53 protein-coding genes (1 of these 53 only partly in view) are annotated in these 57,162 nt (G+C 55.9%); 43 read left to right on the plus strand and 10 right to left on the minus strand.

Annotated features, from left to right (window positions below):
* The first annotated feature begins 241 nt into the window (after positions 1-241).
* The 29 genes from ACS5Q8_RS08425 (at position 242) to ACS5Q8_RS08565 (ending at position 30,465) form a co-directional block, all read left to right on the plus strand.
* Positions 242-1,597 carry a Wzz/FepE/Etk N-terminal domain-containing protein gene (locus tag ACS5Q8_RS08425; protein WP_465160050.1) on the plus strand — a complete coding sequence of 452 codons (1,356 nt, stop codon included), beginning with the start codon at positions 242-244 and terminating at the stop codon, positions 1,595-1,597.
* 367 nt (positions 1,598-1,964) lie between these two features.
* A complete protein-coding gene (locus ACS5Q8_RS08430; protein ID WP_465160051.1) occupies positions 1,965-2,945 on the plus strand; it encodes an NAD-dependent 4,6-dehydratase LegB in 981 nt (326 codons plus the stop codon).
* 9 nt (positions 2,946-2,954) lie between these two features.
* Positions 2,955-4,106 (plus strand): LegC family aminotransferase, encoded by a 1,152-nt coding sequence (locus ACS5Q8_RS08435; RefSeq protein ID WP_465160052.1) that lies wholly within the window; start codon positions 2,955-2,957, stop codon positions 4,104-4,106.
* Positions 4,103-5,257 (plus strand): UDP-N-acetylglucosamine 2-epimerase, encoded by a 1,155-nt coding sequence (gene neuC, locus ACS5Q8_RS08440; protein WP_465160053.1) that lies wholly within the window; start codon positions 4,103-4,105, stop codon positions 5,255-5,257. Before ACS5Q8_RS08435 ends, neuC begins: the two co-directional genes overlap by 4 nt.
* 3 nt (positions 5,258-5,260) lie before the next feature.
* Positions 5,261-6,346, plus strand: coding sequence for an N-acetylneuraminate synthase (neuB, locus tag ACS5Q8_RS08445; RefSeq protein WP_465160054.1), 1,086 nt, complete (start codon positions 5,261-5,263; stop codon positions 6,344-6,346).
* Positions 6,343-7,017, plus strand: coding sequence for an acetyltransferase (locus ACS5Q8_RS08450; RefSeq protein WP_465160055.1), 675 nt, complete (start codon positions 6,343-6,345; stop codon positions 7,015-7,017). Before neuB ends, ACS5Q8_RS08450 begins: the two co-directional genes overlap by 4 nt.
* A 12-nt stretch (positions 7,018-7,029) precedes the next feature.
* Positions 7,030-8,076: a nucleotidyltransferase family protein gene (locus ACS5Q8_RS08455; protein WP_465160056.1), complete on the plus strand. Its 1,047-nt coding sequence runs from the start codon at positions 7,030-7,032 to the stop codon at positions 8,074-8,076.
* Complete coding sequence (locus tag ACS5Q8_RS08460; protein WP_465160057.1) at positions 8,073-9,089, plus strand: Gfo/Idh/MocA family protein; 1,017 nt, start codon at positions 8,073-8,075, stop codon at positions 9,087-9,089. The genes ACS5Q8_RS08455 and ACS5Q8_RS08460 overlap by 4 nt, the downstream gene beginning before the upstream one ends.
* Entirely contained in the window at positions 9,086-9,787 is a 702-nt protein-coding gene (locus tag ACS5Q8_RS08465; RefSeq protein WP_465160058.1) for an acylneuraminate cytidylyltransferase family protein, read from the plus strand. Before ACS5Q8_RS08460 ends, ACS5Q8_RS08465 begins: the two co-directional genes overlap by 4 nt.
* The gene (locus tag ACS5Q8_RS08470) at positions 9,774-10,535 is read left to right on the plus strand and encodes an oxidoreductase (RefSeq protein WP_465160059.1); all 762 of its coding nucleotides are present in this window, start codon (positions 9,774-9,776) and stop codon (positions 10,533-10,535) included. Before ACS5Q8_RS08465 ends, ACS5Q8_RS08470 begins: the two co-directional genes overlap by 14 nt.
* A gap of 28 nt (positions 10,536-10,563) precedes the next feature.
* Positions 10,564-11,547 carry a Gfo/Idh/MocA family oxidoreductase gene (locus tag ACS5Q8_RS08475; RefSeq protein ID WP_465160060.1) on the plus strand — a complete coding sequence of 328 codons (984 nt, stop codon included), beginning with the start codon at positions 10,564-10,566 and terminating at the stop codon, positions 11,545-11,547.
* 12 nt (positions 11,548-11,559) lie between these two features.
* The gene (locus tag ACS5Q8_RS08480) at positions 11,560-12,495 is read left to right on the plus strand and encodes a Gfo/Idh/MocA family oxidoreductase (protein WP_465160061.1); all 936 of its coding nucleotides are present in this window, start codon (positions 11,560-11,562) and stop codon (positions 12,493-12,495) included.
* 33 nt (positions 12,496-12,528) lie between these two features.
* On the plus strand, positions 12,529-13,782 hold the full coding sequence (locus tag ACS5Q8_RS08485) for a hypothetical protein (RefSeq protein WP_465160062.1): 1,254 nt from the start codon (positions 12,529-12,531) through the stop codon (positions 13,780-13,782).
* Positions 13,757-14,422, plus strand: a complete 666-nt coding sequence (locus ACS5Q8_RS08490; RefSeq protein ID WP_465160063.1) for an SGNH/GDSL hydrolase family protein — start codon at positions 13,757-13,759, stop codon at positions 14,420-14,422. Before ACS5Q8_RS08485 ends, ACS5Q8_RS08490 begins: the two co-directional genes overlap by 26 nt.
* Before the next feature lie 72 nt (positions 14,423-14,494).
* On the plus strand, positions 14,495-15,706 hold the full coding sequence (locus ACS5Q8_RS08495) for a hypothetical protein (protein ID WP_465160064.1): 1,212 nt from the start codon (positions 14,495-14,497) through the stop codon (positions 15,704-15,706).
* The gene (locus ACS5Q8_RS08500) at positions 15,696-16,862 is read left to right on the plus strand and encodes a hypothetical protein (RefSeq protein WP_465160065.1); all 1,167 of its coding nucleotides are present in this window, start codon (positions 15,696-15,698) and stop codon (positions 16,860-16,862) included. The genes ACS5Q8_RS08495 and ACS5Q8_RS08500 overlap by 11 nt, the downstream gene beginning before the upstream one ends.
* Before the next feature lie 11 nt (positions 16,863-16,873).
* Positions 16,874-18,007, plus strand: a complete 1,134-nt coding sequence (locus ACS5Q8_RS08505; RefSeq protein ID WP_465160066.1) for an N-acetyl sugar amidotransferase — start codon at positions 16,874-16,876, stop codon at positions 18,005-18,007.
* Complete coding sequence (gene hisH, locus ACS5Q8_RS08510; protein WP_465160067.1) at positions 18,004-18,618, plus strand: imidazole glycerol phosphate synthase subunit HisH; 615 nt, start codon at positions 18,004-18,006, stop codon at positions 18,616-18,618. The genes ACS5Q8_RS08505 and hisH overlap by 4 nt, the downstream gene beginning before the upstream one ends.
* Position 18,619: 1 nt before the next feature.
* Positions 18,620-19,396, plus strand: coding sequence for an AglZ/HisF2 family acetamidino modification protein (locus tag ACS5Q8_RS08515; protein WP_465160068.1), 777 nt, complete (start codon positions 18,620-18,622; stop codon positions 19,394-19,396).
* A 296-nt stretch (positions 19,397-19,692) separates the two neighbouring features.
* Positions 19,693-20,727 (plus strand): polysaccharide biosynthesis protein, encoded by a 1,035-nt coding sequence (locus tag ACS5Q8_RS08520; RefSeq protein WP_465160069.1) that lies wholly within the window; start codon positions 19,693-19,695, stop codon positions 20,725-20,727.
* A 3-nt stretch (positions 20,728-20,730) separates the two neighbouring features.
* Positions 20,731-21,849, plus strand: a complete 1,119-nt coding sequence (wbjC, locus tag ACS5Q8_RS08525) for a UDP-2-acetamido-2,6-beta-L-arabino-hexul-4-ose reductase (protein WP_465160070.1) — start codon at positions 20,731-20,733, stop codon at positions 21,847-21,849.
* Positions 21,850-21,867: 18 nt separating this feature from the next.
* Positions 21,868-22,998: a non-hydrolyzing UDP-N-acetylglucosamine 2-epimerase gene (wecB, locus tag ACS5Q8_RS08530; RefSeq protein WP_465160071.1), complete on the plus strand. Its 1,131-nt coding sequence runs from the start codon at positions 21,868-21,870 to the stop codon at positions 22,996-22,998.
* A gap of 13 nt (positions 22,999-23,011) precedes the next feature.
* Positions 23,012-24,265 carry a glycosyltransferase family 4 protein gene (locus ACS5Q8_RS08535; RefSeq protein WP_465160072.1) on the plus strand — a complete coding sequence of 418 codons (1,254 nt, stop codon included), beginning with the start codon at positions 23,012-23,014 and terminating at the stop codon, positions 24,263-24,265.
* A complete protein-coding gene (locus tag ACS5Q8_RS08540) occupies positions 24,265-25,227 on the plus strand; it encodes a UDP-glucose 4-epimerase family protein (RefSeq protein ID WP_465160073.1) in 963 nt (320 codons plus the stop codon). Before ACS5Q8_RS08535 ends, ACS5Q8_RS08540 begins: the two co-directional genes overlap by 1 nt.
* Positions 25,224-26,264 (plus strand): MraY family glycosyltransferase, encoded by a 1,041-nt coding sequence (locus ACS5Q8_RS08545; RefSeq protein WP_465160074.1) that lies wholly within the window; start codon positions 25,224-25,226, stop codon positions 26,262-26,264. The genes ACS5Q8_RS08540 and ACS5Q8_RS08545 overlap by 4 nt, the downstream gene beginning before the upstream one ends.
* Before the next feature lie 72 nt (positions 26,265-26,336).
* Complete coding sequence (locus ACS5Q8_RS08550; RefSeq protein ID WP_465160075.1) at positions 26,337-28,331, plus strand: polysaccharide biosynthesis protein; 1,995 nt, start codon at positions 26,337-26,339, stop codon at positions 28,329-28,331.
* A 113-nt stretch (positions 28,332-28,444) separates the two neighbouring features.
* Positions 28,445-28,777, plus strand: coding sequence for a ComEA family DNA-binding protein (locus ACS5Q8_RS08555; protein WP_276197148.1), 333 nt, complete (start codon positions 28,445-28,447; stop codon positions 28,775-28,777).
* 179 nt (positions 28,778-28,956) lie between these two features.
* The gene (locus ACS5Q8_RS08560) at positions 28,957-29,601 is read left to right on the plus strand and encodes a GntR family transcriptional regulator (RefSeq protein WP_465160076.1); all 645 of its coding nucleotides are present in this window, start codon (positions 28,957-28,959) and stop codon (positions 29,599-29,601) included.
* 15 nt (positions 29,602-29,616) lie between these two features.
* Entirely contained in the window at positions 29,617-30,465 is an 849-nt protein-coding gene (locus ACS5Q8_RS08565) for an urea carboxylase-associated family protein (protein ID WP_276197150.1), read from the plus strand.
* 73 nt (positions 30,466-30,538) lie between these two features.
* Here ACS5Q8_RS08565 and ACS5Q8_RS08570 read toward each other — a convergent pair whose 3' ends face one another.
* Positions 30,539-30,706 carry a DUF2897 family protein gene (locus ACS5Q8_RS08570; RefSeq protein WP_177033373.1) on the minus strand — a complete coding sequence of 56 codons (168 nt, stop codon included), beginning with the start codon at positions 30,704-30,706 and terminating at the stop codon, positions 30,539-30,541.
* Positions 30,707-30,816: 110 nt separating this feature from the next.
* Positions 30,817-32,181, minus strand: a complete 1,365-nt coding sequence (gene eat / locus ACS5Q8_RS08575) for an ethanolamine permease (RefSeq protein WP_276197151.1) — start codon at positions 32,179-32,181, stop codon at positions 30,817-30,819.
* A 412-nt stretch (positions 32,182-32,593) separates the two neighbouring features.
* On the opposite strand from eat, the gene kdpF reads away from it, so the two are divergent.
* The 6 genes from kdpF (at position 32,594) to ACS5Q8_RS08605 (ending at position 40,598) form a co-directional block, all read left to right on the plus strand.
* Positions 32,594-32,683, plus strand: a complete 90-nt coding sequence (kdpF, locus tag ACS5Q8_RS08580; RefSeq protein ID WP_003218754.1) for a K(+)-transporting ATPase subunit F — start codon at positions 32,594-32,596, stop codon at positions 32,681-32,683.
* 9 nt (positions 32,684-32,692) lie between these two features.
* Positions 32,693-34,387 carry a potassium-transporting ATPase subunit KdpA gene (kdpA, locus tag ACS5Q8_RS08585; RefSeq protein ID WP_276197152.1) on the plus strand — a complete coding sequence of 565 codons (1,695 nt, stop codon included), beginning with the start codon at positions 32,693-32,695 and terminating at the stop codon, positions 34,385-34,387.
* A gap of 5 nt (positions 34,388-34,392) precedes the next feature.
* Entirely contained in the window at positions 34,393-36,456 is a 2,064-nt protein-coding gene (gene kdpB / locus ACS5Q8_RS08590) for a potassium-transporting ATPase subunit KdpB (RefSeq protein WP_276197153.1), read from the plus strand.
* Positions 36,457-36,523: 67 nt separating this feature from the next.
* Positions 36,524-37,069: a potassium-transporting ATPase subunit KdpC gene (gene kdpC / locus ACS5Q8_RS08595; RefSeq protein ID WP_276197154.1), complete on the plus strand. Its 546-nt coding sequence runs from the start codon at positions 36,524-36,526 to the stop codon at positions 37,067-37,069.
* Between the two features lie 150 nt (positions 37,070-37,219).
* Positions 37,220-39,871 carry a DUF4118 domain-containing protein gene (locus tag ACS5Q8_RS08600; RefSeq protein WP_465160077.1) on the plus strand — a complete coding sequence of 884 codons (2,652 nt, stop codon included), beginning with the start codon at positions 37,220-37,222 and terminating at the stop codon, positions 39,869-39,871.
* A gap of 37 nt (positions 39,872-39,908) precedes the next feature.
* The gene (locus ACS5Q8_RS08605; protein ID WP_276197156.1) at positions 39,909-40,598 is read left to right on the plus strand and encodes a response regulator; all 690 of its coding nucleotides are present in this window, start codon (positions 39,909-39,911) and stop codon (positions 40,596-40,598) included.
* 68 nt (positions 40,599-40,666) lie between these two features.
* Here ACS5Q8_RS08605 and ACS5Q8_RS08610 read toward each other — a convergent pair whose 3' ends face one another.
* Positions 40,667-41,704, minus strand: coding sequence for a patatin-like phospholipase family protein (locus ACS5Q8_RS08610; protein ID WP_177033360.1), 1,038 nt, complete (start codon positions 41,702-41,704; stop codon positions 40,667-40,669).
* A gap of 217 nt (positions 41,705-41,921) precedes the next feature.
* Here ACS5Q8_RS08610 and ACS5Q8_RS08615 point away from each other — a divergent pair, with 217 nt between their 5' ends.
* The 3 genes from ACS5Q8_RS08615 to ACS5Q8_RS08625 all read left to right on the plus strand — a co-directional run bounded on the left by ACS5Q8_RS08615 (position 41,922) and on the right by ACS5Q8_RS08625 (position 43,933).
* Entirely contained in the window at positions 41,922-42,200 is a 279-nt protein-coding gene (locus ACS5Q8_RS08615) for a hypothetical protein (protein WP_177033358.1), read from the plus strand.
* A gap of 83 nt (positions 42,201-42,283) precedes the next feature.
* Positions 42,284-43,045, plus strand: coding sequence for a CHAD domain-containing protein (locus tag ACS5Q8_RS08620; RefSeq protein ID WP_443694761.1), 762 nt, complete (start codon positions 42,284-42,286; stop codon positions 43,043-43,045).
* Positions 43,046-43,135: 90 nt separating this feature from the next.
* The gene (locus ACS5Q8_RS08625) at positions 43,136-43,933 is read left to right on the plus strand and encodes an acyl-CoA thioesterase (RefSeq protein ID WP_443694762.1); all 798 of its coding nucleotides are present in this window, start codon (positions 43,136-43,138) and stop codon (positions 43,931-43,933) included.
* A 3-nt stretch (positions 43,934-43,936) separates the two neighbouring features.
* Here the strand turns inward: ACS5Q8_RS08625 and ACS5Q8_RS08630 are convergent, their stop codons facing one another.
* From ACS5Q8_RS08630 to ACS5Q8_RS08640, 3 genes are all read right to left on the minus strand, one after another.
* Positions 43,937-44,299, minus strand: a complete 363-nt coding sequence (locus ACS5Q8_RS08630; protein ID WP_443694764.1) for an Mpo1-like protein — start codon at positions 44,297-44,299, stop codon at positions 43,937-43,939.
* A 109-nt stretch (positions 44,300-44,408) separates the two neighbouring features.
* Positions 44,409-45,890, minus strand: a complete 1,482-nt coding sequence (locus ACS5Q8_RS08635; protein ID WP_276197159.1) for a methyl-accepting chemotaxis protein — start codon at positions 45,888-45,890, stop codon at positions 44,409-44,411.
* A 96-nt stretch (positions 45,891-45,986) separates the two neighbouring features.
* Positions 45,987-46,793 (minus strand): TatD family hydrolase, encoded by an 807-nt coding sequence (locus ACS5Q8_RS08640; RefSeq protein ID WP_276197160.1) that lies wholly within the window; start codon positions 46,791-46,793, stop codon positions 45,987-45,989.
* Between the two features lie 236 nt (positions 46,794-47,029).
* Between ACS5Q8_RS08640 and ACS5Q8_RS08645 the strand changes: the two genes are divergently transcribed.
* From ACS5Q8_RS08645 to ACS5Q8_RS08655, 3 genes are all read left to right on the plus strand, one after another.
* On the plus strand, positions 47,030-48,457 hold the full coding sequence (locus tag ACS5Q8_RS08645) for an MltF family protein (RefSeq protein WP_276197161.1): 1,428 nt from the start codon (positions 47,030-47,032) through the stop codon (positions 48,455-48,457).
* Between the two features lie 103 nt (positions 48,458-48,560).
* Positions 48,561-48,995 (plus strand): DoxX family protein, encoded by a 435-nt coding sequence (locus ACS5Q8_RS08650; protein WP_276197162.1) that lies wholly within the window; start codon positions 48,561-48,563, stop codon positions 48,993-48,995.
* Between the two features lie 260 nt (positions 48,996-49,255).
* Complete coding sequence (locus ACS5Q8_RS08655) at positions 49,256-49,564, plus strand: class I SAM-dependent methyltransferase (RefSeq protein ID WP_276197163.1); 309 nt, start codon at positions 49,256-49,258, stop codon at positions 49,562-49,564.
* Between the two features lie 4 nt (positions 49,565-49,568).
* On the opposite strand, the gene ACS5Q8_RS08660 is transcribed toward ACS5Q8_RS08655, so the two are convergent.
* The 3 genes from ACS5Q8_RS08660 to ACS5Q8_RS08670 are packed head-to-tail and all read right to left on the minus strand — an operon-like array spanning position 49,569 to position 52,924.
* A complete protein-coding gene (locus tag ACS5Q8_RS08660; protein WP_276197164.1) occupies positions 49,569-51,260 on the minus strand; it encodes a Gldg family protein in 1,692 nt (563 codons plus the stop codon).
* Between the two features lie 15 nt (positions 51,261-51,275).
* On the minus strand, positions 51,276-52,001 hold the full coding sequence (locus tag ACS5Q8_RS08665; protein ID WP_276197165.1) for an ABC-2 transporter permease: 726 nt from the start codon (positions 51,999-52,001) through the stop codon (positions 51,276-51,278).
* Positions 51,998-52,924, minus strand: a complete 927-nt coding sequence (locus ACS5Q8_RS08670) for an ABC transporter ATP-binding protein (RefSeq protein WP_276197166.1) — start codon at positions 52,922-52,924, stop codon at positions 51,998-52,000. Before ACS5Q8_RS08670 ends, ACS5Q8_RS08665 begins: the two co-directional genes overlap by 4 nt.
* A 257-nt stretch (positions 52,925-53,181) precedes the next feature.
* Here ACS5Q8_RS08670 and ACS5Q8_RS08675 point away from each other — a divergent pair, with 257 nt between their 5' ends.
* Together ACS5Q8_RS08675 and greB are read left to right on the plus strand one after the other, a co-directional pair.
* Positions 53,182-54,345, plus strand: a complete 1,164-nt coding sequence (locus tag ACS5Q8_RS08675) for a hypothetical protein (RefSeq protein WP_276197167.1) — start codon at positions 53,182-53,184, stop codon at positions 54,343-54,345.
* Positions 54,346-54,470: 125 nt separating this feature from the next.
* Positions 54,471-54,944, plus strand: a complete 474-nt coding sequence (gene greB, locus ACS5Q8_RS08680) for a transcription elongation factor GreB (protein WP_177033332.1) — start codon at positions 54,471-54,473, stop codon at positions 54,942-54,944.
* Positions 54,945-54,988: 44 nt separating this feature from the next.
* On the opposite strand, the gene ACS5Q8_RS08685 is transcribed toward greB, so the two are convergent.
* Positions 54,989-57,162, minus strand: partial view of an ABC transporter permease gene (locus ACS5Q8_RS08685; RefSeq protein ID WP_276197168.1) — the 3' portion only. It continues 337 nt past the right edge of the window; only the last 2,174 of its 2,511 coding nucleotides appear in the window; the start codon falls outside the window, past its right edge; the stop codon is at positions 54,989-54,991.

Here is a 57,162-nt window from a genome sequence, read left to right on the forward strand (position 1 = left end):
TCCTTGGACGTGCTGTATTAGAGCTGCCCCTATATCTGTAGGAAAAGCCTGCTGTTCATGTCAAGACTTGTAATATGTCTGAGAGATGGCAAAATGAAATCTGTTCTCGATAACAGGCATTTTGTGCGCTCAAAATTTGGCAGAGACGCTGGGTTTTGACGGTCATCTAATTAGAATAAAAAAGACACAATTTTGTCTGCATAACGAGCCCGCAGTTTCTTTTTGAAGGCAGGTTTTTGTTGTGAGTAGTAGCTTCCGCGCACCTCCCGTTCAATCATCCAATGAAATTGATTTTTTCGCGTTTGCTCAGGCGGTATGGGCTCAAAGAGCTTTTGTCGCACTGGTGGCGTTGTCGATAGGTGTGTTGGCGGCAATCTATGCCTTTACCGTTGTTCCTGAATATAGGGTGTCCAGTGTTCTGCGCCCTGCTGCCATCAACGAGCTTGATGCTCTAAACCGCTCCGAGATTTATGCGCTTCTGCCGACGAGCGCGCTGACTAAGGTGGGGGCTTCTTTGGAGTCCTATGAGACTCGTCTTGGGTTTTTTCGCGCCAATCAGAAATTATTTAAAGCGTTCGAACAGCCTGGAAGAACACTCGAACAAAGTTTTGAAGATTTCAATCGAAACTCTTTCACGCTGACTTTGCCGGACTCAAAAAAAGCCGACATTTTGAGTAATTATATAAAAGTAGAAATGAGCTATCCAAAGGGGATAGATGGCGTTGCGATTCTGAATGGGTTTGTAAATTATGCCATTTCAGTTGAGCGTCAACAAATTGCCGCTGATCTGCGCGTAATTGTCAGAAACCGTCTTGCAGAACTTGATGGAAAGTTGGCAGCGGCGCGCTCAAGTTACGCGACCAAAAAAGAAGCCGAGATTGCTGTCTTGACCGAGAGGGACTCGGTGCGAAAGGCTCAGCTTGAAGATGAGCTTAAAGCAGTCAGGGCTGAGCTCAAGACGCGACGAAATGATCGGATAGCACAACTTGGCGAAGCCATTGGTATTGCACGCTCCTTGGGTATCATAAAGCCTGCGACTCCTTCTTCACTGAGTGAGCCCAGTCGTGTTGGGGCTTTCAGCGTCATGCGCACTGAAATCAATAACCAGCAGATTCCTTTGTATTTCATGGGGGTTGATGCCCTGGAGGCAGAGCGATCAGCGTTAATGCGGCGTAAGTCTGATGACTTCAGCGAAGGGCGCATTGCCCGAATCGCTAAAGAGCTCCAGTTGCTTCAATCCAATCGTCAAGTTGAATTGCTGAATCGGCGTCAGAATGAAGATGTGTTTCTCGAGGGGGTGGAGCCCATCCGTGCGGAAGCAGTTCGTCTTCGGAACCTTGACGTCGATATGGGCCTTCTCAAATTGGTGGTTGTAGATAAGGAAGCTCTGGAGCCCTTGAATCCAAGCTCTCCCAGAAAGGGGCTCATTATTGCCTTGGGACTGGTTCTTGGATTTACCTTGGGTTTGCTTGTCGCTTTTGTTGGGTCTTTTGTTCTGAAGCGTCGTGAGGGGAGTGCCGAGGATTTTTTGCGTGCCGCTCCTGCTCCGGTCATTGCTGTTCAGAATGCGCCTCGAGACCTCCAAGGAAACCATTGATTTTCAGCAATTCCCAATGTGCCCTATCTCGGGAAGGTGTGCCGGCCATACCTTTTCGCATGGGAATCGGGTGCGTTAAGCATGATCAATACCATGTCAGAATTACGTTTCGTAAATATTTTCGTTGCCTGCCGCTTCTATGCAAGCAGTGAGGGCGGTCTTTAGCTTGATGGCTGTACGCTAGTACGGAAAGATCTGAGTGCAGAAGCTAGTGTTGTCAGGGCAAAGACTGTAAATTGCTGGAAGAAAATTCGATGGGGTTTGGCATTAAGCAACTGATGCGTATTCAGATGTAGATACGGCTCGAAGCTGCTCTCTGGGTGCTGATGAATTGAATTAAGGTTGGATTCAAGGTTAAGGTGAAGTAATGAAAACAGTTTTGGTGACCGGGGCGGATGGATTTATTGGGTCGCACCTGACCGAGCTTTTGGTGCGCGAAGGGTATAAGGTAAAAGCCCTGTCTCAATATAACTCTTTCAATTATTGGGGGTGGCTGGAAGACGTAAGTTGCCTAAAGGATATTGAGGTGTTAAATGGAGATGTCCGTGATCCGCACTATTGCAAACATATAACAAAAGGCGTCGATGCCGTGTTTCACCTGGCGGCGTTGATTGCGATTCCGTACTCGTATGTCGCGCCTGACAGTTATGTTGATACCAACGTCAAAGGCACCTTGAATATCTGTCAGGCAGCTATTGATAATGGCGTGCAGCGTGTTATTCATACGTCTACCAGTGAGGTTTATGGCACTGCTCAATATGTACCGATTGACGAAGCTCACCCGCTTCAACCGCAGTCGCCATACAGCGCTTCTAAAATGGGCGCGGACGCCATGGCAATGAGTTTCTTCAATGCCTTTGATCTTCCATTAACAATTGCTCGCCCATTCAATACTTACGGGCCTCGTCAATCAGCTCGAGCGGTGATTCCCACCATCATTACGCAAATTGCCAGTGGTAAAAAACAGATCAAGCTAGGCGATGTTTCGCCAACGCGAGACTTCAACTACGTTGCTGATACCTGCCGTGGTTTTCTGGATCTGTTGCGCTGCGACAAGGCTGTTGGTGAAGTCGTCAATATCGGTTCCAATTTCGAAATTACCGTAGGTGATACGCTCAATCTCATTCGCGAGTTGATGAGCAGCGATGTTGAGTTTCTGACGGATGATCAGCGTTTGCGCCCAGAGAAGTCCGAAGTGTTCCGGTTATGGTGTGATAATTCAAAAATTCGAGGCCTGACCGGTTTTGAACCGCAATACTCAATCCGTCAAGGGCTTCAGGAAACCATCGACTGGTTCACTCGGCCCGAGAACTTGGCTAAATACAAAGCCGATCTCTACAACGTCTGAGGCGCCGTCATGCTCGACTCACTTGTGAAGTTTGTGCGAGAGCAATATCGCACCAATGAATTCATACCTTTGCATGCTCCTGTCTTTGGCGGGAACGAAAAGCGCTACGTAATCGAAACGGTGGAGTCTACGTTCGTTTCCAGTGTTGGCGCGTTCGTTGATCGTTTTGAGCGTGATATGGAGGCCTATACCGGTAGCCCTCGTGCCGTTGCGACAGTTAACGGGACCGCCGCCCTGCATGTCGCCCTGATGCTGGCCGGCGTCAAGCCAGGTGACCTTGTCATCACTCAACCGCTTACCTTTGTTGCGACGTGTAATGCGATTGCTTACTGCGGTGCTTCGCCAGTGTTTATCGATGTCGACAAACACACCTTAGGTCTTTCTCCTGTAGCGCTTGATCATTGGTTGCAGATGCACGCATACAGGCGAAACGACGGCGTTTGCATGTTGAAAGACGGCGATCGCGTACTTCGGGCGTGTTTGCCGATGCATACTTTTGGTCACCCGGTTGAGCTGGATAAGTTGATCGAAGTTTGTGGCCGGTGGGGGCTGGCATTGGTCGAGGATGCTGCTGAATCATTGGGTAGCCTTTATAAAGGGCGTCACACTGGGACGTTGGGTTGTGTGGGGACCCTGAGTTTCAACGGTAATAAAACTATTACCACTGGTGGTGGTGGGATGGTGCTGACTAATGAATCGTTGGGTGCGCGAGCGAAGCACTTGACTACGACCGCGAAAATACCGCATGCCTACGAATATGTTCATGATGAAGTGGGTTACAACTACCGGTTGCCGAATCTGAATGCAGCCCTGGGGTGCGCCCAGCTTGAACAGTTGGACTCCTTTGTTTCAGCCAAGCGTGTTTTGGCAGCGCGTTATCAGAGATTCTTCGACGGTAGTCAGTTCCAATTCGTTGTCGAACCCGCGGGTTGCCGTTCCAACTATTGGCTCAATGCCGTGATCTGTGAAAATCTCGCACAGCGTGATGAGTTGCTTGCGTTCAGCAATCAGGCTGGCGTAATGACTCGACCCATCTGGAAGTTGATGAGTCACCTGCCCGCCTATTCCTCCAGTCTTAAAGGGGATCTGACCAACGCACTGTGGTTGGAAGAGCGGGTAGTCAATTTGCCGAGCAGCGTTGTTCCGGAGTTGCAGGTTTGAAACGTAACGTTGCAGTGTTCACTGGAACGCGCGCCGAGTACGGCTTGCTCTACTGGTTGATGAAAGATATCCAGGCAAGTGAGCATTTGGCACTGCAGACGATAGTGAGCGGCATGCATCTCTCGCCTGAGTTCGGAGAGACCTGGAAAGGCATTGAGGCGGATGGTTTCGTCATTGATGCCAAGGTGGAAATGCTCCTGTCTTCAGATAGCGATGTGGGTGTCGTAAAGTCGATGGGACTGGGTACGCTGGGCTTCGCCGATGTTTTAGACCGATTACGGCCAGACATGCTGGTGGTGCTCGGGGATCGTTTCGAGGCATTGGCAATCGTACAGGCTGCCTTGATTATGAAAATTCCAGTGGCGCATTTGCATGGTGGCGAGATAACCGAAGGTGCTTACGATGACGCTATTCGTCACGCGATCACTAAAATGGCTTACTTTCATTTTGTCGCTACTCAATCCTATCGTCAGCGTGTTATCCAGATGGGGGAGTCACCCGACAGAGTGTTCAATGTCGGTGCTGTAGGTCTTGATCATTTGCTTCGCAGCCCGCGAATGACGCGAGAGGAGTTGTCTGAAAGCCTTGAGTTTGCTTTGGATGCGCCTTTTCTCCTGGTGACTTACCATCCGGTGACGATGCTCGAGGAGGATCCAAAGGAAAGTTTCCACGCGCTGTTGACCGCGCTAGACCAGTTTCCCCTGCACAAGATAATACTCACGTACCCCAATGCCGATAACGGCGGGCGTGCGATTATTCCATTGCTGGAGGAATATGCCCAAGGTAATCCTGAGCGAGTCAAAGCTGTCCCTTCCCTGGGTTTCAGGCGTTACTTGAGTGCGGTTGCGCTGGCTGAGGCGGTTGTAGGTAATTCCTCCAGCGGTATCATTGAAGTGCCGGCTTTTCATGTTCCTACCATCAATATTGGGGCTCGACAGGCGGGGCGTCTCGCTGCCGGCTCAGTCATCAATTGTGCGCCCGACGCACGCTCGATCGAAGATGTTATTCGTCACGCGCTCTCTTCCGACTTTGCCAACGTTTGTAAAGAGGCGGTCAATCCTTACGGCGCTGGTAATGCATCACAAAGCATTGTGGATATTCTTGAGCGTCACGACGGGGTCCACAACAAGTCATTTCACGATTTGAGTTAAACCATGAAAGCATCTAACGAAGACTCGGTATACATCATTGCTGAAGCGGGCGTTAACCATAATGGAGAGCGCGATCTTGCGTTCGCACTGGTTGATGCGGCAGCGGCAGCAGGCGCTGATGCGGTGAAGTTCCAGACGTTTGATGCCAAGCGACTGGCTTCAAAGGCGGCCCCGAAAGCCTCGTATCAATTGCAGAGTACCGAAGCGTCAGAAAGCCAGCTCGCGATGCTTAAAAAGCTTGAACTCCCCAGGGAGTGGCATGCGGCTTTGCAAGCCCACGCACGGCGCAATGGTATTGAGTTCTTGTCCACCGCATTTGATACCGACAGTCTTCGGTTTTTGTGTGAGATGAATTTGCCATTCTTCAAGGTGCCCTCAGGCGAGCTGACGAATGGCCCGCTGTTGTGGCAGTTTGCACGCACCGGTAAACCGCTGGTGCTTTCTACCGGCATGGCCACACTCAGCGACGTTGAACAGGGCCTGGCTATCGTGGCACACGCTGTGACGCACGACCGCGAGCCTGCCAATATGGACGAGGTCTGGCGTAACTGGAGCTATCCTGAATCTCGTAAGCGGTTACAGGGGCATGTTACGTTGCTGCATTGCACCTCCCAGTACCCGACGCCGTGGGCGGAGGTGAACTTACGTGCAATGGACACACTCACAGCATTCGGGCTCACGGTAGGATATTCGGATCACACGGAAGGCAGCTTGATTTCGATTGCTGCTGTCGCTCGAGGCGCCAAGGTCATCGAGAAACACTTTACGTTGGACCGCTCCATGCCTGGGCCTGATCACAAGGCATCGCTTGAGCCTGATGAGTTGAAGTCGATGATCACCCAGATCCGCGTGCTTGAACTGGCGTTGGGTGATGCATGCAAGACACCCCAGCCTAGTGAGTGGGACACCCGCAAGGCTGCACGCCAGCAGGTGGTAGCGGCAAGGGATATTGACGCAGGTTCGATCATTTCTCGTGATGACCTGACTACCGCTCGCAGTGGGTCTGGGTTGTCACCAACCGCTTTGTGGGGGTTGGTGGGCACTCGTAGCCAAAGGTCCGTCCAGATGGGTGAGATTATTGAGCAATGACCACCATGCCAAATGCATCTCAGGCATTGATAATGCTGGGGGCGGGTGGTCACGCGAAGGTACTGCTGTCGCTTGCCATAGCCTGTGGGCTGCAAGTTAAAGGGGTTTGCGATCCAGCTCTTAAGCGTTCGGGCGTTGTAACATGGCGCGGAATCAGCGTGCTGGGTGGTGATGAGGCGCTGGAGCAGCTCGATTGCTCAAACGTTGGTCTGATAAACGGAATCGGGCAGGTCGTTGGTAGCAGTCTTCGCCAAGCTATATATGAGCGAGCAGTCGGGATGGGTTTCCGATTTCCCGTGCTTGTGCATCCCAGGGCTATCGTTGATGCTTCTGCGGTATTGGCTGACGGTGTCCAGGTAATGGCAGGTGTGGTTATTCAGCCGGACGTGAGACTGGGGGCCAATACGGTTGTCAATACCAGATCAAGCGTTGACCACGATTGTAGCGTGGGTTCTCACGTGCACATCGCTCCAGGCGCGACGCTCTGCGGCAACGTCCAAGTGGCTGACTACGCGTTTATCGGCGCAGGAGCAACAGTGATTCAAGGATTGGCGATCGGCGAGTATGCCGTTGTCGGTGCCGGGGCTGTGATGGTTCGTAATTTGCCAGCCCGGAGCATTTTATTAGGACAAACGGCGCGTTCCAGAATTGTGCCGGACGAGTCAACATAGAGAAGGTATTCAATGAGGCAGTGGGAGTTAACACTCGTCGGTCCGGAGTGCTCAATGGAGGAGGCCATCGCCACGCTTGATCGTGTCGCGGTGCGTATTGTCATGGTTGTTGACCCTGATCGTCGTCTCTTGGGCACCTTGACCGATGGCGACGTTCGGCGTGCCCTGTTAAAGCAGCGGCCGTTGACGACGCCTATCAATCAGATCATGTGCGCTACTCCGCGTACTGCAGGGCTGGGCTGGAGCAGGGAGCGGATCCTAACGATCATGGAAACGTATCAGTTGCTGCAACTTCCGGTTGTGAGCCCTGAGGGGAAAGTCATAGGTCTGGAAACCTTGCACGACTTGCTGCACAAGCCTCGCAGAGACAATCCGGTGTTTCTGATGGCTGGAGGGTTTGGAACTCGTTTGCGACCACTGACGCAAAACTGCCCAAAACCGCTGCTAAAAGTTGGAGACAAGCCCATCCTGGAGTTGATCCTCGAGCGATTTATCAGCTCGGGCTTTCATCACTTTTTTATCTCCACTCATTACATGTCGGAAATGATCCGTGACCATTTTGGCGATGGCAGCGAGTGGGGGGTATCTATTCGTTACATCCATGAGGACGCTCCTCTTGGGACGGGCGGTGCTCTGGGGCTGTTGCCTCATGACGAGATAAACCTGCCTTTGTTCATGATGAATGGTGACTTGCTCACTACCCTCAAATTCGAGAGCCTTCTGGGCTTCCATGAAGAGCATGCTGGCGCCGCGACCATGTGCGTGCGCGAGTATGAGCATTGCGTACCCTACGGCGTTGTACAGAACGATGGACACCGTATTCAGTCGATGGTGGAGAAACCGGTCCAGCGCTTCTTTATCAACGCCGGGATATACCTGTTGTCCCCGGAGCTAGTGAAGCGTGTTGCGCCAGGAACGCGCGTGGATATGCCCACGCTGTTGGAACGCGAAATTGCCGAGGGCCGCGACGTCAATATGTTTCCGGTTCACGAGTATTGGCTTGATATTGGTCGGATGGAAGACTTCCAAAGGGCTCAGCAAGAGTTCGCTGGGTTATGAGTGTGCAATCCGTCTATTTGGTGATCGGAAGCGGCAGCATTGCCAAGCGTCATATCGGAAACCTCAAGAAGCTTTTCGCATCGGCACGTGTGGGCTGTATTTCTGCATCAGGCAGAATATTGTCCGCCGAGGACGTGGGCGACGATACGCAAATCTATCGATCTATGAACGACGCACTTGCAGATAAGCCGGTGCTTGCGATTGTTGCATCGCCAGCTCCTTCGCATTTGGACTATGCTGTGCAGTTGCTTGATCGGAACGTGCCCGTTCTTATCGAAAAACCCCTGTGCGATTCGTTGGACGGATTCTCTGCCCATCGCGATGTATTGTTAGCACACAAAGCTCAAATCGAGATCGCCTATAATTTGCGATTCATGTCATCCGCGCTGAAGTTCAAGGCGTTGTTGGACGCGCGCTGCGTTGGCGTAATACGCAGTGTGAGTGTCGATGTCGGGCAGTACCTTCCCGACTGGCGCCCTGCCAGTGATTACCGCAAAAACGTGTCGGCCCGGCGGGAGTTGGGTGGTGGCGTTTTACTTGAGCTCAGCCATGAACTCGACTATTTGAGATGGCTGTTTGGTGAGTTTGAAACAGCTTATTGCGTAGCACGTAATACCGCTGCACTCGAAATTGATGTTGAAGACACGGTTGATGCGCTTTTGGTGCGTGTTGACCAGTTAGTGGTCAATGTCCATATGGATTTTCTCCAGCGGTCTCCCGTACGTATCTGCAAGGTTATCGGGCAGGAAGGCACTCTAATTTGGGATGTACTCAACAACAGCATTACCTTGCACTCGGGACGAGATCAGCAGCATGTGCTGTTTGAGGATCCCGGCTACGACCGCAACAACATGTACCTTGATCAATTGCGACACTTCGTCCATGTAGCGCAAGGTACCGCGTCACCGGTAATTGGCCTTGAGGATGGACTACAGACGCTTCAACTGGTTGAGGCGATGAAAAAGTCTTCTGCAACAGGCCAAGTCGTCAACATTGGAGATCTTCAAGCGTGAGCGTGTACGCCTTCATTTTTGCACGAGGCAACTCTAAAGGGTTGCCCGGAAAGAACATCAAAGTATTAGGTGACCATCCGTTGGTTGCCCACGCCATTAGGGTGGCGCAACAAGTATCTGGCATAGACAAAGTTTTCGTATCGACCGATTCCGATGAGATCGCGGCGGTTGCCGAAGCCTATAAGGCTATAGTGATCAAAAGGCCCGATAAACTGGCAACTGACACGGCGCCTGAATGGCATGCATGGCGGCACGCGATCAATTACCTTCAAGCGCAAGGGCATAAGTTCGACGTATTTATCAGTCTGCCGGCGACCAGTCCGCTACGAGGTGTTGAGGATGTGGAGCAGTGCCTCGCCAGCCTGGATTCGGGCACGGATATTGTGGTTACTGTAACCCCGGCATCTCGCAGTCCCTACTTCAATATGGTCGTTCGTGACGCACAGGGCGTCAGCCAGTTGGTATGTGCGGGAGACAACGTACATCGTCGGCAGGACGCTCCGGCCGTATATGACATGACGACGGTAGCTTACGTTGCCCGGCCCGATTTCATTTTGACCAATGAACGCATTTTTTCCGGGCGAGTGAAGTCGGTTGTTGTGCCCCGTGAGCGGGCTGTCGACATCGACGACATCTATGATTTTAAAATGGCCGAAATGCTTCTGGCTGACAAAGAGAAAGCTAATGCTGGCGAATAAGAAAATTTTGGTGGCTGGGGCGGGTGGGTTGCTCGGGAGCAAACTGAGCGCTGCACTCCTGGCTGATGGCGTCCATGTCATTGCTGCAGATATAAACTCGACGTTGATGGCAGAGCGCTTGGTGCAGCAGGGCGTCGATTTGGACAATGAATTATTGACCTGCACCACGCTTGACCTGAATGATGCGGCGTTGGTGGAAGCATTCTTCGCCAAGCTCAGCGCTGTCGATGGGGCTGTCAATTGCTCATACCCACGAAACAAACGCTACGGTGCAAAGCTTTTTGACGTAACGCTCGCCGATTTCAATGAGAACGTATCCCTGCACCTCGGGTCGTCTTTTTTATTCATGCAGCAGTGCGGCGCATATTTTCAGCGGGAAAAAACTCCATTTTCCTTGGTTAACATCTCTTCGATCTATGGGGTTGTTGCACCGAAATTTGACGTCTATGACGGCACGCCCATGACAATGCCCGTCGAGTATGCAGCCATCAAGTCTGCGCTACTACACCTGAGCAAGTACCTGACCGCTTACATCTCTGATAGTGGCTTCCGGTCTAACAGTGTTAGCCCAGGCGGGATTTTTGATCATCAGCCAGAGCAGTTCCTTCAACAGTACAAGAAGCAAACGTTGGGCAAAGGCATGCTCGATATCAGTGATGTGCTCGGTTCGATAAAGTTTTTGCTTTCTGATCACTCTCGTTACGTTAACGGCCAAAATATCATCGTCGATGATGGTTTTAGCTTGTAATTCACGCTTACGAAAGAGCAGTTAAAATATGTTGAATTTTTTACTGATAGGCGCAGGGCAGCTCGGCAGCCGTCATCTGCAGGCTCTGGCACTTTCGGACTTTGATGATATTTACATTCAGGTAGTAGAACCATCACCTGAGGCTCGCAGGGTAGCTCGAGAACGTTGGGAACAAGTAGCTAAGTCCGAAAAAATCCATGCTATTGAGTTCCTGGAAAGTATCTCCAGCATTAACCGAAGCATTGATTTCTGTATTGTTGCCACCAATGCTAACTGCCGTTTACAAGTGCTTAGAGATCTATTGGCATCTGTCAGTGTTCGGCAATTGGTTCTTGAAAAGGTCCTTTTCCAGTCAGTTGATCAAGTTAAAGCGGCGAGCCGCCTGCTATCTTCTCTAGACACGCAGGTATGGGTTAACTGCCCTCGCCGTATGTTTCCTATTTACCTAGAGCTAAAAGAACGCCTTGCTCACGAGCAAACCTTGAACCTCCAGGTAAATGGGAATAACTGGGGCTTGGCGTGCAATGCGATTCATTTTATCGATTTGTGGGCGATGCTTGGGGGGCAACACAGCTATACGCTTGAGACTTCTGGTCTTGACGCTGCCGTCGTTGAGAGCAAGCGTCCTGGCTACAAGGAGGTCTCGGGTACTTTATCCGGTGTTGCCGATAACCGTCGTTTTTCGTTGACGTCTGGCGCTGGCATTGAAATGGTACCACTGAGCATCAGTATTGAAACTGAACAATTCAGTATTGATGTAAACGAGTCGAAAGGGCTGTGCACTATTCAAACAAAAGAAACTGGGCAACAGGAAGTGCTGGCGTTTTCGGTTCTCTTCCAAAGTCAGTTATCTCATGAAGCGGCAAGGCAGTTACTTGCGAGCGCAGATGGTCAGTGCGAGTTAACTTCGTTCAACGAGTCTGCTTCGTTGCATGAGCCCTTACTTCAAGGATTGCTTGAGTTTTTCAACAGGCAAGGGGATGACATCCACACCCTGTGCCCAATTACCTGACGGAGGCTCGCTATGATTTTATTAGTCGGCGCTGGCCCTATGGCCGTGCAATATGCAAAAGTACTGCAAGGTATGGAAAAACAATTTGTCGTAGTTGGGCGCAGCCAACAATCTGCCGATAGCTTCAACAGCAGTATTGGTGTCCGCCCGCTTACCGGCGGGCTCGAGGCGTTCTTCCCTTCGGCTCAAACCGTTACTCATGCAATCGTTGCAGTCAGCGTTGAGCAATTGGAATATACCAGTAGTTTTCTCCTGCAGAGTGGCGTGAAAAATCTGTTGGTAGAAAAACCGGGTGGTATGACCCTGGAGGCCATTGAGAGACTGCAAGCGTTAGCTACGACTCATAGCGCTTCGGTTTATGTCGCTTACAACCGGCGCTTCCTCGCCTCTGTTTTATCTGCTCGCAAGTTAATTGATGAAGATGGTGGAGTGACCAGCTTCAACTTTGAAATCACGGAATGGTCTGATGCTATTCAAAAAATCCCAAAGGCTGAAGGGGTTAAAGAGAACTGGTTTTTTGCGAATACAAGCCATGTTACCGACCTCGCATTTTACTTGGGTGGTAAGCCTCGTCAAATAGCTACGTTCACCGCAGGTACGTTGCCGTGGCATAGCAGGGCCGCGCGTTTTTCTGGGGCTGGCGAGACAGAAAATGGGGCTTTATTTGCTTACACTGGAGATTGGCAGGCGCCAGGTCGTTGGGCTATAGAAATATCTACCAGTAAGCGCAGGTTTATTTTCAAACCGCTGGAAAAGTTGCAGGTACAACTTATCAATAGCGTCGCAGTGGAAACGCTGGACATCGACGTCACTCTGGACGTTGACTACAAGCCTGGTTTGTATCTGCAGGTCGAGCATTTTTTGATGTCTGATCAGTCGGGTTTATGTTCTCTGGAAGAGCATCTTGCAAATAGCAAGCTGTATGCTCGCATTGCTGCTTATGTTTGATGTCCACGAACAGCCTCGCCGAGTAGTAGAGTTATGAGGCAAGAGGGGCGCTCTGGCGCTATAAAGTATGTGTTGGCGACGTATAGCGAGTTCTCGCTCGTCGCGTTGCTGACACTATTTTTCACTAATATGGTGAGCCAGCAGGCATTGGCGGACTCCAGTATCGCGTTTATTGCAATTTCCTATAGTACCTTTCTGGCGCTGGGATTTCACAATGGTGCGATCCGTGATGGGGCGATCAGTGCGAGTATCGACGAGCGGGAAGACATCCTCCGGCTGGAGTTGTATTTTTCCGCCTTTATTGCTTTTGTCCTAGTCGCTTCGGCGGTCGTTGCCCATGAAAATTTCTATTTGATGGCGGGGCTCTTCATTGGCGGTGTCAATCATCTTAAGACAGCCTGCCAGACAGTCTTCAGACTGCGCGGCATGGATGCGCTGCTCAATACGCTGAATCTGGCATGGGCTTCGGTATTTTTTGTGTCTTTCTCCCTGCTGGCCTGGTTGAGCCAGGAGGTTGCTCTAGAGGTCAGGTTCTTCGGGGCGTGGGGGGCATCTGCTGCAGTTGTCATATGTTCTTTCTTTGCTTTTTGCTTGATTTCATTGCAAGTCTTTCGACCTTCTACGACCGCCAACAAGGCACTATTATTCAAGGTGCTCAGCTCTTCAAAGTATATGTTTTTGATGGCCAGTGGTTTAGTGGTGCTATTGACGTCTGATCGGGTGGTATTAAATGTGCTGGGCGCCGCCGAGAAAATGCGAGCTGATTTTCAGTACGTTGATGTACTGACCAATATCTACTTTCTCGGCATGACCTCAGTGCTGTACTACTTTACTCCAGGGTTATTGAAACGTTTCAGTGGTGTCGACGCTGGGTATCAAGGCGCGTTTGCCGCGATGATGACGAAATACGCAGCTTATTTGCTGGGTGTCGTCATATTTTTTGCATTGGCTATTGTCGTTTTTTTACTATTAATTAACCGGTTTAGCTGGGGATTGGTGGGGGTCTTGGTGTCGATGTTGACTCTTAAGACTCAACTGATCTGTTTGGGGTTTGTGTGTAACTTCTATTTGGCGCAACGTCTGGAAAAAGTTTTGGCCATTGCCTATCTTGGCTTGATGGTTGCGGGACTCTCGCTCTCGTTCGGTTATGGCTATTTGTTTATTGGGACCACGATGCTAGTGTTTTTGCCGTTATTCAATGCACTTCTCGTTAGTGTTCTCGTTATATACCTGCTCAAAAGAATAAGCGCCCAAGGCAAGCATGAAGAAAGTACTTGTATTAACTGACTCCCTGGGTTTGCCCAGGATGAAGCCGGAGCTCATCAATGACGAGCAATGCTGGACATACCGAGTTGCAGATCGATACGCAGCGGAGTTTCGCTTTCGCGTCGTGAGTGTGCCGGGTATGGACACCTCTCAACTGATGTCTTTGGTTGATGACTATTATCAGATGATAGAAGCCGATGTTGTTGTTGTCCAGGTTGGGATTGTTGACTGTTACCCTCGAGCTATCAAGAAAATAGAGTTGTCGCTGCTGTTAAGAATGCCCGGATATTTCAGCCGGTATATCCATCGATGGGTGAAGCGTAACTATGCCACGCTCATAACGAAGCGGGGTATTCGATACGTTCAGCCGGATGATTTTAAAGCTAATCTGCAGCGTCTCCGTGAGCGGTTTCCTCGCTCGAAAATAGTAGTTGTGCCGATTGCGCCCCCCTCTGCGGCTTACGTCTTGAAGAATCCTTGTATTGAGACGTCAGTTTTGGAGTACAACGCTATGCTGGCGGCAAGCTTTCCGGATGGTTTTTTGGCGGAGTGCTATCCCGCCAAGGCCTGTGACATTTTCTTGAGCGATAATCACCATTTGAATGCATTGGGTAATGGATATGTATTTGACGCGGTGAGTACGGCTTTATTTGTTCGTTAAGAACACTGAATATAGGAAGTGGTCTGGCTTATGATATTCCTGGTTGTGGTGTTTATGTTGACGGTGTTCCTTATGTTCAGGAACAAAGAAGTTTTGTGTCCTTCCAATATTGTGTTTGGTAGTTATTTTCTTTATTTCGTATTCCCAAGTATCCTCTTCTATCTGCTGGAGTGGGTGGGATGGGAATACGTTCTGCCGTGGGGGAAGACGAACGATTGGTCCAAACTTTCTGATGAGGCGATTTTATCGTTCGCCTACGTATTTACCTTGTTTTTCTTTTTTACTCGTCTTTTTGAATTGTTGATGAGCCAGGCGTCGGCGCAAAGTTTGTTTCAGCGATACCGCGTAAGCCCATTTATGCTGTTTGTGGCAAGTGCTTTGATATTGCTCGGGGCTATTTATTTTTTTCAAGTGACGGGCGGGGTTGAAGCATGGTTTGGCAATTACAGTGATACCTATCTTGAGAATAAAAAAGGTTATGGGTTGCTCAATTTTTTATTAATTATGAGCTCTAACTTTATTGCCTATGTACTGGGTTATTATTGGCGAACGCAGCGTCGTGTAAGTTGGGTGCTGGTCATATTTGTATTGGTGGTTTTAACCTTCTGTGCTTACATCCAAGGTGTGAAAAGTCGTATATTTTACTTTGCTATTTTCTTCAGCGTTCCCTGGCTAAGCGTTATGAGGTTTACGGTGACGAAAGGCGCCTTGATTTTCTTTGGATTTACGTTGGCATTCAGTTTTGCAATGTACTTTCGTTCCAATGGGTTTTACAGCACGCCGGAAATGTTGCTCGAGTATTTTTTGAGTTATTTCAATACAGTATTTTTGCACGACATGATTCTGCGCGATATGCCGCCGGATTTGTTTTTAACGATGAGTTACCCGGTCAAGAAATGGTTGACGTTTGTAGGGGTGCCTTCTGAGGAGTATCTTCACGATATCAGTCGATGGCTGACATCAATTTATTATCCTGAACAGTGGTTTGAAGGCTCTGCTACTCAACAATGGCCTATTGAAACTGAATTGTACCTCAACTACGGTTGCTACGTTTTTTGGGTGATCCCTATTGCCGTTTACTCATTATTTATTTGCGGTTTGTATTCGATTCGTTATCGATTTGGTCCCGTGTTCTTGTTTATATTTGTTTGTGAGTTGCTGTTCTTTCTGAGTATGTTTCGCGGGAGTATGCTGCAATGGATTGCGTTATTCAACGCGGCTTTTTACGTGCTTCTGCTGTTGAGCAGTCGACTGCTATTTATTCGAGTAAATAATGATGAGTAGTAAAAGCGTTAGCGCGTTATCCATCCTGATTTTTCAGGCTTACGTGAATGAGGCGTGCCTGGACCGGTCATTGAAGGCTAAATTCCTGGCAACGGAACCTCTGTCCGAAGCATTGCCTCTCTACAAGATCATGCCTCTCCTGTCGCTGCGTAAACGGTATGGAAAGCCGATGCTTTGGGCACTGACGGTGTTGAAATACTCGATATTGCCTGCATTGTTGCTGGCCGCATTGGGCAACCTGCTTTTGGCGCTGGTGTTTGCGCCAATGCTGATGCGTCGGGATGCAGTGACATTGCCCGACACTGTCTGTCTGCCCGTTACTGCGCATTTGAAGCTGTTCCACTACTTGTATGATGATTTTGATCAACGTATTCGGTTTGAGTGCCGGCGACCTTGGGCTGTGTTGCGGTATCTGGACGCAAAGGACTATCTGCGCGCACTGCTTATCGTTTGGCGGGTGGTGTGGTTCATTCTGAGGCATGCGCCGAAGCAGGAGGTGCGGCGCCAGGATCTCATTTTTCACGCGCTGGATTTGCTGCCGCTGGTTTGGTTCTCATTATTCGTATGCAAATTGTCTAGCAATGGCAAGCACATGATTACTGACTGCAATTTGCAGCGCTGGGACTATATAGCGACGCACGTAACGGGTCATTGTTCAATTATTCAGCATGCCTACATACATCCGGATTTGGAGTTTTCCTACCCCTTTGGCCAGGTTGAGTGTTTGTATGTTTTTGATCCTGAGTTCGAGAAAATTTTCTCACGATATTATCGGTTTGGAAGAACTGGTACTATCACTCCAAAGCTGCAACTCGATGACATGGGGAGCGACAAAGAGGTGCTTTTCTTGGCTTCTTCTGCGCCTTACCTGGATGCTGAAATCAATTTTATTGATCGTGTCAAGCGTGAATTTGATTTTTTCGTAGTGGTTAAGCTGCATCCGCGCCACGTTTATGATGACTCGGTTTCACGCCTGATATCGTTGGCTGACCACATCGCGGCGCCCACTGTATTTCCGGACTGTCACTATCAGGTCTCTTATGATTCGTTCCTGGGGTACGAGTACAAGGCGCTAGGAAAAAAAGTTTTATTTCTAAAGGATGAGTGTTCCATAGAGAGATTCATGGAACGCCGTAAAGCCAATGGCGAGTCTTGAATGGGGGCATCATGAGCTACCAGATATGCAGCACGTGCATCATGGATACATCCGACCCTCACATCAGCTTCGATGAGCAGGGTAGTTGCGAGTATTGCGGCAACTTTCGCGCTAATATCCAGCCCAACTGGCACGTGGATGCGCGGGGCGAGGCCGAGTTGATGAAAATTGCCGAGCGGATCAAAGCCGACGGCAAAGGGCGCGATTTTGATTGCATAATCGGTTTGAGTGGTGGGCTTGACAGCTCTTACCTTGCGTACGTTGCGAAAGAAAAAATGGGGCTTCGGCCACTGCTTTTCCATGTTGATGCGGGCTGGAACACCGATCAGGCGGTTGGCAACATTGAAAAGCTGGTTGACGGTCTAGGGCTTGATCTCTATACCGAAGTTATCAACTGGGAAGAGATGAAGAGCTTGCAATTAGCTTTTTTTAAAGCTCAAGTTGCCGATCAAGATATTCCACAGGACACGGCATTTTTCTCCGGGCTGTACAAGTTCGCTAAGGCGCACAAGATCAAGTACGTATTGACGGGTGGTAACTTTTCGACAGAGTGCTGCCGTGAGCCGGAGGAGTGGGGTGCCTATCCAGGTATCGACAGGACACTGATAAACGACATTCATGGGCAATTCGGTTCGCGTGAACTGAAAAGTTTTCCGATAGTCGATGTACTGGCTTACAAGATCTATTATCGGTATGTCCTCGGAATGCAGGTTGTACGACCTTTGAATCTGCTGCCTTATGTCAAGAAAGACGCAGAGGCAACGCTCGAACGGCTCTTCGGTTGGAAAAAATTTCAGCACAAGCATCATGAGTCGCGGTTTACCCGTTTTTATGAAGACTATTGGATGCCCCGCAAATTTGGTTATGAGAAGCGTCGTGCTCATTTCTCGAGTTTGATTATGACCGGCCAGATGACCCGGGAATCGGCCCTGGATCGAATTTCTCGCCCTGAGCTCGATGAGCAGTTTTTGAAGTCAGAGTTTGAATACGTCGCGAATAAGCTGGATTTGTGCGTTGATGAGCTGCAAGCACTATTTGACGGCAAGAACAAAACATTCCATGACTATAAGAGCAAGCGTTTCATCATTGGTCTGGGGGCTCGTGTACTTGGTGCACTCGGATTGGAAAGAAGACTGTTTAGATGATCACCATAATCGATTACGGCCTGGGTAATATTCAGGCCTTTGTGAACGTTTATAAGCGCCTGCATATACCAGTGGTCCTGGCCCGCTCTGCGGAGGAGTTACAAGGCGCTAGCAAGTTGATCTTGCCGGGTGTTGGCGCGTTTGATCATGCCATGGAGCGTTTGAATGCGTCCGGGATGCGCGAAACACTTGATGAGCTTGTTCTGGTAAAAAAAGTGCCGGTTGTCGGCATTTGTGTCGGTATGCAGATTCTTGCTGATGGCAGCGATGAAGGAACGTTGCCTGGGCTCGGTTGGGTGCCGGGTCGTGTGCGGCACTTTCGCTCGGTGCCTGGCCTGGAGCGCCTCGCGCTGCCTCATATGGGGTGGAATGACGTTGAACCGATGAACTCGAATCCATTATTCAAGGGCTTCGAAGAAGACGCGCGCTTCTACTTTCTCCATTCGTTCTATTTCGAGTGCGCCCAACCCTCACATACGGCGGCCCGAGCCTCATACGGCCTTGACTTTAGTTGCGCGGTCGCTGTGGATAATGTCTATGGTGTCCAGTTTCATCCGGAGAAGAGTCATCATTTTGGGGTGGGACTTCTTAAAAATTTTGCGGAACTATGAGATGTTAAGACCTAGAATAATTCCATGCCTGTTGATTCAGGACAGTGGTCTGGTGAAAACAGTGCGCTTCAAGGATCCCAAGTATGTCGGGGATCCAATAAATGCCGTGAAAATTTTCAATGAAAAAGAAGCCGATGAGCTGATCGTACTTGATATCGATGCGACGGTTAATGGGAAAGAACCAAACTATAAGCAGATTGCGAATCTGGCCGCCGAATGTCGTATGCCGCTTTGTTACGGCGGTGGCATCAGTACTCCGGAGCAGGCCCGTCGCATTATCGCGCTGGGTGTGGAAAAAGTTGCTATCAGCGCTGCGGCATTGGAAAACCCTCAACTGATCACGCGCATTGCCGATGAAATCGGTCGGCAAAGCGTCGTCGTTGTGCTCGACCATAAGAAGCGTCTGCTCAGCAAGCAGCAGGATGTGTGGACGCACAATGGCACTCTCAACACTAAGCGTAACGTGCTGGATGTTGCTGTCGAGATGGAAAAGCTTGGAGCTGGCGAAATTGTCATCAACGCTATCGACAATGATGGTCGGATGAAGGGCTATGACGTTGATCTGGCCATCGAGTTACGTAAGGTGGTGAGCATTCCTGTGACCATTCTGGGGGGGAGTGGTTCGCTGGAGCACATGGGTGAGGTGATTTCAGCCTGTGGTGTAGTGGGTGTAGCAGCCGGCAGTTTTTTTGTATTCAAAGGCCCGTACCGGGCCGTTTTGATCAGCTATCCAAGTACCGCCCAAAAGGATGCATTGATACTCTCTGCCTTGAAATAACGCTGATTTTGAACGCGCCTCGGAGTGTGACGTTTATGCCGCGCACGGCCAGCTGAGGCCTGGGCGGGGTCGCTGTCCTCCTGGCTTGCTCAAAAGTATAGAGGCGGCGAGGTGTTATGATCTGCGTCTGTGTTTAGCTTCAGCTCGTAAAGGCTGCAACTGGAAATTTAGCACGGAAAGGCGGTAACGATTGAAACTTGGGCGGTTTTCAAGGAGCTTCAATTGCCGGTAGCGTATTTTTCGTTGTGAGCCGTGTTCTGACTGATTTGGATTTCATATTAAGGTTTAGGTGAATTATGTTTAATGGAAAAAAACTTCTCATATCAGGCGGTACCGGCTCTTTCGGCAATGCAGTCCTGAAAAGATTCCTGGCTACGGACATTGCAGAAATCCGTATTTTTAGCAGGGATGAAAAAAAGCAGGACGATATGCGTAAGCATTACAACAGTCCTAAATTGAAATTCTATATCGGAGATGTTCGTGATTACCAAAGCGTTTTAAACGCTACCCGTGGCGTTGATTATATTTTTCATGCGGCGGCACTCAAGCAGGTACCTTCCTGTGAGTTTCACCCGATGGAAGCTGTCAAAACTAACGTTATTGGCACTGACAACGTGTTGGAAGCGGCCATTCAGAATGAAATCAAGCGTGTAGTGTGCCTAAGTACCGACAAGGCGGTCTACCCGATTAATGCGATGGGTATTTCGAAAGCCATGATGGAAAAGGTCATGGTGGCCAAGTCTCGTAATGTCGACGACGCCAAAACGGTCATTTGTGGTACTCGATATGGCAATGTGATGGCGTCCCGTGGCTCTGTCATCCCACTGTTCATTGATCAGATTCGAGCAGACAAAGCACTGTCGATCACTGACCCCAATATGACGCGTTTTATGATGACATTGGCGGATGCGGTTGATTTGGTCCTATACGCCTTTGAACATGGAAAGAACGGCGACCTGTTTGTTCAGAAGGCCCCTGCAGCTACTGTCGAAGTTTTGGCCCGTGCGCTGACCTCAATGATGGGAAAGCCCGAGCATCCAATTAATATAATTGGTACCCGCCACGGCGAGAAGCTTTACGAAGCGCTCCTGAGCCGTGAGGAAATGGCGTGTGCCGAGGACCGCGGAGAGTATTTCCGTGTACCACCTGACTTGCGCGATCTGAACTACGGGAAGTTCGTGGAGCAGGGAGAGGAAAGGATTTCCACGATGGAGGATTACAACTCTCATAACACAGAGCGGCTGGACGTTGAGGGAATGAAGGAGTTGCTGTTGAAACTCGAGTTCATGCGTGCGATCCAGCGTGGCGAGTCTGTCACTCCGGAGGAGTAAGTGATGAGGGTATTGATCACTGGCGCCCAGGGTTTTATAGCCAAGAACCTCATCGTGCACTTGCGAGAGCGCCAGGATGTCGAGGTCTTGCAGTTTTCACGTGAGGACAGCCTTTCTGCACTGAAAAAAATGCTCTTGCAGGCCGATTTTGTATTTCACCTGGCTGGTGTCAATCGCCCGCAAAACCCCGAGGAGTTCAAAGTCGGTAATACGGATCTCACTCGTGCGGTGTGTGAGGGTATCGTCGCCAGCGGTAGAAAGATCCCGGTACTTTATACGTCCTCCAGTCAGGCAGCGCTGGAGAGTGTCTACGGCGTCAGTAAGCTGGGCGCGGAACAGGCGTTGGCTGAACTGTCGGCGGAGCATTGCGTTCCCGTGCATATTTTCCGTTTGTCAAATGTTTTTGGTAAGTGGGCCCGCCCTAATTACAATTCAGCGGTTGCGACATTCTGTAATAATATCTCCCGCTTTCAGCCGATCCAGATTAATAATCCAGACGCTGCCATCACATTGGTTTACATCGACGATGTCATTGCTCACTTTGTTGCGGTGATGGACGGGAAACTATCTGGAAATCCTTTCATTGATGTAAAACCTACTTATGAAATAACGGTGGGGGCGCTTGCTACACAATTAACAGTTTTTCGGGATAGCCGCGAAACGCTGATTACGGAAGCGGTTGGCACCGGTCTCGTCCGCGCCCTCTACTCTACTTATCTCAGTTATGTGCCGCCCGAGCGTTTCACCTATGAGGTTCCCAAATATGGGGACCCGCGCGGCGTTTTCGTGGAAATGCTCAAGACCCGCGACGCCGGGCAGTTTTCCTATTTCACTGCACACCCGGGAATCACACGCGGTGGTCATTATCACCACTCAAAAACTGAAAAATTTTTAGTGATCAAAGGTGAAGCATGTTTCCGTTTCCGGCATATCGTATCGGGTGAGTTTTACGAGTTGTTCACGACCGGTGAAAAGCCTGAAATCGTGGAAACCGTACCGGGTTGGACTCACGATATTACGAATGTTGGGAGTGGCGAGATGATTGTCATGCTGTGGGCCAACGAGATTTTTGATCGCGAGCACCCTGATACCTACGCACAGCCCGTGGGCACTGAAGCCTAAACACAAGTTGAGACAGTCATGAAAAAAATGAAGGTTGTAACGGTAGTGGGCACTCGTCCCGAGATCATTCGCCTGTCGCGAGTCATTGATTCGCTCGACAGGCATTGTGATCATGTCTTGGTCCACACCGGCCAGAACTACGACTATGAACTCAACGAGATCTTTTTTCACGACTTGGGCATCCGTAAACCCGACTATTTTCTAAATGCTGCGGGGGCAAGTGGAGCGCAGACTATCGGCAATGTTATTATTGCTGTTGATGAAGTTCTGGCAGAAGTCAAGCCGGAGGCGTTGCTCGTACTGGGTGACACAAACAGTTGCATGGCAGTTATCCCGGCCAAGCGTCGCAAGATACCCACGTTCCACATGGAAGCCGGCAATCGTTGCTTTGATATGCGAGTGCCTGAAGAAATTAATCGTCGTATCGTTGACCATACCGCCGACATCAATCTTACCTACAGCACGATTGCGCGCGATTACCTTTTACGGGAAGGATTGTCACCGGACATGGTGATCAAGACGGGGAGCCCTATGTTTGAGGTGCTCAATCACTACCGTTCAGGCATTGAGGCGGCGGATGTTCTTGAGCGACTGAGCCTGCAGCACGGCAAATTTTTTGTCTGCAGTGCGCACCGTGAGGAAAATATCGATTCAGACAAGAACTTCCTCAAACTTGTAGACGTGCTCAATACCGTTGCTGCTAACTATGACCTTCCCGTCATTGTGTCGACCCACCCCAGGACGCAAAAACGCGTGGATGTGATGGGCGTCGCGTTCCATAAGAACGTTCAACTGCTCAAGCCTATGGGATTCAAGGATTACAACAAGTTGCAACTTTCGGCCAAGGCGGTGTTGTCCGACAGCGGGACTATCAATGAGGAGTCCTCTATCTTGAACTTCCCGGCCTTGAATATCCGTGAAGCGCATGAGCGGCCGGAGGGCATGGAGGAAGCGGCAGTCATGATGGTAGGTCTGGACGTCGATCGTGTCCTTCAGGGGCTCAAAATCTTGGAGACTCAGGGGGCGGGAGAAAATCGAACCTTGCGGCTTGTAGGTGATTACAGCATGCCAAACGTGTCGGAGAAAGTTGTCAGAATTATCCATAGCTACACGGATTACGTGAACCGGATCGTCTGGAAACGCTACTGACAGAGTTATTTCAATGCCTGATAAAAAGCTGAACATTCTGGTAGTGACGCAGTATTTTTGGCCAGAAAACATGCGCATCAATGATCTCGTTCGGGACTTGTCCGAAAAAGGGCACGTTGTCACTGTCTTGACTGGGCTGCCCAACTATCCGGAAGGCAGTGTCTACGAGCGTTACCGCGCGCAACCAGATAGCTTTATGGAGTATTCAGGTGCGAGAGTTGTTCGTGTTCCGTTGATCCCCCGTGGCAAACGGAGCATCAGCTTGATATTGAATTATCTGTCTTTTTTTACCGCGGCCTCAACCGTGGGTGCATGGAAGTTGCGGGATAGAAAAATCGACGCGGTTTTTGTCTATGCAGTGTCGCCCATCATGGCGGCAATACCGGCCTTGGTGATTGGGCGATTAAAAAAGGCGCCTGTGTTCATTTGGGTTCTGGATTTATGGCCTGAAACTCTCAGGGCTGTTGGCGTGTTGCGTCATCCTGGGCTATTGGTAGTTGTGGGGAAAATGGTCTCCTTGATTTACAATCGTGCAGACTATCTCCTGCTGCAATCCCACGGCTTTTTTGAAAACGTGAAGGGTTATTGCACCAAGGCTATTGCTCCCGAGCGCCTGGTATATTTCCCGAGTTGGGCCGAGGATGATTTTTCCGGGGTAGCGCCGCCGCCTTCACCCTTGCTGGCGCGTGATGACACAGTGTTTACCGTCTTGTTTGCGGGCAACCTGGGCGAGGCTCAGGACTTTCCGGCAGTTATTGAGGCCGCCCGAGCGTTAGCCGGTAAAGTCGAAGTACGTTGGGTCATTGTGGGTGACGGCCGCCTGAGCGATTGGCTTGCAGGCCAGGTGAAATCTCACCAGTTGGACAATGTCCTGCTGTTGGGTCGCCACCCTCTTGAGGAAATGCCCGCGTTGTTTGCGTGTGCCGACGCGTTGCTGGTCACTCTTAAAACGAATGATGTGTTCGAGAAAACTATTCCCGGGAAGGTCCAGGCCTACTTGGCTTCCGGTAAGCCCATTCTGGGAATGATTAATGGCGAGGCTGCACGTGTTATTCACGATTCCCGTGCAGGCTTGTCGTGCCCATCGGGCGATGGCGCGGCACTTGCGCGTATAACGCTTGAGTTGGCGACAGCGAGCGCCGAACAACGCGCGCGAATGGGTAATTCCGGCCGTGAGTACTATTTGGAAAACTATTCAAAGCCTACGTTGTTGGCTCGTCTGGAACAGCTGTTTCGGGATGCAACTTTACGTAAAGGACGCCTGTAATGTCGCAATCTGTTTTTTTGACCGGCGCCGCCGGTTTTGTCGGCAGCGGCGTAATGCGTCGTTTGGTCGCTGACGGGGTGAGCGTAAAAGCGGCTGTTCGCAGTGGGCCTGATCGAGTTGAGGACGGCGTGTGCACCGTCCGTTTCGACTCATTTGAAGCGGCTGACTGGCGTGAACACCTAGTAGGTGTCGATTCAGTGGTCCATTGCGCTGCTCGCGTACATGTAATGAACGATACTGAAACCGATCCGTTGGCTGCGTTTCGCAAGGTTAATGTCGAGGGTACGCTGCACCTTGCTCGGCAAGCGGCTGAAGCCGGTGTTCGGCGCTTTGTTTTTATCAGTTCCATCAAGGTCAACGGTGAAGGCACTCAGCCAGGTAAATCTTATACTGCAGATGACCATCCTGAACCTAGCGACCCGTATGGTGTTTCCAAGATGGAGGCAGAGCAGGGGTTGAGGGAGTTGGCCAGCCACAAGGCCATGGAGGTCGTTATTATTCGACCGGTATTGGTTTACGGGCCAGGCGTGAAAGCCAACTTTCTGAACATGATGCGTTGGTTGGACAAAGGCATCCCTCTGCCCTTTGGCGCTATCAATAACGCTCGCAGCCTGGTCTCGCTGGATAACCTGGTTGACTTGATCGCCACCGCGCGTGTTCATCCTCAAGCGGCTAACCAGACATTTTTGGTCAGCGATGGTGAAGATCTATCGACTACTCAACTGTTACGTCGTATGGCCAAGGCGCTGGGCAAGTCGGCGCGGCTTTTGCCAGTCCCCAGTTGGATGCTCAGATGCGCTGCCAATCTGCTTGGTAAACGTTCATTGTCGCAGCGGCTATGTGGTTCATTGTCTGTGGATATTGGTAAAACCCGCTCTTTACTGCAATGGACACCACCTGTATCCGTGGATAGCGCACTGGAGCTGGCTGCAAAATATTATATGGAACATGAAAAACAATGACTTATTGGTGGTTGATCGGCGTCGTGGCTCTGCTGTCCTTTGCATTGACTGCGGGCTTACGACGTTATGCATTGGCGCGCAGTATTATTGATATTCCAAATTCCCGAAGCTCTCACTCGGTGCCCACTCCAAGGGGGGGCGGGGTTGCCATCGTGTTGGCGTTCTTGTTTGCCCTGCCATTTTTGGGTTGGGGACACTTTGTTTCATTGGATGTGTTGATTGCTGTGGGCGGTGCAGGGGTACTGATCGCGATCGTTGGTTTCAAGGACGATCACGGCCATATCGCCGCACGCTGGCGTTTGCTGGGGCACTTTGTTGCATCCGCTTGGGCATTGTTCTGGTTGGGGGGGCTGCCGCCTATCGTGGTTTTCGGCATGACCGTTAATCTGAGTTTGACGGGCGGCGTTTTGGCCGCTTTTTATCTGGTGTGGATGCTCAATCTGTACAACTTCATGGACGGCATTGACGGCATTGCCAGCGTGGAGGCGATCTGTGTAAGCCTCGGTGCATGCCTGATTTATTGGCTAAGTGGCTTTGAGAGTCTGGTCTGGCTACCTCTCATATTGGCGATGGCTGTCGCAGGGTTTCTTTTCTGGAACTTCCCTCCTGCTCGCATCTTTATGGGCGATGCGGGCAGCGGCTTTCTGGGAATGGTACTGGGGGTCATCTCTATCCAGGCGGCCTGGGCATCTGCGCAACTGTTATGGGTGTGGTTGATTCTGCTCGGTGTGTTCATCGTCGATGCGACGTTCACCCTGATTCGCAGGCTGGTACGTGGTGATAAGGTGTACGAAGCGCACCGTAGCCATGCTTATCAGTTTGCATCCCGGCAGCTTGGCAAGCACCTGCCGGTGACTCTGGCGGTAGCGATGCTCAACTTGTTTTGGTTGCTTCCTGTGGCGCTATGCGTGATGTTGCTGGGATGGGACGGGTTCACGGGAGTGATTGTCGCCTACGTACCACTGGTAATTCTGGCATTTAAGTATCATGCGGGCGCATTGGAAAAAGCACACGCAGTGAGTTCCGGTAAAAACTGACGATTGGTTATTCGGAATGTGTTGAGAGCCGTTGCGAAGAATTTGGAGCAGTCTGAGGTGGACGAAGGGGTTATGGAAAAGTTACGTGCGTTCTTGGTGGGATTGCCTCGCCGCAAAAAACGACTGATTCAGGTTGCGACAGATGTACTTGTAGTCTGGGCTGCACTTTGGCTTGCATTCGTCGTACGTCTTGGCATCGATGAAATGGTTAATCCGTTTCTAGATCATTTATGGTTGTTTTTAGCCGCACCGATCGTTGCTATTCCTCTCTTTGTTCGTTTTGGCATGTACCGTGCGGTAATGCGCTATTTTGGTAACGATGCTCTTATAGCGATTATCAAGGCTGTCAGCCTTTCGTCCTTGATTCTTGGTGTCGTGGTCTACTGGTACAGTAATCACCAGAATGTCGTCCCGCGTTCAATTATTTTTAACTATTGGTGGCTAAGCCTGATAATGGTTGGCGGTCTGCGCTTGGCCATGCGCCAATACTTCTTGGGCGATTGGTTTGCTGCAGCTCAGCATGTGCCCTTCACTAGTCGTGAGGACGGCCTACCCCGCGTTGCTATCTATGGTGCCGGTGCTGCCGGTAATCAGTTGGTTGCTGCACTGCGCATGGGTAGGCTCATGCGCCCGGTGGCATTTATTGATGATGATCCGAGTATTACTGACCGTGTTATCTCAGGCCTGCAGGTTTATAAAGCCAAACACATTCAACGCATGATCGATGTTACTGGCGCCCAAGAGATTCTGTTGGCTATTCCTTCGTCCAATCGGGGGCGCCGTCGTGAAATCCTCGGCTTCCTTGAAGGATTCCCTCTCCATGTACGCAGTGTTCCTGGCTTTATGGACCTTGCGAGTGGACGGGTTAAGGTTGATGATATTCAGGAAGTCGATATTGCCGACTTGTTGGGCCGTGATGCAGTGCCTGCACAGAGTGAACTTCTACAACGCTGTATCTCGGGGCAGTGCGTCCTTGTGACAGGGGCGGGTGGTTCCATCGGTTCTGAACTTTGTCGACAAATTTTATTTTTGCGTCCAACGACGATTTTGTTGTTTGAACATAGCGAATTCAACCTCTACAGCATTCTTTCGGAGCTTGAACAACGTGTCGCCCGAGAATCGCTGCCTGTGAAGTTGTTGCCCATTTTGGGCTCGGTACGCAATCAATCTAAGGTGTTAGATGTGATGAAGACGTGGCGCGTAGATACAGTCTACCACGCTGCTGCTTATAAGCACGTTCCAATGGTTGAACACAACATCGCCGAGGGCGTGTTAAACAATGTTATTGGTACGCTGAACACCGCCGAGGCAGCGCTTCAGGCTGGAGTGTCCAATTTCGTGTTGATTTCTACTGACAAGGCTGTACGCCCCACTAATGTTATGGGCAGTACTAAGCGTCTGGCAGAGCTGACACTCCAGGCGCTCAGCCACGAGTTGGCGCCTGTCTTGTTCGGCGATAAATCCAATGTGTCACGCGTCAACAAGACCCGTTTCACCATGGTGCGCTTTGGGAATGTGCTGGGCTCTTCAGGCTCGGTGATTCCGCTGTTTCACAAGCAGATCAAATCAGGAGGACCTTTGACGGTTACTCACCCGAAGATCACTCGATACTTTATGACCATACCGGAAGCAGCTCAGTTGGTTATTCAGGCCGGTTCCATGGGGCAGGGGGGCGATGTATTTGTGCTGGACATGGGCGAGCCTGTAAAAATCGTTGAACTGGCCGAGAAGATGATTCTCCTGTCCGGCTTGAGCGTTCGTTCAGAAAAAAACCCTCATGGCGATATTGCCATTGAGTTCTCGGGACTGCGTCCTGGCGAAAAGCTTTACGAAGAGTTACTGATTGGCGATAACGTAGTTGCCACCCAACACCCAATGATAATGAGCGCCAATGAAGATCATTTGTCATGGGACGTACTCAAATGCAAGCTTACCGAACTGTTGACGGCCTTAGATCAAGACGACTACACCCGCGTCCGCCAACTCTTGCGCGAAACTGTAAGTGGTTACTCCCCCGAAGGCGAAATCGTCGACTGGATCTATCAGCAACGTCGCTTGGAACCATGAGTTAACACTCTGTAACCCACCCACTTTTGACACCCTCCATCCATCGCCTAACGTAGAAAAGCAGCTCCGGAAAAGCTGCCTTTCTACCTCATCGATGTCATGGAGCCTCACCAATGCAAAACACCCACCTAACCTCGCTAATCTTCGCCTTCCTCGCCACTTTTTCTGTTGCCACCACCGCAGCCCCATCGATCAAACCCGAACCCCCAACCCCCATCACCACCCAAATGACCAAAACCGAACAATCCACCAAGGTCAACCTCAACGCCGCCGACGCCGAGACCCTGCGTCGTGACCTCTTCGGCATCGGTGCCGCGAAGGCCAACGCAATCATCGCCTATCGCGAAAGCAACGGTCCGTTCATGGCGGTGGATGAGTTGTTGGAAGTAAAGGGTATCGGCAAGGCGTTGCTGGAGAAAAATCGGGGCAGGTTAGAGATCAAATAAGTATAGAGAGGCCGGTCAGTGACCGGCCTTTTTTTCATCCGGGTTCTGCGCTTTCAAACCGTCACGCACGATTTCCACGATGCATGTTAACCACACTGAATCTTTTCACACCGCGCAGCTCTTGGCATGAAAAGTGATTACTCACACAGGGAGGATTGTTCAACAATCGTGAGGTAATTATGACGCTTAGCTTGTCCTTAGCCGACCAGATCGCCCTGGAACTGCGTGCCGACATCATCGGTGGGCGACTGTTGCCGGGAATGGCACTGGTCGAGGCGGAGTTGGTCAAGGCCTATAACGCGTCGCGCAATACGATTCGTGAGGCGTTGCACCGTTTGGGGCAGGAAGGGTTGACGCGGTATGTGCGTAACAAGGGCGTGATGGTGCGTCGGTTGGAACGCGAAGAGGTGCGGGATTTATTTGTCGTTCGTCGCACCCTTGAATTGCAGGCCATTGCCCAGAGCGGTGCGCTGACCCGAGACCAATCCGAGCGTATGCAAGACGCCATCGAGGCCACCGCGCTGGCTCGGGAGCGGGAGGATTGGCGTTCCGTGGCCACCCACAGCTTGTTGTTTCACCAGCAGATTGTCGGGCTGATGCGCAGCCCGTTGTTCGATGAGTTTTTCGCCCAGGTGATCGCGCAATTGCGTCTGGTATTTTGCGCCGCGCCCGATGAGCAGCGCTTTCAGTCGCCCTGGCTGGAGCGTGATCGTGAAATATACGAGTTACTGATCCACGGCAACAAACCGGCGGCAGGCGAGGCGATGAGCCTGTACCTGGATGATTCCGAACGCCTTTCGTTAGCCCTGTTTACGCACCCTTGATCGAGGATCCGCAGCATGTACAAAGACTATCCGGCCGCTTACCAGGTCAGCAAAGGTTCGGCGTTGCAGGTCGACACAGCGTTTTATGAGCGTATTCGTGAGCGCAAGGATCAACGCACTTTGATCGAGCAGTTCGAGGTGCCGATTCGCACGGGCAGGGCGTGGAAGGTACCGGCCGGGCATGTGTTCCGCGTGACCACGCCGGTCGGCCCCCAGGTCGGTGACTTCAACGTGTGGAACGCCAATGACCCGCGCGAACGTCTTTGGGCGGCGCGTACACGCCAGTTGCAGGGCGCGCATGTCAGCACCCATGACCGGCTGTGGTCTAACCTGCCGTTCCTGCGGCCGCTGGTGACCATTACCGACGACAGCCTGGCCAGCTATGGCATTGATGAACACGGCGGGCGCCTGCACGATTTACTCGGTACGCGCTGCGATCCGTATGTGAACCGCATGCTCACCGGCGAAGATTTCCATCATCACTGCCACTCGAACCTGACCCGCGCGGTATTGCCTCACGGTCTGACGGAGTTTGATGTGCATGACGTGCTGAATATTTTCCAATGCACGGGCCTGAATCACGACGACATGTATTTCATGAAGGCGTGCCCGGCGCAGAAGGGCGATTACCTGGAATTTTTTGCCGAGATTGATTTGCTATGTGCGCTGTCGACCTGCCCGGGTGGGGATTTATCGCTGCCGATGTGGGGGCCGGAGGCGCAGGACCCGCTGACGGTGTGCCGTCCGCTAGGGGTTGAGATCTATAAATTGGAGGAGGGGTTGCTGCAAGGCTGGCGCCAGCCTGAGCGTGCTGCCTATAAGGGACAGCACGGGTTGCAGATTGCCAAGGCGGATTGGGAGTAACCGGGGGAGAGGGCTGCTTCGCAGCCCGACGGGAGCAAGCTCCCTCGCCACAGGATAGGTCTCACCCATTGGATCAGCGGTCTTGCCCATCCTTGGCATCCGCCTGGGCGTTGCGCTCGGCCACGCGTTTGCGCTGTTCGTCGGTGAGTTCCACTTTGTTGGCGCTGTCACGCAACATCATCAGCCCGCCGACGATCGACCCGATCGCAACCACCATAATCAACCATGCATACCACGGCATAACGCTCTCCTTGAGGCAGATTGCCGTGGGAGGTTTTTCCCACGGTAATAACTGCTTTGAGTTACAGGCTTTCTGAGTAGTTCAGTGTAGGCCTGTTCCGCCTCAAAACCTTAGAGCCCGGTCAACATTGCATCCGCTGGTGCATCGGCACGGTCTTGCGCGGTCAGCTGGAAGTAGATGAAACCGACCACCATGAAACCGAGGAAGATCATCCCGATCAGCGCATTGAACCAGGCCATGGCTACCAGGCACACCACCGCCAGCACCAGCGCGATGCCCGGCACGATCGGGTAGCCCGGTGCGCGAAAGGTGCGTTCCAGTAGCGGTTCGGTCTTACGCAGTTTGAACAGGCTGAGCATGCTCATGATGTACATCACGATGGCGCCGAATACGGCCATGGTGATCATTGCTGCAGTCAGGGTCATGCCGCCCAGATTGATCAGGCCGTCGCTGTAGATGGCGGCAATGCCGACCACTCCACCGGCGATGATTGCCCGGTGTGGTGTGTGAAAACGCGACAGTTTGGCCAGGAACGACGGCAGATAGCCGGCCCGAGCCAGGGCGAAGAATTGGCGCGAGTAGCCCAGGATGATGCCGTGGAAGCTCGCCACCAGCCCGAACAGGCCGATCCACACCAGCATGTGCAACCAGCCGGAGCTTTCACCGACCACGGTTTTCATGGCCTGCGGCAGCGGGTCGTTGATGTTCGACAGGGTGCGCCAGTCGCCCACGCCACCCGCGAAGAACATCACGCCCATGGCCAGGACCACCAGGGTCAGGATGCCGCTGATGTAGGCTTTTGGAATGGTGCGCTTGGGATCTTTCGCTTCCTCTGCGGCCATGGCTGCGCCTTCGATGGCGAGGAAGAACCAGATCGCAAAGGGAATCGCCGCAAACATCCCGGCAATCGCCGGCGCGCCAAAGGTGTCGGAACCGGCCCAGCCATTCAGGGCGAAGTTGCTGAAGCTGAACGCGGGGGCGACTACGCCCATGAACACCAGCAGTTCGGCGACGGCGAGTACGCACACCACCAGCTCGAAGGTAGCGGCGAGTTTTACGCCGAGGATGTTCAGGCCCATGAACACGATGTAGGCGCCGACGGCTGCGTGTTTCGGGTCCAGTGCGGGAAACTGCACATTCAGATAAGCGCCGATGGCCAAGGCGATGGCGGGCGGGGCGAACACGAATTCGATCAGCGTCGCCAGGCCCGCGATCAGGCCGCCTTTCTCACCGAACGCGCGGCGGCTGTAGGCAAAAGGCCCACCGGCGTGGGGAATGGCGGTGGTCAGCTCGGTGAAACTGAAGATAAAGCAGGTGTACATCGCGGCGACCATCAATGATGTCACCAGAAAGCCCAGCGTTCCCGCCACGCCCCACCCGTAACTCCAGCCGAAGTATTCCCCGGAAATCACCAGCCCGACCGCGATGCCCCACAAATGCAGGGTGCCCAAAGTGGGTTTGAGTTGTGTGTTCATCGTGCTGCGCTCCCTGAACGGTTTGGAATGATTCAAGGTGTTGCAGCGGCCATGCCACTCCAGAAAACCGTGTCGTAAAGATGCGCAACTGTCGTGTGGGGGATGGTTTGGCGTTTGAAATTTCCCAGCGTTGCACCAGATAGGTGCGGCGGTGACTGTGCCGGCGCGATCGGGAGCAAGCCCCCTCCCACAGGTTGATCGGCGCTCGGCATGACAACTCGGTCAAGTGTGGGAGGGGGCTTGCTCCCGATAGAACCCGCCCAGGCGCCGAAATCCCCCCTGTAAACCCCGCATAAACCCACTCTTTACGCCATCTTTACGCCCCGCCCACCCCCTCGCTCTCGTTCCTTTACACCACTCCTGCCGACAATTGCCCCACACGCGGCACTCGCCGCTAAACGGAGAGACTTCCATGAGCGTTCTGGACGGGGTGTCACTGCTATTGGCCGTGGCGCTGTTCATTTATCTGCTGGTTGCGCTGTTACGCGCGGATCGGAACTAGGAGCAGGCTATGCACAGTTATGACTATTGGCTGATCATCGCCTTCTTCGCTTTGGTGCTGGTGCCGGCCCCCTTCCTGGGGCGGTTCTACTACAAGGTCATGGAAGGCCAGCGCACTTGGCTCACGCCGCTGCTCGGTCCCGTGGAGCGCGCGTGCTATCGCCTCTCGGGCGTGGACGAGCAGCAGGAACAGAGCTGGCAGAAATACATGCTGGCTTTGCTCGCGTTCAACCTCGCCGGATTTGTGTTGCTGTTCGCGATCCTGTTGTTCCAGGGCTACTTCCCACTGAACCCGCAGAAGTTGCCGGGCCTGGAGTGGACCCTGGCCTTCAACACAGCAGTCAGTTTCATCACCAACACCAACTGGCAGTCCTACAGCGGTGAAGCGTCCCTGAGCTACCTCAGCCAGATGGCCGGCCTCACCGTGCAGAACTTCGTCAGTGCCGCCACCGGCCTTGCCGTCCTGGTCGCGCTGTGCCGTGGGATCGGTCGCAAATCCACCAAGACCTTGGGCAACTTTTGGGTCGACATGACCCGCGCCACGCTTTATGGCCTGTTGCCGTTGTGCCTGGTGATGGCGTTGTTCCTGGTGTGGCAGGGCGTGCCGCAAACCTTCGCGCATTACGTTGAGGCCGTGACCCTGCAGGGCGTTGACCAGGTGATCCCTTTGGGCCCGGCGGCCAGCCAGATTGCGATCAAGCAACTGGGCACCAACGGCGGTGGCTTCTTTGGCGTGAACTCGGCGCACCCGTTTGAAAACCCGACGGCCTGGGCCAACCTGTTCGAGTTGTCGGCGATCATCCTGATCCCGGTGGCGCTGGTGTTTACCTTCGGCCATTACGTGAAGGACCTGCGTCAAAGCCGGGCGATCCTCGGTTGCATGCTGGCCCTGTTCCTGATCGGCGGCGCAACCTCGCTGTGGGCCGAATACCAGCCCAACCCGAGCCTGAACAACCCGGTGGTTGAGCAAACCGCACCGCTGGAAGGTAAAGAAGCGCGCTTCGGCACCACCGGCACCGTGTTGTGGTCGGTGACCACCACTGCGGCATCCAACGGTTCGGTCAACGGCATGCACGACAGCCTCAACCCCCTCAGCGGGATGGTGGCACTGGTCAACATGATGGTCGGCGAAGTGATCTTCGGCGGCGTCGGTGCCGGTATGTACGGCATGTTGCTCAACGTGTTGATCGCGGTGTTCCTCGCCGGCCTGATGATCGGCCGCACTCCGGAATACCTGGGCAAGAAGCTGCAGGCCAAGGAAGTGCAATTGCTGGTGGTGACCTTGCTGGTGATGCCGGTGGGTGTGCTGGTGCTCGGTGCCATTGCTGCCAGCCTGCCTGGCCCGGCCGGTGCGATCAGCAACCCTGGTCCCCACGGCTTCAGCCAGTTGCTCTATGCCTACACCTCGGCCAGTGCCAACAACGGTTCGGCGTTCGGCGGCTTCAGTGGCAACACCCCGTTCCACAACTTGATGATGAGCCTGGGCATGTTGATTGGGCGCTTTGGCTACATCCTCCCGGTACTGGCCCTGGCTGGCAGCCTGGCGATGAAGAAGACCGCTCCGATTGGCCAGAACAGCTTCCCCACCCATGGCCCGCTGTTCGTGACCCTGTTGACCGTGACCATTTTGCTGGTGGGCGGCCTGACCTTCCTGCCGACACTGGCACTGGGCCCTATTGCTGAACACCTGAGCATGGGCTTCTGAGGGATATGAAAATGAATATGCCTGCAAAAAACGCGACGCCGGTCAAAACCCACGAGCCCGCCAAAACCGCGATCTCCGCGCTGTGGCGCGCGGCGTTGGTCCAGGCGTTCGTCAAGCTCGACCCTCGCCAACTGCAACGCTCGCCGGTGATGCTGGTGGTCGAGCTGACCGCGATCCTCACCACCGTGCTGTGCTTCGTACCCGACACCGCCGTGCCGACCTTCGTTGCCGCGCAAATCGCCGTGTGGCTGTGGTTCACCGTGCTGTTTGCCAACTTCGCCGAAGCCCTGGCCGAAGGGCGTGGCAAGGCCCGCGCCGACAGCCTCAAGGCCGGCAGCGAAGGCCTCAGCGCACGTCGCAAGGAGGCCGATGGCAGCTTCAAGGTCGTGCCGGCCACCGGCCTGCGCAAAGGCGATGTAGTACGCGTTGCCGCCGGGGAAATGATCCCCGGCGACGGCGAGGTCATCGAAGGTATCGCGGCGGTCAACGAAGCGGCGATCACCGGCGAATCCGCGCCAGTGATCCGCGAATCCGGCGGCGATCGCTCGGCCGTCACCGGCAACACGCGCCTGGTTTCGGACTGGCTGCTGATCCGCATCACCGCCAACCCCGGCGAGTCCACGCTGGATCGCATGATCGCGCTGGTCGAAGGCGCCAAACGCCAGAAAACCCCCAACGAAGTGGCGCTGGATATCCTGCTGATCGGCCTGACGCTGATCTTCCTGCTGGTGGTCGTGACCCTGCAGCCGTTCGCCCACTTCGCCAATGGCAGCTTGCCTTTGGTGTTCCTGGTCGCACTGCTGGTGACGCTGATTCCTACGACCATCGGTGGCTTGCTGTCGGCCATCGGTATTGCCGGCATGGACCGCCTAGTGCGCCTCAACGTGATCGCCAAGTCCGGTCGCGCCGTGGAAGCGGCGGGGGACGTGCATGTGTTGCTGCTGGACAAGACCGGCACCATCACCTTTGGTAACCGCCGCTGCTCGGCAGTGGTTGCGGCGCCGGGTGTGAGCGGTCGGGAATTGGCCGAGGGCGCGCTGCTGGCGTCCCTGGCGGACGACACCGCCGAAGGCAAATCCATCGTCGAATACCTGCGTGCCTTGCACCCGCAGGCCGAACCTTCACTGGAGGAATTGACCGCCGTACCGTTCACCGCCGAAACCCGCTTGTCTGGCGTCGACTATCAGGGCCGCGTATTTCGCAAAGGCGCCGTGGACTCGCTGCTGGCGTTTATCGGTCAACCCCGCAGCGACCTGCAACCGGCCCTGTCGCGGGAAATCGACAAGATCGCTCAGAGCGGCGGCACGCCGTTGCTGGTGTGCGCCGATGGCAAGTTGCTCGGTGCGATCCATCTGAAGGACGTGGTCAAGCCCGGCATCCGCGAACGGTTTGCCGAGCTGCGCAAGCTGGGGATTCGTACCGTGATGGTCACCGGCGACAACCCGCTGACGGCGGCCGCGATTGCGGCTGAAGCCGGCGTGGATGACGTGTTGGCCGAAGCCACCCCGGAGAAAAAACTCGCGCGGATTCGTCACGAACAGAACGACGGTCGACTGGTGGCGATGTGCGGCGACGGCGCCAACGACGCTCCGGCGCTGGCCCAGGCGGACGTCGGCATGGCGATGAACGACGGCACCCAGGCGGCCCGCGAAGCCGCCAACATGGTCGACCTCGACAGCGACCCGACCAAGCTGCTGGACGTGGTGCAGATCGGCAAGGAATTGCTGGTGACGCGCGGCGCGCTGACCACCTTTTCCATCGCCAACGATGTGGCCAAGTACTTCGCGATCCTGCCGGCGCTGTTCGCCTCGATCTACCCGCAACTGGGTGTGCTCAACGTGATGCACTTGCAGAGCCCGCAGAGCGCGATCCTCTCGGCCATCGTGTTCAACGCACTGATCATCGTCGTGCTGATTCCCCTGGCGCTGCGCGGTGTGCGAGTGCAGGCGGCGAGTGCGGCGGCGTTGCTGCGGCGCAACCTGTTGATCTACGGCCTGGGCGGCCTGCTGGTGCCGTTCGTGGGCATCAAGGCGATCGACATGTTGCTGACCGCGCTGCACCTGGTTTGACCCGATTCCTGTGGGCACCGGCAAAGCGGTGGCCACAGGTTGCAATGACCGAATTGAGGAAATTGAAATGTCCAACATCATCCGCCCGGCCCTGAGCCTGCTGGTCCTCATGACCCTGATCACCGGCGTCGCCTACCCGCTGGTGGTGACCGGCGTCGCCCAGGTCGCCTTCCCGGACCAAGCCAACGGCAGCCTGGTGCGCGACGCCAGCGGCAAGGTGCGCGGCTCCAGCCTGATCGCCCAGGACTTTACCGGTGACAGCTGGTTCCACCCGCGTCCTTCGGCGGGCGCGTTCGCGACCGTTTCCAGCAGCGCGAGCAACCTGGGGCCAAGCAACCCGGCGCTGGCCACGCGCGTGTTCGATGACGCGAATAAACAGTTCGTGCCCGCTCAAGGCCCGGTGCCGTTAGCTTTGCTGACGACCTCCGGCAGCGGTCTTGATCCACACTTGCCACCGTCGGCGATTGCCTATCAACTGGCGCGGGTAGCCGCCGCACGGAATGTGCCGGTGTCCACCCTGCAGCGCTTGCTGGATGAGCACATCGAAAGCCCCCTGGTGGGCCCGCCGGTGGTGAATGTGCTGGCGCTGAATATGGCCCTGGAAAAACTCTGATCAGCCTGTGGGAACGGGCTTGCTCGCGATAGCATCACCTCGGTATTACTGTTAGACCGAGTCGCTTGCATCGCGAGCAAGCCCGCTCCCACATTTGATCTTCAGTGAATCTGCCTGCGACTTTATAAACCCCTGAAGGAACCCCCGCGCATGAGCGACTCCGGCCGTGCCGATGCCCTGTTAGCCGATCTGCCCCGGGACGGCCGTGGCCGGCTCAAAGTCTTCCTTGGCGCCGCCCCCGGCGTAGGCAAGACCTACGCCATGCTCCAGGCTGCCCATACCCAGTTGCGCCAGGGCGTCAGGTTGCTCGCCGGTGTGGTCGAAACCCACGGCCGCGCGGAGACCGAAGCGTTGCTCAGCGGCTTGCCGCAGCAACCGTTGCTGCGCAGTGAATACCGTGGCGTGATGCTCGAAGAAATGGACCTCGACGGCCTGCTCGGCGCCAAGCCGCAACTGGTGCTGGTGGACGAACTGGCCCACAGCAACGCGCCTGGCAGCCGCCATGAAAAGCGCTGGCAGGATATTCAGGAACTGCTCGCCGCCGGCATCAACGTGTTCACCACGGTCAACGTCCAGCACCTGGAAAGCCTCAACGATCAGGTGCGTGGCATCACCGGCGTGCTGGTGCGCGAAACCCTGCCGGATTGGGTGCTGCAGGAGGCCGATGAGCTGCTGCTGATCGACCTGCCGTCCCGCGAGCTGCTGGAGCGTTTGCGCGACGGCAAGGTGTACGTGCCGGAACAGGCCCGCGCCGCCATCGATGCGTTTTTCACCCAGACTAATCTGACGGCCCTGCGCGAGCTGGCGATGCAGACCGCCGCCGCCCACGTCGACGATGACTTGGCTCAGGGCTATCGCCAACTCGGCCAGGCCGCGCCGGCGGTGCGCGGTCGCTTGCTGGTCGGCGTCGACGGCGATGCGCAAGCCGAACGCCTGGTGCGCCATGCCAGCCGCGTGGCGCAGCGACGCCACCTGCCGTGGAGCCTGGTGCATATCGATAACGGTCGCGTGCGCGATGAACAAGCGCGCCTGCGCCTGCAAAACGCCCAGCAACTGGCCGAACGCCTCGGCGGTGAAGTGGTGCTGCTGCGCGCGGGGGAGGTGACCAAGACACTGATCCAGCATGCCGCTGAGCGCCGCGCCAGCCTCGTGTTGGTCGGGCAGTCGCGGATGAACTGGCGACGTCGGCTGTTCGGTGGTGGCGTGGCCGAGCGCCTGTTGCGCAATGCACGCGGCCTGGAAATCAACATCCTCGACAGCGACGACGTGCCTGCACCGCCGCGCCTGCCGGATGTACGCGGGCTGGTGTGGTTCGACTATGCGCTGGCGGTGGTGGCGACCGTGATTGCGGCGGCGGTGGCCTGGGCGGTCGCCAGCGTGTTGCCGTTGCCGAATATCTCGCTGGTATTTCTCGCGGCGGTATTGCTGGTGGCGGTGCGCAGTAGTCTGGGGCCGTCCCTGGTGTGCGCGGCGCTGTCGTTTCTGACGTATGACTTCCTGTTTATTCCGCCAAAATTCTCCTTCGCCATCCAGCGTGAAGAAGACGTGCTGACCCTGTTGTTTTTTCTGCTGATGGCGGCACTCACCGGCAACCTCGCCGCACGCCAGCGTCGGCAGTTGCAGGCGTTGCGTGACACCCAGGAAGAAACCAGCGAGCTGCTCGACCTGTCGCGCAAGCTCACCGCTGCCACCGATCGCCAGGCGGTGATCAGCGCGGCGGCGCATCACCTGGAAGGTTGGAGCGACCTCGACCTGTGCCTAGTCAACCGCGATGGCCACGGCGGCTGGAAAGTCGAGACCGGCGGACCGCTGACCTTCACCGAAGCCGAACGCGCCGCCGCCGACTGGGCCTGGCAGCACGATCAGCCGGCAGGCAAGGGCACCGGCACGTTGCCGTTTGGGGGCTGGTGGTGGTGGCCGCTGTCGAGCGAAGAGGGCCCGCTGGGGTTGCTCGGTGTCAGTGCGAAACCGGGCCAGGAGCTGAGCGGCCAGCGCCGTCGCTTGCTGATCGCCTTGAGCCAGCCGCTGGCCCAGGCGTTGGCCCGCGCACAATTGGCGCAGGAGCTGGAGTCCGCGCGCCTGCACGGCGAGACCGAGCAACTGCGCAGTGCCTTGCTCGCGTCGGTGTCCCACGATTTGCGCACGCCGTTGACGTCCATGCGCGGCAGTATCGACAGCCTGCTGGCGCTCGGCGAAGCCATTCCGCTAGAGGATCGCCGCGAACTGCTCGAAGGCACCCGCGACGAAGCCGAGCGCCTCGATCGCTATATCCAGAACCTGTTGGACATGACACGCCTGGGCCACGGCGCGTTGAAGCTGGCGCGGGACTGGGTCTCGCCCGGTGATATCGTCGGCAGCGCCCTCGGCCGCTTACGTGCGGTGCTGGCGCCGCTGCAAGTGAGCATCGATGTACCGCCTGAATTGCCGTTGCTGTATGTGCATGCCGCGTTGATCGAGCAGGCGCTGGTCAACGTGCTGGAAAACGCCGCCCGATTCTCGCCGGCCCAAGGCCATTTGCAAGTGAGCGCCGGGGTGCTGGATAACCAATTGTTCTTCGCCGTGGCCGATGAGGGGCCGGGAATTCCTGAAGACGAGCGCGCGAAGATTTTCGATATGTTCTACACCGCTGCCCGTGGTGACCGCGGCGGGCAGGGCACTGGCCTTGGCTTGGCGATCTGCCAGGGCATGGTCGGCGCCCATGGCGGGCATATCAGCGTCGCCGATGGGATTGGCGGGCGGGGCACCTGCATCACGCTGTTCCTGCCGTTGCCGACACAGCCTGGCCTGGAACGCGAGGCGTGAGCTACTCTCTTTTTTTTATGGATTTTGATTGGACACCATGAGCCAGACCGCGACGATTTTGGTCATTGACGACGAACCGCAGATCCGCAAATTCCTGCGCATCAGCCTGGCCTCCCAGGGCTACAAAGTGATCGAGGCCGGCAGCGGCAACGAAGGCCTGGCCCAGGCCGCCTTGAGCAAGCCGGATCTGCTGGTACTCGACCTCGGCCTGCCGGACATGGACGGCCAGCAGGTGCTGCGCGAGTTTCGTGAGTGGTCGACGGTGCCGGTGCTGGTGCTGTCGGTGCGCGCCAGCGAGGTGCAGAAGGTCGAAGCGCTGGATGGGGGGGCGAACGATTACGTCACCAAACCCTTTGGCATCCAGGAGTTTCTCGCCCGCGTGCGCGCCTTGCTGCGCCAGGCGCCAGCGGGGGAGGCCCAGGAAGCGGCGCTGTGTTTCGGCCCGCTGACAGTCGACCTGGCGTATCGCCGGGTGCTGCTGGACGGCATCGAAGTGGCGCTGACCCGCAAGGAGTACGCGGTGCTGGCGCAATTGGCGCGTCATCCGGGGCGGGTGATTACCCAGCAGCAATTGCTCAAGGATATCTGGGGGCCGACCCATACCGAGGACAGCCACTACCTGCGCATCGTGGTGGGCCACCTGCGCCAGAAGCTGGCGGATGATCCGACCCAGCCGCGTTTTATCGTGACCGAGGCGGGGGTGGGGTATCGGTTGTTGGGGGCTTAAGGCCTGATGGATTTTCGTTGGCTGTCAGGGCCTCATCGGGGGCAAGTCGAATCGTCGCACCGCCAATCTCAGTGCTGCTCACTTTCATACCGATCCAACGTATCACTGGCAATCTCGCGCCCCAGGGCGATCAATTCTGGCGCCTTGTAGAACTCGAAAAACCGGCACACCCGCTTCGGCACGTTGATCAGGACGTCCGGCGGGTAGCCGGCGATCTTGTACTGCGCCAGCGATGTCTGCATCACCTCGAAGCTCTGGTTGATCAGGTCCAGCAACGATGCCGGGCCGACGTTATCGATGATGAACGAACCGGTCGCTGACTTCGGCGCCCCGGCGGTTTCCGGTGCGGCGGCGGGTTGTTGGGCTTCGGGTTCGGCCGACTCCAGCCACGGGTTGATCTCGGCCGCGTGGGCCTGCAAGGCTTCCTGTTCGAGCTTCATCAACTGCTCGGCCTGTTTGCGGCGAAACGGCAAGTGCGAACCCAGCGACTTCGCCAAGCTGTTGAAGCGGCTCTTGAACGCCGGCGGACGCTGGATCACCGGCAAGTGATAGTGCTTCTGGTTGGTCGCGTTGAGGTTGACCGCAATGATCAAGTCGCAATGGCTCGACACCACCGGCACGATCGGCAGCGGGTTGAGCAGGCCGCCGTCCACCAGCATGCGGTTGCCTTGCATCACCGGGGTGAACAGGCTCGGAATCGCCGCCGAGGCGCGCATGGCCTGGTGCAGGCAGCCTTCCTGGAACCAGATTTCCTGCTGGTTGGTGAGGTCGGTGGCCACGGCGGTGTAGGGGATGCGCAGCTCTTCGATGTTGATTTCGCCGACGATCTTGCGGATCTGCCCGAAGACCTTCTCACCGCGAATCGCACCCAGGCGAAAGCTCACATCGACCAGGCGTAATACGTCGAGGTAATCCAGGCTTTCGATCCAGTTCCGATACTCGTCGAGTTTACCGGCGGCGTAGATTCCGCCCACCACCGCGCCCATGGAACAGCCGGCGATACAGGCGATGTCGTAGCCGCGCCGTTCGATTTCCTCGATCACCCCGATATGGGCGTAGCCCCTAGCTCCACCGGAGCCCAGCACCAAGGCAACACGCTTCTTCATGGTCGATGTCCTTCGTTAAGCAGGCGCCCACAATGCACCCAATGAGGGGGCGGCTTCAATCTTCGCGCAACCGCGCAATATTTTTCCAGAATAACGGCCGCGCTCGGGTATGCTCTGGCAATAGGCGCTTCTGATTTCAGGTAGTGGACAAGGCACTTTTCTTTGTAGGCAACGTCTACAGAATCCGACTGTTTTTCTTTATTTTGAGGTGTCATCGATGAAAGCCTGGATGTGTGTGCCTGTGATCATGTTGGCTCTGGCCGGTTGTGCCGGGAAAAGCGCCTATCGCGACAGCTGCGGCAGCCAACTGGACGCCGCGTGGAAAGAACTGGACTTGGCCAAGGCCGAAGGCTTTGCCGGTACCGTGAGCTACTCCAAGGCCTTGTCCCTGCTGACCGGCGCCAAGACCCAGCAGCAATTCGAAGCCTTTGAAGGCTGTGCCAACAAAGCCGAAAAGGCGCGTTTCTATATTCGTGAGTCTCGCGCCGGCCGCTGATTCGTAGCCGTTGCCGAGTGCAATGAGGCTGCGTCACAGGTCTTGAGTGATGCAGGGATTATTCGTCGTCAGTGGAGTAAAGCATGTCAGCTTTGGTAGATCAGTTAGTCGCTCAGGTCATCGGCCTGGAAGTTGGGTTACTGAGCTGCCAGGCTCGGCTCGCCGCCGTCACCGACGATGAGGCCCTGCATGATTTGCGCACCACCGTGCGGCGCCTGCGCAGCCTATTGCGGCCTTTGCGCGGGTTGCCGGGCGTCGAACAACTCGAATTGGCCGCCCGCACCGTCGGCCAATTGACCACGCCGTTGCGTGATCGTGAAGTGCTGGCCGCGTATCTGCTCCAGCATGGTCACCCTGCCGCCGCCGACCGTCGCCTGCGTCTGCAACCCGATGCCTATCGCCACGTCGCGCAGGGCCCGGAATTGGCCCACCTGCTGCAAATCCTCGATGCATTCCCGCGTTTTATCCGTGCGTCGCAACACCAGAAATTGCTCAAGGGCCTGCGCCTGCGTATCGAGAAACGCCTGGTCAAGCAATGGCGCAAACTCGATGACGCCCTGCAGGACCCAAGCCACGATCGCCATCGTCTGCGTTTGTTGATCAAGCGCGTGCGCTACGCCGCCGAAGCCTACCCCGAGCTGGACAAACTCCCGGCCAAGGCCATGTCGCGCTTGAAAGAAGCCCAAGGCGCCCTGGGCGATTGGCATGATTGCTGGCAGTGGCTGGTCCAGGCTGAACATCAAGCCGATCTGCAGCCGTGTGTCACGGTATGGCGTCGCACCATGGCCCAGGCCGAAGGCGAGGCGGATCGGGTGCTGGACAAACTCAGCGAGGATTGTTTCTGAACCGGTCCGGTTTTTGGCCGGAATAGGCGCTGTACCTGGCGGGCACGCTGGTTAAGATCGCACCTCTGGTCTTTTTGATGTGAGGTCGCCATGCGCTTTAGTGATTTGCTCGACGCCGCCCGTAGCCACCCTCAGGCGGTCACCATCCCCGCCGAATGGGCACAGGGCCGCGCGAGCTTTGGTGGCCTGGTGGCCGCATTGCAATACGAGGCGCTGCGTGCCCAAGTCCCCGCCGACCGGCCTTTGCGCTCGTTGGCAATCACCTTCGTCGGCCCGGTAGCACCGGGTGTGCCCGCCAGTTACCAAGTCGAAGTGTTGCGCGAAGGCAAGGCCGTCAGTCAATTGCTTGGCCGGGTGGTGCAGAACGGCGAAGTGGCGACCCTGGTCCAGGCCAGTTTCGGTGCCTCCCGTGAGTCGCAAGTCGTGGTGGCGAGCGAACCGCCGCCGACCTTCAAACACTGGGAGGAATGCCAGGAGCTGCCTTACATCCAGGGCGTCACCCCGGAGTTCATGCGGCACCTGGCGATGCGCTGGAGTGTCGGCGGCTTGCCGTTTACCGGCAACACCTCCCGCGACATGGGCGGTTGGGTGCGGTTGCGCGGCGATGTGAAAGAAGAGCCGCTGACCGAGTCGCACATCCTCGCCCTGGTGGATGCCTGGCCGCCGGCCGTGCTGCCGCACCTTAGAAAGCCCGCGCCGGGCAGCACGCTGACCTGGACCATCGAGTTTATCCAGCCGCTGCAAGACCTGAGCACACTTGACTGGTGCCAGTACCACGTCACCATCGAACACGCCCGCGACGGCTACGGCCATGCCGTCGCCGCGCTATGGAGCCCGGCCGGCGAGTTGATCGCCATCAGCCGCCAGACCGTGGTGGTCTTCGCCTGACCCTCAGTGCTGGTGGCGCTTACGCCAGGCGCGCCACCAGCCACCGCTCAACACAAAGCGCGGGAAGGTCACGAACTGCTCGACCACCAGGCGTTGGACCGCATCTTTGCTATCACTGAAGGGTTCACTGGCCTGGGCTTCCAGGTTGTGGCCATGCCGCTGCAGCGCAAGGCCGGCCAGGATACCGACAACGCCCACGGCCAAACTGGCCAGGCTCAGGCTGAACACCCCGGAAACGACCAACAGAAACCCGATGATAAACAGCGGCACCGCGATCATGTGCAACGCCAGGTTGGTCGGGTGCTGGTGGTTTTGCGGGTACTGACGCCATTGCCAGGCGGGGAGATTGGGATGACGTTTGCCCATGATGGTGAATCCTCTGTCCGTTGAAACAACTTGAACAGAGTTTAGGTCGGGTAGGGTGGCGCGGCGAATCAAGGCTGGCTATGGGGGTCATAGCCTCGCCTTGTATTGCTTATAGCTTCAACTGCCCGATCGCTTTGCTTAGCTCCCCGGCCAACGTGGCCAGTTCATTGCTGGTGGTTGCGGAATCGACAGTTTGTTGCACGGTGTTTTCGGTCACATCACGAATACTCACGACTGCGCGGTTCATCTCTTCGGCGACATGGCTCTGTTGCTCGGCGGCGACGGCGATCTGGGTGTTGCTTTCGCGCATCTGCGCCACGGCGCCGGTGATTTCCGCCAGTGCGGCGCCCGCTTCCTGGGCTTGTTGCACGCAGTCGTCGGCCTTGAACGAGCTTTCCTGCATGAAGTCCACCGCATCGCGGGTGCCGGCTTGCAGCGCCGAGACCATGTGGGTGATTTCGTCGGTGGAGGTTTGCACGCGCTTGGCCAGGTTGCGCACTTCGTCGGCGACCACCGCGAAACCGCGGCCCATTTCCCCGGCGCGGGCGGCCTCGATGGCGGCGTTAAGCGCGAGTAAGTTGGTCTGTTCGGCGATGCTGTGGATCACGCTGACCACACTGTTGATTTTCTGGCTGTCTTCGGCCAGTTTCTGGATCATTTCGGCGGTCTGTTGCACGCCGCTGGACAGCCCGGCGATCGAACGTTGCACCCGGTCTACCACTTCGCGGCCGCTGCCGGCGAGGGTGTCGGCGGTCTGGGACAAATCGCGAGTGGCGCCGGCGTGCTGGGCGATGTGGTAGACAGTGGCCGTCATCTCGTTGATGGCAGTGGCGGCCTGGTCGGTTTCGCTTTGCTGGCCGAGCATGCCGTGCTGCACCTCGTTCATGCTGCTGGCCAGCCGTGCGGCGCCTTCATCCAACTGCTTGGCGGTGCGGGCCACGGTGTTGACCACCCGCTGGTAGCCGGCTTGCATGGCGTTGAACGCGCTGGCCATCTGGCCGACTTCATCTTTGCAGGCCAGTGGGACACGCGCCGACAGGTCGCCGGTTTTCTCGACATGCAGCATCACGTCCTTGAGGGTGTTGAGTTGGCTGAGCAGGAAGCGGATCAGCAACTGCGACGCGCAGAGCATTGCCAGCATCAGGATCAGCACCGCTACGGCGTAGTGGGTGAAGCGTTCACTGAACACCTGGCTCAGGCTTGGCGCGTAAGCGAGCACTGCGATCTGTTGCCCGTCGGCGCGGGCGACCACTTCAGCGCCCATCAACGGGTTTTCGCCGAACAATGGCAGGTGATTGAGTTCGACCCAGCCGCTGGCACTGCTCAGGTCTGACAGATCTAGATCGGCCAACTGTGGGACTTGACCACGGGCAAACGTCAGCCAAGCCTCACCCTTGGGCAACGCCTTGTCGGTCGGCCAGGCGCTGAGCAAGCGCGCCTGAGCTTGTGCAGAGGTCTGGGACGCCTGGCTGCGCGACTGCTGTTCGAGATGCACGGCGTATAACACCAACAGCAGCGTGGTGATAAAAGCGACCGCATTGACGGCCCAGAATTTGTACTTCAGCGAGATATTGCTAAGCCAGGCACCCATGGAAGGTTTTCTCTGATCGCGGAAACAGCATTGGCAAGGTGCCATTATTGTGCCGTTACTCAGAAAAGTCACTTTGATATGGGTCAATGCGTCGCATCAAACCACGATGGGCAGCCCGAAAAAGGCGCGGGCGCAGGCGGTGCTGTGTTGGGCCAGGTCTTCCAGGCTTTCGTTGCGGTGCAGGGCAACTTCGCGCAGCACCTCCGGCAGGTAGGCCGGTTCATTGCGGCCGTTTTTCGGCTTGGGCCGCAGGGTGCGCGGCAGTAGGTAAGGCGCATCGCTTTCCAACATCAGGCGGCCCCGAGGAATTTCCCTGACCAGTGGATGCAGGTGCGTCCCACGGCGCTCGTCGCAGATCCAACCGGTGATGCCGATGTGCAAGTCAAGGTCGAGGTAGCTGAACAGCGCCTGCTGCTCGCCCGTGAAGCAATGCACCACGGCGGCGGACAAGTGATCACGGTAATCCTTGAGGATCTCCAGCAGGCGCTGGTTGGCGTCGCGTTCGTGGAGAAATACCGGCAGTTTCAGTTCGACGGCCAGGGCCAGGTGTTCTTCGAGGACTTTTTCCTGCTGCGGGCGCGGGGAAAAATCGCGGTTGAAATCCAGCCCGCATTCGCCCACTGCACGCACGCGGCTGTCGTTGAGCAAACCGCGTAAGCGTTGGGCGCTGTCGCCGTTCCAGTCGCTGGCGGAGTGGGGGTGGATGCCGGCGGTGCAGAACAGCCGTTGGCCGCTTTCATCGAGTTTTTCGCACAATTGCAGGGCCTGTTCGCTGCCGTCGACACGGGTGCCGGTGAGCACCAATTGTTGCACGCCGGCGGCATAGGCGCGCTCGAGAACGGCCTGGTGCTTCTCGTCGAAACTTGGGTTTGTCAGGTTGACGCCGATATCAATGAGTTGCATGGTGCTATCTCCGCCTGCGGACGGAAAGCATATCAGAGCTGTAGATTTATAAGAAAAACCTAGAACTACAACGAGTTATAGCTGTCTTTGAACGTCGCAAGCGACATTGTGGTGGGTCTATCGCCTGCCCTGGTGCCGCCGTTGCGTGCTTTGTCAGCGCATAAAGCGCTCTGTTTCTGACCTCCAGTCCCTCGTTTTTCGCGAAGGTGCTGGCCAGTATTCTTTCCGGAGAGCGGATGATCCGACCCTCGGCGTTACTTATGTTGTGCCTGACGTTATTGCTGCCCATGGCGGCGGTCGCGCGGCTGGACGGGCCGCTGGAAGTGACCAAGCCGAGCAAGGTCCGCGACCTGGCCGAGATTCGCTCCAGTCGTACCCTGCGCGTACTGGTCAACCAGAGCCGCAACAGTTCCGGTGAAATTCAGGGCCAGGCCATTGGTGTCGAATACCATCGCCTGCGTGCGTTCGAGCAGTACCTCAACGACCAAGCCCGCGATGGCCAGAACATCAATCTCAAGATCATCCCCAAGGCCAAGGGGCAACTGCTCGGCGCGCTGGCGCGTGGCGAAGGCGACTTGGTGGCTCCCGGAGAATTGCTGGAAGTAAAGGCCGCGCACAAGATCAGCGCGAGCGACCCGATCGCCAGTGGCGTGCCGTTATGGCTGGTGGGGGTCAAGGGTGAGCGGCGGTTTACCAAGTTGGAGCAGCTATCCGGGCGCACCCTGGCGCTGACCACCGGCAGCGCGGCGGCGGATGCGATCAATCAGGTCAACCAGAAGCTGGCCCTGCACAAGCAGCCGCCAATAAAGGTGGAATGGGTCGACCCGAGCCTGGCGGTGGAGGATGTGCTGGAGATGGTCCAGGCCGGCATCTTTCACCTGACCATTGTCGAGAAGCCCATCGCTGAACGTTGGTCGAAGATCCTGCCCAAACTGCGCTTCGACAAACAGGTGGCGATCAATGAGCCGGGCGAAGAGTACTGGTTCGTGCGGCAGGACGCCGCGATGCTGCGGGCAAGTATTGATCGCTTTCTCAAGACCTACCGCACGCCCTCCGACCAGGACGTGGCGTTTCAGCGCATTTATCGACGCCTTTACCAAGTGCGCAACCCGCTGGCCCGCATCGACCGCCAGCGCCTCGAGAAACTGCGTCCGGTCCTGCAAAAACATGCGCGCGAGCAAGGCATGGATTGGTTGAACCTCGCTGCGCTGGCCTTCAAAGAGTCCGCCCTCGACCCAGGTACGCGCAGCAGCGGTGGGCCGACCGGCCTGATGCAGATCACACCTTCGGCCGCGCAGCGGGTGGGCGTGAACAATATCGAGAATCTCGACAGCAATGTGCAGGCGAGCGCGCGTTACCTGTCGATGATCCGCCGCAAGTTTTTCGCCAGCCCCAAGCTCAACGAGCGCGAGCGCATGGCTTTCGTGCTGGCCGCCTACAACATGGGGCCGGAACGCGTGCAAGGCATGCGTACTGAAGCCAAGCGCCGTGGGCTTAATCCCAATCAGTGGTTCTTCCAGGTGGAGCGCATTGCCATGGAGCAGGTGGGGATGAGCGCCGTCAGCTATGTGAATAGCGTCAATAAGTACTACCTGGCGTTTGATCGGGAACGGGACTCCCTGGAGCCTTCGGCGTTGGAGCCGAAAATCGCCTCACGCAAGTGATCGATTTTATTGATATTAATCAGGCGATTTTTCGGCTTTTATCATTGTATAAACTGATTAATATAGCGGCCAACCAACCCCTACTTTGAAAAGGATTATCACCATGAGCCCACTGATCAAAAGCATCCTGTCCACCCGCGCCGGCTATGGCCTGACCGTTCTGCGCATTGTTGTCGGTATCATCTTCGCCGCCCACGGTTCGCAAAAACTCTTTGGCTGGTTTGGCGGCTACGGCCTGGCGGGCACCGCGCAGTGGATGGAAAGCATTGGCCTGGCGCCGGGCACCTTGATGGCCTTGTTGTCGGGCGGTACCGAGTTCTTCGCCGGCCTGGCCCTGATCATCGGTCTGCTGGCGCGCCCTGCGGCATTGGGCCTGACTTTTCTGTCGCTGGTGGCGATCTTCTCGGTGCATATCCATAACGGTCTGTTCATGGCGAACAACGGTTATGAGTTCGCCCTGGCCTTGCTCGGCGGCTCCCTGGCCGTCCTGTTCGAAGGTGCTGGCAAACTGTCTGCCGACCGCGCCATCGCCAACTGATCGCCCTGTATCCCCTGGAGAAGGCCCGCCATGCGCGGGCCTTTTCGTTGCGCGGGATTCTTGACACCGCCCCATCGGCTTCTCTAGGATGTTGGTTATGCGCCGATTTAAACAGCTAATTGCGGGGCGCCACTGGGACTCGATGCAGCCCGACAGAAGCCAGCTCTGACTGAAGACGCAGGCTTCGAAATACCGCTAAAGCGCTGGTTCGGTGTTGCCTCTCACCTGCCCGCAGACTTTTGAGGCAGAGACACGACACGATGAATGCACCACACCCCCTCATACGCCTGGCCCCGATCACTGCGGACCTGAATCAACGCAATCCAAGAATTCTCCTCGGCGGCAAGCACCAGCCGACGCTGTTGCGTTACCTGGATGGTTGGCCGCGGCGTGGCGGGCGGCCTTCGGCGTTCCTGATCCAGTTTGTCGAAGATGGCGATTCCCTGGGGCGCTTTGCCAGCAACAGCTTTGACCTTGCGGTGATCCAGGCGCCCAGCGCCAGAGATGCTGCCGAGGTGATTCATCAACTGACGCGCATTGCCCGGCAAGGCTTGATCGCGCGGCGCTGAGCCCTCAATAGAACGCCGACGGTGGCACCGGACAACGACGGCGACGCCATTGAAATAGCCCCCAGGCAATCAGGCCCAGCAGTGCCGGCAACGGCACAATCACCAGCAGTTTTATGTTGCGCTCCAGGCGCTGCACCGGCGCGTGAAGGGCGTTTTTCAGCGCATGCAGTTCCATCGGTAAACGCAGGCGCTCTTTGTTGAGCGCTTGCAACTGGGTGTTGGTATCGACAGCCTCGGTGCCCAGGGTCGTGCCCTCAGGGTTGAGGCGCTGCCATTCCTTTTCCGTTTGTACCAGGCGCCGTTCCAGCTCGGTGGCCTGATCCTGGTAGGCGCGCTCGGCAGCCTCGCGGCGCTTCTCCAGCAGGTTCAATGAGTGGCCCGCCACTGCACGCGGGCGAATATTCGCAAGGGCCTGCGGTGCTGCGAGGTTATCCAGAGTGTTTACTACAAACAGTTTGTTAGCGTTTTGCGCGGAACCGCTGGGTGGCTCGCTCAACATATCCGTATCGGCCACCACTACCACTTGGATCTGCGTCGCCTTCTGCCGCCCCGGCGGCTGCCCGCCAAATCCGTCAGCAAACGCTGAATAGGCTGGCCCTTCGAGTCGGGCAGCGATCACATGACGCTCGCCACGCGTGGGGAACGCGCTGTCTACGGCGCTTGAATCCAGCAGTAACGACTGTCTGGAACTGCGCAGCAGTGGCGTGAAGGTGGCCCGGCTTTTATCCAGGGAGAACAGGGCGCCGCTGTTCGACACGGTCACCGTGTCCAGCTTCCAGGTGCTGACATCATCGGTATTCATCGCTTGGCGTGGCAGGGTGAAGGTGGCCGGTTGATGTTCCGATGGGGCATAGGTGCGGTCGACCAGTACCTTATTGCTCGGCATGCTGACCCCCCAGCCGGCGAGTAACCCGTCTAGTCTGGTCGCCGAGGGTGTTGCCTTTGAGTCGCCTTTACCGAGGGGGTCGATAAACATCAGCAGTTTGCCGCCGTTCAGGACGAATTGGTCAATCGCGTACAGCGTTTTCTCCGGCAGCTCGCGGGGGTTTATGAGCATCAGGGTTTTGATCCGCGAGGGGACATGATCTGCAGTCGGCTCCAACTCCAGTAGGTCGAAATGTCGGTGCAATTCCAGCACCAACGGTTCGATGGACGCGTCTGCCGGTAACCCGGATAACAGTCCAATGACCGCAGGCTCGGGATGCAGCAACTGGGTGATCAGGTGGCTGATTTCATACTCCAGCAACGGTTCGTTCTCTGGGTTGAACGATTCGATGCGTTGTGCGGCTTGGCCCTCCCGCGTGCCGATAAGACCGAAGAATCCCGGTTGATCGCGTAGTCCATATAATCCTGCTTTGTAGGCATCCTCTGAAAAGGGAGCAGGATCGATAATGTGCAGATTGATCCTGCCGTTTGCTGCGTGTTCGAAAGCCCTCAGTTTTTCTTCAACGCGTTTAGCATAGTGTTTCAGGATGCTGCTTTTTTGTGCCGGTAGGCTTGAATTGAAATAGTAGAAGTCCAGTGGGCTTTCCAGTGTGGTGAGTAAGTGCACTACCTCGGGTGACAATGTGTTGGTTTTTTGTTGAGAAAAATCCTGGCGTAGATCGGGAAATTTGACTGCCCATACCAAGTTGAATGCGAGGAACAAAAGCAGTATGACGCTAAGTGTCATGCCGGTGCGCAATGGATATCGCATCGAGAGTGTTCCTTCTCAGCTGTTCTTGTAGTTGAGGATTGCGGTCGTCGCAGCAAGAAAAGCTATGATCATGCTGATGAAATACGCGCAGTCCTGAAAGGTAAGTGTCCCGTGGTCAATCAGGCCAAAACGTAGGAGTGGGCTGAGAGACGTCAAACTATCGATGATCCAGATGGGCGCTTGACGCTCAAGTGCATCCAACACCGAAGACACACCGCTGGCCAATAACAGCAAGCTCAGCGTCAATATGAAAATGGCCAGGCGTTGGCGGGTCAGTGCGCAAATAAAAACACCGACCGATAGATAGCTCCCGGCTAATAACCAACTGGACAGAAATTGTGAGGCAATGACCGCGTTGTCCGCAGTGCCGAGCAAGTTGACAACTGTCACGATGGGAAATGTCAGCAATAGTGCCAGGCCCGCCACGACCCAGGCAGCGAGGAATTTTCCAATAACCAGTTCCGCGGGCCTGACAGGCAGGGTTTTCATGAAATCGCCAAAGCCGGTCTCGTTCTCATCCGCCCAAAGTTGAGTCGACAGGGCAGGGATCAGTAACAGGTACAACCAAGGGTGCCATTGAAAAAAGCCCTGCAAGTCGCTGCTGCTTCGCTCCAGCAATGGGCTTGTGTGCAATCCCAGTAAGGCGGACAGCACCAGGAATAGCGCAATGCTCAGGTAGGTGGCAGGTGCCGATAGATAGCTGGCAAGCTGGCGTTTGAAAACAGGTGGCAGCAGGTTCAATGGGATGCCTCCTGGCTCAGGTGGTGAACGACATCGTTCAGGCGACCTGGCTCCAGATTCAGTGAGTGTATTTCCCAGCGCCGGTTGGCAATCAATGCGCAGATGGCGGGGTAGATGGAGTGTCCCGGCATGGCGAGAACGGTCACCGTGCCTGGACCGTGCCGGTCTTCTTCGATACCTGCCACGCCGGGCAGCACGGCGAGTGCCAACAAATCCAGGGCCGACTTCGCCGCCAGGGTGACCGCCCGGAAGTGCCGGGAGCTGCGCTGTAGCTCGGGCATTGGGGTGTCCGCCAGCAGGCGACCGCCGCCAATGACCAGGGCACGGGTGCAGACGCCGGCCAGTGCTTCGCAATCGCGTGAGGCGACGATAATCGTCATCTCGTCGGCCAATGACTGGATAAGCGTGCTGATCTTCCCTTGCTGATGGGGCGCCAAGCCTTCGCCGGGTTCGTCCAGCAGTAGCACGTCGGGGTCGTGCAGCAGGGCTTGGGCAAATGCGACTTTGCGTTTCAGGCCTGGCGGAAGCGTGTTGATCGGGTAACCGAGGACTGGCCAGAGTTCGAGTCGGCTGGCGGCGCGATCCACCCGCCTGCGCTTCTCCGCGCCCTGGAATCCACGAACGGTGGCGATGAAGCTGAGCAAGTTCTTGACTGACAGGGTCGGGTGGTTGACGCCGGATTCGGGTTGATAGCCTATTGCCTTGCGTGCCTGATACCCATGGGTTTGTGTATCCAGCCCCAAAATCCGCACCTGCCCCGAGGAGGGCTGGGTGGCGCCGGCGATCATCTTCAAAAGTGTAGTTTTACCTGCCCCCTCCAATCCAAATAACCCAAGGCACTCTTGGCGTTTGGCAGAAAATGAGACATCGTTGATTACACTCTTTTTGTTCAAGTATTTTGTGAGGTTGCTTATCTCGATCATTATGCTTTTCTATTCGGTGGGTAAGGCAAGAAGAATGAAGAGGCAAGCGCCTTTATTGAGTGATACAGGGCTCGGGTTTAAAAATGGTACGTTCAATGCATCGTGCTTGGAAGCACTGAAGTATATTAATAAGAGAAGTCCTACGTTCAGTCGATTAGCGCGCTGAAACAATCGTTGAGTGATAAATGCATGTTGATGGTCGGATGTTTATCTGATGTTTATATATGCTTTGCTTGTTGTTATGAGGCCCGATTACTATGATGCTTCTACGTACCCTAGTTCTTGAACGCTCGGGTGAGGATACGCCGGTCAACGGCGCTCTGCTCTGTGGTTTTGCTATACCCCAGATCGCGTCGAACTTTCTTGTGTACAGTCTGGATGAAGAAATAGAGCCGGGTAGTTCCCGGGTATATGTCGCAGCATTACGTAGGAAAGTTGAACGGTACTTCTTGGGCGGGGTGGATGCTCAGGAAGATCTGCAAGTTGCGATGCGGGTATTTAAACAAATACTGACCCTGGCGGCGTCCGGTACCAAATCGGGGAGTGTAGGTGACGGCCAGGTTCCTTATCATTTTGTCGATTTGAAAGGCTGCAAGTTGCCGCCCGCCAGGCCCGAAGATCATCATTCAATGAACATCAAGAAAGCCTTGGTGATGAAGGTGATTACCTTGGGGACGTCTTCCCCAGCGTCAGAGGCTATTGAAAGTCCTACGCTGATTGTCCCGTCCATTCGTTTTTCTTCTCGAATGGTCTCGGCTCCCAAAGTGACGAAGGAGCCTGAAAAGGTCTCGCCCGTGATGATCCAGGGGCCGGCTCAACCTCCGCAGCAGGCGCCAGAGGTCTTGGCGCCAAATGAATCGCTGGCCGTTGTGGTTGCACCCAGTGCGCCGCCGGCATTGAGCGAACAGGCGGAGCAAAATTCGCTGTTCGAGGTGGATAGCACCTTGACCAACCTCGCGCGCGTCGCCCAGGAACTGACCCAGCAAAAACTCGCGATGCAAAAGCGCGAAGAGGTGCTTGAGCAGCGCCAGGTTCAGCTGCAGCAAGGGCTGGCGGAGCTTGAGCAAAAACGCCAGGAGCTGACCCGTCGGATGGCGCAGGAGGAGGGCGCCCTGCAGTTGCAGGCTCAGGCGCTGGAGGGGCGTGAGGCACAGTTGGCAAATGCCTTGGGTGCGCAGCAGCAAGGGCAGCGCCAAATGGATGAACGCGCCCGCGTCCTGGAGGAGCGGGTCACTCAAGTCGAGGTGCAAGAATTACGGGCGCGCCAGAAGGGTGAGACGTTGGCGGCGTTGCTCGTGCAGTTACCTGGGTTGCGCCAGAATGTGCAGGCCGTCCTCTTTGAACTCGACCAGGCGTTGGACGGCCTGGCGAGAAATGAGCCGTTTCAACCCAGCAGCGATCTTGGTGCAATCCACTTGTGATGCGAGGCGTCGGCGGGTCTGGCTACTTTCGCCCGTTCATTTATCATCACTCTCTGTTCGTCGACGCCGGGCCTTCAAGCTGCGGCGTATTGGAATCAATGGACATTGCCTGGGGATGCACGCGTTTGAGTACCAAGCTGATTACCAAAGAAGGTCATGAAGCGCTGAAGAAGGAGTTGGATTACCTGTGGCGCGAAAAGCGTCCGGACACCACGCGCAAGGTGACTTGGGCCGCCTCCCTGGGGGATCGCAGCGAGAACGCGGACTACCAGTACAACAAGAAGCTGCTGCGTGAGATTGATCGGCGGGTACGCTACCTGCGCAAGCGTCTGGAAGACATGCGCGTGGTGGAGTACATGCCCGAGCAGGAGGGGCGGGTATTTTTCGGTGCCTGGGTCGATATTGAAAACGAGCAGGGCGAGACCAAGCGTTTTCGTATCGTCGGCTATGACGAGATCTATGAGCGGATGGACTACATCTCCATCGACTCACCGATGGCACGGGCGCTGTTGCGCAAGCAAGTCGACGACGAGGCCATCGTGCAGACACCAAACGGCGAGGTGTGCTGGTGGATCACCGGTATCGAGTATGTGAAATAGGCAATCATGGCCCGCAGTCTTTGAAGCTGCGGGCCATCGTCCTTTCAACCTTCGCGCAATACCGTCAGCGGGCTGGCATTCAGCGCGCGGCGCGTCCCGAATACCCCGGCACCGCCGATCAGCACCGCACCGATCACCGGCAGCAGTAGCAACCACACGTGCGGGTGCCAGGCCAGGTCAAAGGCGTAGCGGTACAGCACCCATGTCACCAGCTCGGTACCCAGCGCTGCGAGCAAACCGCTGACCGCGCCCAGCAGGCCGAACTCGATGCGTCGGGCCTTTACCAGCAGCTTGCGCTCGGCGCCCAGCGCCCGCAGCAGCGCACCTTGGCGAATGCGCTCATCCAGGGTGGCCTGCAGGCCGGAAAACAGCACCGCCATCCCTGCCGCCAGCACAAATAGCAGCACATATTCCACCGCCAGCGTCACTTGGGCGAGGATGCTGCGCAGTTGCTCCAGCAGGGCCTCGACCTGCAGGATCGTGGCCGCCGGGAATGCCCGGGACAGGTCGACGATCTGCCGGTCATGGCCGGGGGCTAGATAGAAGCTGGTCAAGTAGGTGGCTGGCAGGTCTTTCAAGGTGCCAGGCTGGAAAATCATGAAGAAGTTGGGCTGGAAGTTATCCCAATTGATGGTGCGCAGGCTGGTGACCCGAGCTTCACGATTTTCGCCCGCCACCGTGAACACCAGATGGTCGTCGAGCTTGAGTTTCAGGCTTTCGGCGACCTTGGCTTCCACCGACACGCCCGGTATTTCATCACCCGGTTGCTGCGCCCACCAAGTCCCCGCAGTCAGGGCATTGCCCGGCGGCAGGTCGGCGGCCCAGGTCAGGCTCAGGTCGCGCTGTACCGCACGGTCGCCACTGGAGTCCTTGCTGACAATCTCCTGCACCGGCTCGCCGTTGACGCTGATCAGCCGGCCGGGCACCACTGGATACAGCGGCGCCGATTGCGCCTGCAGCTCGAGCAGGCGAGCACCAAAGGCGTCTTTGTCGGCGGGCAGGATATTCAGCGCAAAGTAGTTGGGCGCATCCTTGGGCAACTGGTTTTGCCAGGTGTCCAGCAATTCGCCGCGCAGCAGGGCGATCAAACCCATGGACAGCAGGATCAAGCCGAACGCCAGGGACTGGCCTGCCGCCGCCAGCGGGTGGCGCAGCAATTGGCCCAGGCCCAGGCGCCAGGGTAGGGACGCCCGGGCCAGCAGGCGGCGTAGGCTCTGCAACAGCAGCAGGAGCAGGCCACCGAGAATCAAGGCCGCGACCACGCCGCCGCCGAGCAGGGCGAAGGTCAGCACCAGGTCGAGGCTCAGGCGCCACATGATCAGGCCCAGGGCAAGCAGCGCCGCGCCGTAGACCATCCAGGTGCTGGACGGGATGGGCAGCAGGTCGCGTCGCAGTACGCGCAGCGGTGGTACGCGGCCCAGTGCCGCCAACGGCGGCAGGGCGAAACCGGCAAGGGCCACCAGCCCGGTGCCGATCCCGGCAATGGCCGGCAGTAGCCCACCGGGTGGTACGTCCGCCGGCAGCAGGTCGTGCAGGAAATAGAACAGGCCAAATTGCGCGAGCCAGCCGAGCAGGGCGCCGGCCAGGCTCGCCAACAGGCCGAGTACGCTGAGTTGCAGGCTGAACAACAGCATGGTTTCACGCCGCGATAAACCCAGGCAGCGCAACAGCGCACTGGCATCAAAGCGTCGGCTGGCGAAACGGTTGGCGGACAGCGCCACGGCCACACCGGCCAGCAGCACCGCCACCAGGCTGGCCATGTTCAGGTAGCGCTCGGCCTTGCCCAGGGCGCCGCCGATCTGCTGGTTGCCATCCCGGGAATCCTGCAGGCGCTGGTTGGCCGCGAGGCCCGGCTTGACCAGGTCGCGATAGGTTTGCAGTGCCGTACTGGCTGGGGCCCCGCGCCACAGTTCGCGGTAGCTGACGCGACTGCCAGGCTGGACCACGCCGGTGGCGTCGAGGTCGGCCAGGTTGATCATCACCCTTGGCGTGAGGCTGTAGAAATTGCCGGCGCGGTCCGGTTCATAGGTCAGCACGCGCGTCAGGCGCAGGGGCTTCATGCCCACGTCGATGCTGTCACCCACTTTCAGGTCGAGTGCCGTGAGCAGCCGCGCCTCCACCCAGGCTTCGCCGGGTTTCGGGCCGCCGCCTGGGGTTTCGTCACCGAACGGCGCGGCTGCGCTTTTCAGTTCGCCGCGCAACGGGTACTGCTCGTTGA

Source organism: Pseudomonas sp. PAMC25584 (genome assembly GCF_058135675.1).

Bases quoted from the DNA above. Each gene is read 5' to 3' on its own strand.
- ACS5Q8_RS08430 (WP_465160051.1), top strand. From the start codon at position 1,965: ATGAAAACAGTTTTGGTGACCGGGGCGGATGGATTTATTGGGTCGCAC.
- ACS5Q8_RS08435 (WP_465160052.1), top strand. From the start codon at position 2,955: ATGCTCGACTCACTTGTGAAGTTTGTGCGAGAGCAATATCGCACCAAT.
- neuB (WP_465160054.1), top strand. From the start codon at position 5,261: ATGAAAGCATCTAACGAAGACTCGGTATACATCATTGCTGAAGCGGGC.
- ACS5Q8_RS08450 (WP_465160055.1), top strand. From the start codon at position 6,343: ATGACCACCATGCCAAATGCATCTCAGGCATTGATAATGCTGGGGGCG.
- ACS5Q8_RS08455 (WP_465160056.1), top strand. From the start codon at position 7,030: ATGAGGCAGTGGGAGTTAACACTCGTCGGTCCGGAGTGCTCAATGGAG.
- ACS5Q8_RS08460 (WP_465160057.1), top strand. From the start codon at position 8,073: ATGAGTGTGCAATCCGTCTATTTGGTGATCGGAAGCGGCAGCATTGCC.
- ACS5Q8_RS08470 (WP_465160059.1), top strand. From the start codon at position 9,774: ATGCTGGCGAATAAGAAAATTTTGGTGGCTGGGGCGGGTGGGTTGCTC.
- ACS5Q8_RS08475 (WP_465160060.1), top strand. From the start codon at position 10,564: ATGTTGAATTTTTTACTGATAGGCGCAGGGCAGCTCGGCAGCCGTCAT.
- ACS5Q8_RS08480 (WP_465160061.1), top strand. From the start codon at position 11,560: ATGATTTTATTAGTCGGCGCTGGCCCTATGGCCGTGCAATATGCAAAA.
- ACS5Q8_RS08485 (WP_465160062.1), top strand. From the start codon at position 12,529: ATGAGGCAAGAGGGGCGCTCTGGCGCTATAAAGTATGTGTTGGCGACG.
- ACS5Q8_RS08490 (WP_465160063.1), top strand. From the start codon at position 13,757: ATGAAGAAAGTACTTGTATTAACTGACTCCCTGGGTTTGCCCAGGATG.
- ACS5Q8_RS08495 (WP_465160064.1), top strand. From the start codon at position 14,495: ATGTTCAGGAACAAAGAAGTTTTGTGTCCTTCCAATATTGTGTTTGGT.
- ACS5Q8_RS08500 (WP_465160065.1), top strand. From the start codon at position 15,696: ATGATGAGTAGTAAAAGCGTTAGCGCGTTATCCATCCTGATTTTTCAG.
- ACS5Q8_RS08505 (WP_465160066.1), top strand. From the start codon at position 16,874: ATGAGCTACCAGATATGCAGCACGTGCATCATGGATACATCCGACCCT.
- hisH (WP_465160067.1), top strand. From the start codon at position 18,004: ATGATCACCATAATCGATTACGGCCTGGGTAATATTCAGGCCTTTGTG.
- ACS5Q8_RS08515 (WP_465160068.1), top strand. From the start codon at position 18,620: ATGTTAAGACCTAGAATAATTCCATGCCTGTTGATTCAGGACAGTGGT.
- ACS5Q8_RS08520 (WP_465160069.1), top strand. From the start codon at position 19,693: ATGTTTAATGGAAAAAAACTTCTCATATCAGGCGGTACCGGCTCTTTC.
- wbjC (WP_465160070.1), top strand. From the start codon at position 20,731: ATGAGGGTATTGATCACTGGCGCCCAGGGTTTTATAGCCAAGAACCTC.
- wecB (WP_465160071.1), top strand. From the start codon at position 21,868: ATGAAAAAAATGAAGGTTGTAACGGTAGTGGGCACTCGTCCCGAGATC.
- ACS5Q8_RS08535 (WP_465160072.1), top strand. From the start codon at position 23,012: ATGCCTGATAAAAAGCTGAACATTCTGGTAGTGACGCAGTATTTTTGG.
- ACS5Q8_RS08540 (WP_465160073.1), top strand. From the start codon at position 24,265: ATGTCGCAATCTGTTTTTTTGACCGGCGCCGCCGGTTTTGTCGGCAGC.
- ACS5Q8_RS08545 (WP_465160074.1), top strand. From the start codon at position 25,224: ATGACTTATTGGTGGTTGATCGGCGTCGTGGCTCTGCTGTCCTTTGCA.
- ACS5Q8_RS08550 (WP_465160075.1), top strand. From the start codon at position 26,337: ATGGAAAAGTTACGTGCGTTCTTGGTGGGATTGCCTCGCCGCAAAAAA.
- ACS5Q8_RS08555 (WP_276197148.1), top strand. From the start codon at position 28,445: ATGCAAAACACCCACCTAACCTCGCTAATCTTCGCCTTCCTCGCCACT.
- ACS5Q8_RS08560 (WP_465160076.1), top strand. From the start codon at position 28,957: ATGACGCTTAGCTTGTCCTTAGCCGACCAGATCGCCCTGGAACTGCGT.
- ACS5Q8_RS08565 (WP_276197150.1), top strand. From the start codon at position 29,617: ATGTACAAAGACTATCCGGCCGCTTACCAGGTCAGCAAAGGTTCGGCG.
- ACS5Q8_RS08570 (WP_177033373.1), bottom strand. From the start codon at position 30,706: ATGCCGTGGTATGCATGGTTGATTATGGTGGTTGCGATCGGGTCGATC.
- eat (WP_276197151.1), bottom strand. From the start codon at position 32,181: ATGAACACACAACTCAAACCCACTTTGGGCACCCTGCATTTGTGGGGC.
- kdpF (WP_003218754.1), top strand. From the start codon at position 32,594: ATGAGCGTTCTGGACGGGGTGTCACTGCTATTGGCCGTGGCGCTGTTC.
- kdpA (WP_276197152.1), top strand. From the start codon at position 32,693: ATGCACAGTTATGACTATTGGCTGATCATCGCCTTCTTCGCTTTGGTG.
- kdpB (WP_276197153.1), top strand. From the start codon at position 34,393: ATGAAAATGAATATGCCTGCAAAAAACGCGACGCCGGTCAAAACCCAC.
- kdpC (WP_276197154.1), top strand. From the start codon at position 36,524: ATGTCCAACATCATCCGCCCGGCCCTGAGCCTGCTGGTCCTCATGACC.
- ACS5Q8_RS08600 (WP_465160077.1), top strand. From the start codon at position 37,220: ATGAGCGACTCCGGCCGTGCCGATGCCCTGTTAGCCGATCTGCCCCGG.
- ACS5Q8_RS08605 (WP_276197156.1), top strand. From the start codon at position 39,909: ATGAGCCAGACCGCGACGATTTTGGTCATTGACGACGAACCGCAGATC.
- ACS5Q8_RS08610 (WP_177033360.1), bottom strand. From the start codon at position 41,704: ATGAAGAAGCGTGTTGCCTTGGTGCTGGGCTCCGGTGGAGCTAGGGGC.
- ACS5Q8_RS08615 (WP_177033358.1), top strand. From the start codon at position 41,922: ATGAAAGCCTGGATGTGTGTGCCTGTGATCATGTTGGCTCTGGCCGGT.
- ACS5Q8_RS08620 (WP_443694761.1), top strand. From the start codon at position 42,284: ATGTCAGCTTTGGTAGATCAGTTAGTCGCTCAGGTCATCGGCCTGGAA.
- ACS5Q8_RS08625 (WP_443694762.1), top strand. From the start codon at position 43,136: ATGCGCTTTAGTGATTTGCTCGACGCCGCCCGTAGCCACCCTCAGGCG.
- ACS5Q8_RS08630 (WP_443694764.1), bottom strand. From the start codon at position 44,299: ATGGGCAAACGTCATCCCAATCTCCCCGCCTGGCAATGGCGTCAGTAC.
- ACS5Q8_RS08635 (WP_276197159.1), bottom strand. From the start codon at position 45,890: ATGGGTGCCTGGCTTAGCAATATCTCGCTGAAGTACAAATTCTGGGCC.
- ACS5Q8_RS08640 (WP_276197160.1), bottom strand. From the start codon at position 46,793: ATGCAACTCATTGATATCGGCGTCAACCTGACAAACCCAAGTTTCGAC.
- ACS5Q8_RS08645 (WP_276197161.1), top strand. From the start codon at position 47,030: ATGATCCGACCCTCGGCGTTACTTATGTTGTGCCTGACGTTATTGCTG.
- ACS5Q8_RS08650 (WP_276197162.1), top strand. From the start codon at position 48,561: ATGAGCCCACTGATCAAAAGCATCCTGTCCACCCGCGCCGGCTATGGC.
- ACS5Q8_RS08655 (WP_276197163.1), top strand. From the start codon at position 49,256: ATGAATGCACCACACCCCCTCATACGCCTGGCCCCGATCACTGCGGAC.
- ACS5Q8_RS08660 (WP_276197164.1), bottom strand. From the start codon at position 51,260: ATGCGATATCCATTGCGCACCGGCATGACACTTAGCGTCATACTGCTT.
- ACS5Q8_RS08670 (WP_276197166.1), bottom strand. From the start codon at position 52,924: ATGATCGAGATAAGCAACCTCACAAAATACTTGAACAAAAAGAGTGTA.
- ACS5Q8_RS08675 (WP_276197167.1), top strand. From the start codon at position 53,182: ATGATGCTTCTACGTACCCTAGTTCTTGAACGCTCGGGTGAGGATACG.